General features: G+C 41.0%; 58 protein-coding genes (2 of these 58 cut by a window edge). 28 read left to right on the forward strand and 30 right to left on the reverse strand.

Going from position 1 to position 57671, the window contains the following annotated elements; all coding sequences use genetic code 11:
• The 5 genes from RMZ95_RS08985 to RMZ95_RS09005 form a co-directional block, all read right to left on the reverse strand.
• Positions 1–112 carry the beginning of a lipoxygenase family protein gene (locus tag RMZ95_RS08985; protein WP_322686532.1) on the reverse strand. Its footprint begins 1529 nt before the window's first position, so the window shows 112 of its 1641 coding nt (coding positions 1–112); its start codon is at positions 110–112; its stop codon lies off the left edge, out of view.
• Positions 113–184: 72 nt separating this feature from the next.
• Positions 185–1618: a c-type cytochrome gene (locus RMZ95_RS08990; protein WP_322686531.1), complete on the reverse strand. Its 1434-nt coding sequence runs from the start codon at positions 1616–1618 to the stop codon at positions 185–187.
• An 88-nt stretch (positions 1619–1706) separates the two neighbouring features.
• Positions 1707–2117 (reverse strand): hypothetical protein, encoded by a 411-nt coding sequence (locus tag RMZ95_RS08995; RefSeq protein ID WP_322686530.1) that lies wholly within the window; start codon positions 2115–2117, stop codon positions 1707–1709.
• Between the two features lie 11 nt (positions 2118–2128).
• Positions 2129–3595, reverse strand: coding sequence for a cytochrome c (locus tag RMZ95_RS09000; protein ID WP_322686529.1), 1467 nt, complete (start codon positions 3593–3595; stop codon positions 2129–2131).
• Between the two features lie 66 nt (positions 3596–3661).
• Positions 3662–5056 (reverse strand): NADH:flavin oxidoreductase, encoded by a 1395-nt coding sequence (locus RMZ95_RS09005; protein ID WP_322686528.1) that lies wholly within the window; start codon positions 5054–5056, stop codon positions 3662–3664.
• Between the two features lie 728 nt (positions 5057–5784).
• Between RMZ95_RS09005 and RMZ95_RS09010 the strand changes: the two genes are divergently transcribed.
• The 3 genes from RMZ95_RS09010 (at position 5785) to RMZ95_RS09020 (ending at position 10407) form a co-directional block, all read left to right on the forward strand.
• The gene (locus tag RMZ95_RS09010) at positions 5785–7740 is read left to right on the forward strand and encodes a hypothetical protein (protein ID WP_322686527.1); all 1956 of its coding nucleotides are present in this window, start codon (positions 5785–5787) and stop codon (positions 7738–7740) included.
• A gap of 158 nt (positions 7741–7898) precedes the next feature.
• Entirely contained in the window at positions 7899–9371 is a 1473-nt protein-coding gene (locus tag RMZ95_RS09015; RefSeq protein WP_322686526.1) for a lipase/acyltransferase domain-containing protein, read from the forward strand.
• A gap of 244 nt (positions 9372–9615) precedes the next feature.
• Entirely contained in the window at positions 9616–10407 is a 792-nt protein-coding gene (locus RMZ95_RS09020; protein ID WP_322673168.1) for an SDR family oxidoreductase, read from the forward strand.
• A 117-nt stretch (positions 10408–10524) separates the two neighbouring features.
• On the opposite strand, the gene radC is transcribed toward RMZ95_RS09020, so the two are convergent.
• Positions 10525–11256: a RadC family protein gene (radC, locus tag RMZ95_RS09025; protein WP_322686525.1), complete on the reverse strand. Its 732-nt coding sequence runs from the start codon at positions 11254–11256 to the stop codon at positions 10525–10527.
• Positions 11257–11439: 183 nt separating this feature from the next.
• Between radC and RMZ95_RS09030 the strand changes: the two genes are divergently transcribed.
• Complete coding sequence (locus tag RMZ95_RS09030) at positions 11440–12048, forward strand: hypothetical protein (protein ID WP_322686524.1); 609 nt, start codon at positions 11440–11442, stop codon at positions 12046–12048.
• Between the two features lie 117 nt (positions 12049–12165).
• Positions 12166–12765, forward strand: a complete 600-nt coding sequence (locus tag RMZ95_RS09035; protein WP_322686523.1) for a hypothetical protein — start codon at positions 12166–12168, stop codon at positions 12763–12765.
• A gap of 100 nt (positions 12766–12865) precedes the next feature.
• On the opposite strand, the gene RMZ95_RS09040 is transcribed toward RMZ95_RS09035, so the two are convergent.
• Positions 12866–13804 (reverse strand): phosphoribulokinase, encoded by a 939-nt coding sequence (locus tag RMZ95_RS09040; RefSeq protein ID WP_322686628.1) that lies wholly within the window; start codon positions 13802–13804, stop codon positions 12866–12868.
• Between the two features lie 368 nt (positions 13805–14172).
• Positions 14173–14607: a CoA-binding protein gene (locus RMZ95_RS09045; RefSeq protein WP_322686522.1), complete on the reverse strand. Its 435-nt coding sequence runs from the start codon at positions 14605–14607 to the stop codon at positions 14173–14175.
• 573 nt (positions 14608–15180) lie between these two features.
• On the opposite strand from RMZ95_RS09045, the gene RMZ95_RS09050 reads away from it, so the two are divergent.
• Positions 15181–15843: a class I SAM-dependent methyltransferase gene (locus RMZ95_RS09050; RefSeq protein WP_322686521.1), complete on the forward strand. Its 663-nt coding sequence runs from the start codon at positions 15181–15183 to the stop codon at positions 15841–15843.
• Positions 15844–15964: 121 nt separating this feature from the next.
• Here the strand turns inward: RMZ95_RS09050 and aroA are convergent, their stop codons facing one another.
• Positions 15965–17245, reverse strand: coding sequence for a 3-phosphoshikimate 1-carboxyvinyltransferase (aroA, locus tag RMZ95_RS09055; RefSeq protein WP_322686520.1), 1281 nt, complete (start codon positions 17243–17245; stop codon positions 15965–15967).
• Between the two features lie 197 nt (positions 17246–17442).
• On the opposite strand from aroA, the gene obgE reads away from it, so the two are divergent.
• Positions 17443–18471 (forward strand): GTPase ObgE, encoded by a 1029-nt coding sequence (gene obgE, locus RMZ95_RS09060; RefSeq protein ID WP_322686519.1) that lies wholly within the window; start codon positions 17443–17445, stop codon positions 18469–18471.
• A 369-nt stretch (positions 18472–18840) separates the two neighbouring features.
• Here the strand turns inward: obgE and RMZ95_RS09065 are convergent, their stop codons facing one another.
• The 6 genes from RMZ95_RS09065 to RMZ95_RS09090 all read right to left on the reverse strand — a co-directional run bounded on the left by RMZ95_RS09065 (position 18841) and on the right by RMZ95_RS09090 (position 24979).
• Positions 18841–20313, reverse strand: a complete 1473-nt coding sequence (locus RMZ95_RS09065; protein WP_322686518.1) for an NAD(P)-binding domain-containing protein — start codon at positions 20311–20313, stop codon at positions 18841–18843.
• Positions 20314–20619: 306 nt separating this feature from the next.
• Positions 20620–20871: a hypothetical protein gene (locus RMZ95_RS09070; protein ID WP_322686517.1), complete on the reverse strand. Its 252-nt coding sequence runs from the start codon at positions 20869–20871 to the stop codon at positions 20620–20622.
• Between the two features lie 50 nt (positions 20872–20921).
• Positions 20922–21950 (reverse strand): ABC transporter substrate-binding protein, encoded by a 1029-nt coding sequence (locus RMZ95_RS09075; RefSeq protein ID WP_322686516.1) that lies wholly within the window; start codon positions 21948–21950, stop codon positions 20922–20924.
• Between the two features lie 31 nt (positions 21951–21981).
• Entirely contained in the window at positions 21982–23055 is a 1074-nt protein-coding gene (locus tag RMZ95_RS09080) for an aliphatic sulfonate ABC transporter substrate-binding protein (RefSeq protein WP_322686515.1), read from the reverse strand.
• Between the two features lie 520 nt (positions 23056–23575).
• Entirely contained in the window at positions 23576–24814 is a 1239-nt protein-coding gene (locus tag RMZ95_RS09085; RefSeq protein WP_322686514.1) for an acyl-CoA dehydrogenase family protein, read from the reverse strand.
• A 6-nt stretch (positions 24815–24820) separates the two neighbouring features.
• Positions 24821–24979, reverse strand: coding sequence for a hypothetical protein (locus RMZ95_RS09090; RefSeq protein WP_322686513.1), 159 nt, complete (start codon positions 24977–24979; stop codon positions 24821–24823).
• A 218-nt stretch (positions 24980–25197) separates the two neighbouring features.
• On the opposite strand from RMZ95_RS09090, the gene RMZ95_RS09095 reads away from it, so the two are divergent.
• From RMZ95_RS09095 to RMZ95_RS09110, 4 genes are all read left to right on the forward strand, one after another.
• Positions 25198–25443, forward strand: coding sequence for a CHASE2 domain-containing protein (locus RMZ95_RS09095; RefSeq protein WP_409882311.1), 246 nt, complete (start codon positions 25198–25200; stop codon positions 25441–25443).
• Positions 25444–25532: 89 nt separating this feature from the next.
• Entirely contained in the window at positions 25533–26138 is a 606-nt protein-coding gene (locus RMZ95_RS09100) for a VWA domain-containing protein (RefSeq protein WP_322686512.1), read from the forward strand.
• Positions 26139–26194: 56 nt separating this feature from the next.
• On the forward strand, positions 26195–26800 hold the full coding sequence (locus RMZ95_RS09105; RefSeq protein ID WP_292869171.1) for a vWA domain-containing protein: 606 nt from the start codon (positions 26195–26197) through the stop codon (positions 26798–26800).
• A gap of 27 nt (positions 26801–26827) precedes the next feature.
• On the forward strand, positions 26828–27220 hold the full coding sequence (locus tag RMZ95_RS09110) for a salt stress protein, Slr1339 family (protein ID WP_322686511.1): 393 nt from the start codon (positions 26828–26830) through the stop codon (positions 27218–27220).
• Positions 27221–27552: 332 nt separating this feature from the next.
• Here RMZ95_RS09110 and RMZ95_RS09115 read toward each other — a convergent pair whose 3' ends face one another.
• Both RMZ95_RS09115 and RMZ95_RS09120 read right to left on the reverse strand, forming a co-directional pair.
• Positions 27553–27894 (reverse strand): helix-turn-helix domain-containing protein, encoded by a 342-nt coding sequence (locus RMZ95_RS09115; RefSeq protein ID WP_322673153.1) that lies wholly within the window; start codon positions 27892–27894, stop codon positions 27553–27555.
• A gap of 490 nt (positions 27895–28384) precedes the next feature.
• Positions 28385–29128: a ferritin-like domain-containing protein gene (locus tag RMZ95_RS09120; protein WP_322673152.1), complete on the reverse strand. Its 744-nt coding sequence runs from the start codon at positions 29126–29128 to the stop codon at positions 28385–28387.
• A gap of 192 nt (positions 29129–29320) precedes the next feature.
• Here RMZ95_RS09120 and RMZ95_RS09125 point away from each other — a divergent pair, with 192 nt between their 5' ends.
• Complete coding sequence (locus RMZ95_RS09125) at positions 29321–29887, forward strand: thermonuclease family protein (protein ID WP_322686510.1); 567 nt, start codon at positions 29321–29323, stop codon at positions 29885–29887.
• Between the two features lie 128 nt (positions 29888–30015).
• On the opposite strand, the gene RMZ95_RS09130 is transcribed toward RMZ95_RS09125, so the two are convergent.
• The 3 genes from RMZ95_RS09130 to RMZ95_RS09140 all read right to left on the reverse strand — a co-directional run bounded on the left by RMZ95_RS09130 (position 30016) and on the right by RMZ95_RS09140 (position 31601).
• A complete protein-coding gene (locus tag RMZ95_RS09130; protein ID WP_322686509.1) occupies positions 30016–30897 on the reverse strand; it encodes a sugar ABC transporter permease in 882 nt (293 codons plus the stop codon).
• Positions 30898–31051: 154 nt separating this feature from the next.
• Entirely contained in the window at positions 31052–31390 is a 339-nt protein-coding gene (locus RMZ95_RS09135; RefSeq protein WP_322686508.1) for a type II toxin-antitoxin system PemK/MazF family toxin, read from the reverse strand.
• Complete coding sequence (locus tag RMZ95_RS09140) at positions 31377–31601, reverse strand: ribbon-helix-helix domain-containing protein (protein ID WP_322686507.1); 225 nt, start codon at positions 31599–31601, stop codon at positions 31377–31379. Before RMZ95_RS09140 ends, RMZ95_RS09135 begins: the two co-directional genes overlap by 14 nt.
• A gap of 149 nt (positions 31602–31750) precedes the next feature.
• Here RMZ95_RS09140 and purN point away from each other — a divergent pair, with 149 nt between their 5' ends.
• Complete coding sequence (gene purN, locus RMZ95_RS09145; RefSeq protein WP_322686626.1) at positions 31751–32410, forward strand: phosphoribosylglycinamide formyltransferase; 660 nt, start codon at positions 31751–31753, stop codon at positions 32408–32410.
• A gap of 46 nt (positions 32411–32456) precedes the next feature.
• On the opposite strand, the gene RMZ95_RS09150 is transcribed toward purN, so the two are convergent.
• The 4 genes from RMZ95_RS09150 to RMZ95_RS09165 all read right to left on the reverse strand — a co-directional run bounded on the left by RMZ95_RS09150 (position 32457) and on the right by RMZ95_RS09165 (position 37640).
• Positions 32457–35039: a GAF domain-containing protein gene (locus RMZ95_RS09150; protein ID WP_322686506.1), complete on the reverse strand. Its 2583-nt coding sequence runs from the start codon at positions 35037–35039 to the stop codon at positions 32457–32459.
• 513 nt (positions 35040–35552) lie between these two features.
• On the reverse strand, positions 35553–36089 hold the full coding sequence (gene pyrR, locus RMZ95_RS09155) for a bifunctional pyr operon transcriptional regulator/uracil phosphoribosyltransferase PyrR (protein WP_094353001.1): 537 nt from the start codon (positions 36087–36089) through the stop codon (positions 35553–35555).
• Between the two features lie 88 nt (positions 36090–36177).
• A complete protein-coding gene (cbiB, locus tag RMZ95_RS09160) occupies positions 36178–37149 on the reverse strand; it encodes an adenosylcobinamide-phosphate synthase CbiB (RefSeq protein ID WP_322686505.1) in 972 nt (323 codons plus the stop codon).
• Between the two features lie 50 nt (positions 37150–37199).
• Entirely contained in the window at positions 37200–37640 is a 441-nt protein-coding gene (locus RMZ95_RS09165; protein ID WP_289798377.1) for an Rrf2 family transcriptional regulator, read from the reverse strand.
• A gap of 476 nt (positions 37641–38116) precedes the next feature.
• Here RMZ95_RS09165 and RMZ95_RS09170 point away from each other — a divergent pair, with 476 nt between their 5' ends.
• Complete coding sequence (locus RMZ95_RS09170) at positions 38117–38530, forward strand: AbrB family transcriptional regulator (protein ID WP_322673146.1); 414 nt, start codon at positions 38117–38119, stop codon at positions 38528–38530.
• A 176-nt stretch (positions 38531–38706) separates the two neighbouring features.
• Here RMZ95_RS09170 and RMZ95_RS09175 read toward each other — a convergent pair whose 3' ends face one another.
• Entirely contained in the window at positions 38707–40611 is a 1905-nt protein-coding gene (locus tag RMZ95_RS09175; RefSeq protein ID WP_322686504.1) for a chloride channel protein, read from the reverse strand.
• 179 nt (positions 40612–40790) lie between these two features.
• Entirely contained in the window at positions 40791–40919 is a 129-nt protein-coding gene (locus RMZ95_RS09180; RefSeq protein ID WP_322673144.1) for a hypothetical protein, read from the reverse strand.
• A 168-nt stretch (positions 40920–41087) separates the two neighbouring features.
• On the opposite strand from RMZ95_RS09180, the gene RMZ95_RS09185 reads away from it, so the two are divergent.
• The gene (locus RMZ95_RS09185; protein ID WP_322673143.1) at positions 41088–41474 is read left to right on the forward strand and encodes a hypothetical protein; all 387 of its coding nucleotides are present in this window, start codon (positions 41088–41090) and stop codon (positions 41472–41474) included.
• Between the two features lie 110 nt (positions 41475–41584).
• Positions 41585–41725 (forward strand): hypothetical protein, encoded by a 141-nt coding sequence (locus RMZ95_RS09190; RefSeq protein ID WP_322686503.1) that lies wholly within the window; start codon positions 41585–41587, stop codon positions 41723–41725.
• A 132-nt stretch (positions 41726–41857) separates the two neighbouring features.
• On the opposite strand, the gene RMZ95_RS09195 is transcribed toward RMZ95_RS09190, so the two are convergent.
• Together RMZ95_RS09195 and RMZ95_RS09200 are read right to left on the reverse strand one after the other, a co-directional pair.
• Entirely contained in the window at positions 41858–42862 is a 1005-nt protein-coding gene (locus tag RMZ95_RS09195; protein ID WP_322686502.1) for a hypothetical protein, read from the reverse strand.
• 340 nt (positions 42863–43202) lie between these two features.
• A complete protein-coding gene (locus RMZ95_RS09200; RefSeq protein ID WP_322686501.1) occupies positions 43203–44822 on the reverse strand; it encodes a glycosyltransferase family 39 protein in 1620 nt (539 codons plus the stop codon).
• 577 nt (positions 44823–45399) lie between these two features.
• Between RMZ95_RS09200 and RMZ95_RS09205 the strand changes: the two genes are divergently transcribed.
• Positions 45400–46569, forward strand: coding sequence for a hypothetical protein (locus RMZ95_RS09205; protein WP_322686500.1), 1170 nt, complete (start codon positions 45400–45402; stop codon positions 46567–46569).
• 13 nt (positions 46570–46582) lie between these two features.
• Here RMZ95_RS09205 and RMZ95_RS09210 read toward each other — a convergent pair whose 3' ends face one another.
• Together RMZ95_RS09210 and RMZ95_RS09215 are read right to left on the reverse strand one after the other, a co-directional pair.
• Positions 46583–47890 carry a recombinase family protein gene (locus tag RMZ95_RS09210; RefSeq protein WP_322686499.1) on the reverse strand — a complete coding sequence of 436 codons (1308 nt, stop codon included), beginning with the start codon at positions 47888–47890 and terminating at the stop codon, positions 46583–46585.
• 185 nt (positions 47891–48075) lie between these two features.
• Entirely contained in the window at positions 48076–48414 is a 339-nt protein-coding gene (locus RMZ95_RS09215) for a hypothetical protein (protein ID WP_409882264.1), read from the reverse strand.
• A 255-nt stretch (positions 48415–48669) separates the two neighbouring features.
• Here RMZ95_RS09215 and RMZ95_RS09220 point away from each other — a divergent pair, with 255 nt between their 5' ends.
• From RMZ95_RS09220 to RMZ95_RS09270, 11 genes are all read left to right on the forward strand, one after another.
• Complete coding sequence (locus RMZ95_RS09220; protein WP_322686497.1) at positions 48670–50529, forward strand: Mu transposase C-terminal domain-containing protein; 1860 nt, start codon at positions 48670–48672, stop codon at positions 50527–50529.
• Positions 50530–50532: 3 nt separating this feature from the next.
• A complete protein-coding gene (locus tag RMZ95_RS09225) occupies positions 50533–51387 on the forward strand; it encodes an ATP-binding protein (protein WP_322686496.1) in 855 nt (284 codons plus the stop codon).
• Positions 51341–51895, forward strand: a complete 555-nt coding sequence (locus tag RMZ95_RS09230; protein ID WP_322686495.1) for a TniQ family protein — start codon at positions 51341–51343, stop codon at positions 51893–51895. The genes RMZ95_RS09225 and RMZ95_RS09230 overlap by 47 nt, the downstream gene beginning before the upstream one ends.
• Positions 51896–52279: 384 nt before the next feature.
• Complete coding sequence (locus RMZ95_RS09235) at positions 52280–52915, forward strand: hypothetical protein (protein ID WP_322686494.1); 636 nt, start codon at positions 52280–52282, stop codon at positions 52913–52915.
• A gap of 249 nt (positions 52916–53164) precedes the next feature.
• A complete protein-coding gene (locus RMZ95_RS09240) occupies positions 53165–54031 on the forward strand; it encodes a CBASS oligonucleotide cyclase (RefSeq protein WP_322686493.1) in 867 nt (288 codons plus the stop codon).
• A gap of 12 nt (positions 54032–54043) precedes the next feature.
• Positions 54044–54964, forward strand: coding sequence for an S-4TM family putative pore-forming effector (locus RMZ95_RS09245; RefSeq protein WP_322686492.1), 921 nt, complete (start codon positions 54044–54046; stop codon positions 54962–54964).
• Between the two features lie 44 nt (positions 54965–55008).
• Complete coding sequence (locus RMZ95_RS09250) at positions 55009–55866, forward strand: DUF3387 domain-containing protein (RefSeq protein WP_322686491.1); 858 nt, start codon at positions 55009–55011, stop codon at positions 55864–55866.
• 144 nt (positions 55867–56010) lie between these two features.
• Positions 56011–56457 carry a hypothetical protein gene (locus tag RMZ95_RS09255; RefSeq protein ID WP_322686490.1) on the forward strand — a complete coding sequence of 149 codons (447 nt, stop codon included), beginning with the start codon at positions 56011–56013 and terminating at the stop codon, positions 56455–56457.
• A gap of 192 nt (positions 56458–56649) precedes the next feature.
• The gene (locus RMZ95_RS09260; protein ID WP_175586702.1) at positions 56650–56886 is read left to right on the forward strand and encodes a hypothetical protein; all 237 of its coding nucleotides are present in this window, start codon (positions 56650–56652) and stop codon (positions 56884–56886) included.
• Between the two features lie 197 nt (positions 56887–57083).
• Positions 57084–57398 carry a hypothetical protein gene (locus RMZ95_RS09265; RefSeq protein WP_163929737.1) on the forward strand — a complete coding sequence of 105 codons (315 nt, stop codon included), beginning with the start codon at positions 57084–57086 and terminating at the stop codon, positions 57396–57398.
• 100 nt (positions 57399–57498) lie between these two features.
• Positions 57499–57671, forward strand: the 5' end (the start) of a protein-coding gene (locus RMZ95_RS09270) for a DUF262 domain-containing protein (protein WP_322686489.1). 1786 nt of this gene lie beyond the right edge of the window; 173 of the gene's 1959 nt are visible here — the first part of the coding sequence; its start codon is at positions 57499–57501; its stop codon lies beyond the right edge, outside the window.

A 57671-nucleotide genomic window follows, 5' to 3' on the forward strand; every position in this document is an offset into this window, starting at 1 on the left:
CTGGTAGGGGAGCTAGATAATCGTAATTAAATTTGTACTCTTCTCGATTTTTATCTAGCCAATTGATTCGGACATTAACATCAGGATCTTTTTGTGGTAAATATGGTTTCACGATGATCTCCAATTCTATTTTTGAGCGGTTGCTAGTAAATGATTAACGTCAGGATTTAGCAAACAAACTTCATTACAGAGTTTTCAGATACTCAATCAAAGCTTTTTTATTCTCATCAGATAAATCAGTGCCATAAATATGTCCCTGATTTGAATTAGCAGTTACCTTGGTATCGTATTTAAAACCTATAGCTTTGGCTTCATCTCCCTCAGTAATAAAACCAACTTTTTTCTGATCGTAGACATCATATCCCCGATAGAAAACTTGAGGACGATTCTCTGGTTTCTCGAACAAATCTTGTAAAGATGGGACTGAACCATTATGTAAATATGGCGCTCTTAACCATAATCCATCTAGGGAAACAGATACATACCCATTGGTTTTACGTAAGTTTTTAAAGTCCCAAGGATAGCCATCACCAAAATGATTGTAAGTATCCGCTCCTTCTTGCGTCCACATATCTAACCGATGGCGGTCAGTTCCCACTTCTTCCACAGGGATAACAGTACCTGTTCTTTCCCCACCAAAAGCGTGACAAGATGCACAAGTATTAGCAAAAATTTGACTTCCTTTTGCAGCCACTTGCTCATCAATAGCAAATGGATATTTAGGAGGTGGTAGTTCTTGAATAAAATCTTCTACTCGTTGTAAATCGGCTACAGGAAGTGATTTTTTGGTAGCACCATCACCAATTGCTCCAGTTTGAACAGTTTCTGTTAGTGAAGTTTCTAAGCCATCCCAATGGAGTGCAAACCCTTTGTGCATCTTTTGATTCCAAAGAGGCATCATATCAGAGTTGCCAATAGTGTTATCTTTAGGCAACTTTAAAGTATTGAATTTTACAGGATTAAAAGGATCAATTCGACCAGGCCCCCAGTTAGGACGGGAATCTGTCCAACTATAGTCTTCTTTTTGTTGCAGCAGTGCTTTCTTAGTTTGAGGAATTAGCAGATAGCGATAAAGTAAATTTTCTAACCAGGAAAGGTTGTAATTATATTTGATTTCGTCAAGGATATAATCTGCTGTGAATCTAGGATCGCCAGCAGTTGCACTCAAAAATCGTAAATAGCCTTGTGAATCAAATTTATTAGCAGGAGCCGCAGCCACAATTGTGGGTTTATCTTTCTCTGTTTTTCTATAGGTGGCAGTATGGCAAACAGCGCAAGTTATACCAACGCGAGGGAAACCAATGGTTTTTTTCGTAAACCCAACTGGCATTTCTTTACCCTCTTCCCAAGTGATTCCCAAGGAAGTATAACCACCTGGCCCTGGTAATTTATCAGGGAAAATTCGTGGTAGTACCAGCCAAATCCAATAAGGAACGCCTTGCGCTTCTTCTGTGCCAATAGAACCATATTTAAAGTGTTCTTCAGGCGATTCATAATATGTGGGAACCTCTCGAAAAAGGTTGTACCATCCCACATACCCAACTACACCACCTAAAAGGATCGCAATTAAAACAATGCTTGTGATTACCTTACCTATGTTATTTTTGAGTATTGTCATGGCACTCTTTTGCTCCTTTGCAGAAGAATCTGTTTGTAGTGTAGAAATATATCTACACTAGACTAGGGATAAAATTAGGATAATTGCTTCACTGAAATTGCAGCGATTGCATTTTGCTACGCATTGCTAGGGTCAGAAGAATTAGTTCCGCTAATCCGAAAAACAGGTCTACAAAAGCAATGGATAAAAATCCTTTATCTTGCCCAAAGAAAAGTACTGCACAAATGAAAAATGTCGATCCAAAAGCTCTTGAAGGAAATATTGATATCCAGGCAGTTGCCTGATATCGGTACGGGTCAAGTGCCCCAGGAATATAAAATGCACTAATAATAAACAACAGCATTCCCGCAGCACGAACCCAGATAATTGGCTCTGGTATATGCATTTGAAGGAACGTCAGCATTAATTCTGGAAAGAAGCAAGAAGGAATGACAAAAAGCATATTAACAATAATGCCAACCCAAGTAACGCGACTAAACCATTTAGCGTAATTATTCATTTTTTCTCCTTTTAAAGCTTTTTCATGTACTCAACTAGGGCATTTTTATCTTCTGTAGGAAGATCGGTTCCATATAAATGACCACTGTTACTATTTCCAGGTTTTGTGGTATCGAACTTAAAGTATTGCTTACCGTTTTCTACACCAACATCAGATACAAAGCCAACTTTTGCTCTGTCAATCACATCGTAGCCACGATAGAATTCTTTAGGTCTATTTTCTGGTGTTTCTAGTAAATCCCGTAAGGTGGGAACTGAGCCATTGTGCAAATAAGGGCCGCGTAACCAAACACCATCAAGGGGCATATTTGCATAGCCATTCGTCTTACGGAAATTCTTAAAGCGCCACGGATACCCTGTATACAGAGTATTTTGGTTAGACATCGTTTTGTAGGTATATGAGTCAAGACGATGAGGGTCTGTACCAATTTCTTGAATTGGGACAACTTTGCCTGTATATGCACCACCAAAAGCGTGACAACTAGCACAATTGCTTTGAAAAAGCTGTTCTCCCTTCGCTGCTATAGTTTCGTTAACTTCGTAGGGATATTTTGGTGGTGGTAGTTCCCAAAGCCAATCAGCAACTCTCTGAATTCGAGGCAAATCAATCGTTGTGGGTGTGACTCCAGCGCCTAAAGCCGCACTCTTATTTCGTTCATCAACAGAAGTGTTATTACCATCCCAATGTAACTGCAATCCCTCACGGGGTTTTTGATTCCAAACGGAAGGGAAATCAGAAGTACCAATCAGTTCATCCTCACGCAACTTATCCATTGGGAAATGAAATTGAATTGCTTTATAAGGATTAAAAGTATCTACTCTTCCTGGGCCCCAATCTGGTTGTTTTTCAACGAACTTAAGTCGAGATGCCTGATTAATTAGTGCATCTCTAGTTTGAGGAATTGCAATGAAGCGATAAAGTAATTTTTCAATGGGATTAATACCACCACTGATTTTTTCAATTTCTGGCAACATCCGGTTAGCAGTAAAGCGCTCATCTACACCAACTGCTGACAAGAATTTGATATATCCCTGCAAATTAACTACATTAGCAGGCATTGCCGTGATGACTTGATGTTCGCTATTGGGAGTATTTCGCAGCGTTCCTGTATGACATACAGCACAATTCAAGCTAACTCTATCGATAAAGACTCGCCTTTGCGAAAAACCTATAGGTAAATCTTTGTCAGGTTCTTTGATAAATCCTAAAGAAGTATAACCTTTTCCAGGTAATTTATCTGGGAATAATTCTGGTAAAACTTTCCAAATCCAGTAAGGGATGCCATTGACCGGTTCGCTGCCGATTGAACCATATTTAAAATGGTTTTCAATATCAGCATAATCCACTGGGGAGTTAGATAAAACAGGCCAAAGGAAAAATACTGCTACTGCTACAATACCTACAATTACAACCCAAATCCGCTGGAAGATTCCTTTGATTGAGGTTGGAAGTAGGGTAGGGTTTGTTTGTTCAGTCATGAAACACTCCCCATTTTGTCGAGATTATTTGTAAGCGAAATTGTCGATGCGATCCGCATCGCTTTTTTATCTAGATAAATTTGCAAACTGAGTTTCATGAAAAACTGACATTACTTCTTCCATCATCTCTTCATAGCTATTGAAGCGATCCTGCTCGTAACAACCCAAAGGATTTTCAATTACATTCAGCAGACATTTATTGCAATAGGTACAGGGTTTATCTGCCAGGTCTTTACCTTCTTTAAAAGATTTAACTAAGTCATTATTAGCAATTAGGGTACGAGCCATTGTCACGCCATCACAATAATGCTCGCTAATTGCCTGACGAATATAAGAAGCTTGCTGTAAACCACCTGTACATAATACGGGAATATTAACGTGCTTTTTAATTTCTCTGGAATCTAGTAAGTTTCTGCCTTGATTCTCTATTAGTAGCTGTTTGATTTTAGGATCTTTTACATCATCACCACTAAATGCTTGAGGAGGCAATTGTTTTTTCACACGATTCCATAAAAAATTGAAAATTGGATGCAAAAATGCTTTGCGAAATAAAATGTAGTTGCGTGTAGTTTCTACGCCACTTGACAACATGGAATCATAAGTTTTAGTAATGATATCAAAATTAAAATCACCAATGGGATTGAGTGGGTGAGGAAATAAGCTACCAGTTGACACATGGACGGCATCAGCCCCAGCTTCTTCTGCCCATTGACAAACTTGGATAGAATCTTCTATGGTATTACCTGGTTTTTCCCAAAAGGTGACGGCATTGTTATAGTCAACGGCACTAATTTTGAATTGCAAATGAAAGTCGTTGCCTACTTCTTTGCGGATTGCTCTAATTACATCTAGCAAAAACCGCGCTCGATTCTCTAATGAACCACCATATTCATCTTGACGGTCGTTAATTCCAGAACTGAGAAATTGATTAAAAAGATATCCATTTGCACTGTGCAATTCCACTCCGTCCAAACCTGCTTCACGGGCACGTCTAGCACCATCGGCGAAGTATTGAATTGTTTCTTTAATCTCTGTTAGTGTCATCGCTTGACACAAAAAGCCGTGGAATGGCTCAGTTTGGCTAGTGGAACTTAAGGCTTTTTTTCCTAAGTTTTCTACACCACCAATATCTTGCTGTCGCCCCGAATGGCTTAATTGCAAAATAAATTTACAGTCATATTCGTGGACTCTTTCTCCTACTTTTCGCCAAAAGGGAATGCGCTCATCACAGTTAATGGTGGCGTAATTGGGCATAATTCGTCCCCGGATGGCGACTGGGACAAAGGAACTAATAATCGCTCCTACACCACCACGAGCAAACTTTTCTTCCCAGTTGATTCGGGCTTGAGTTCCTGAACCATCATAGTTATCCCATCTGCCAGAAATACTAGAGCGAAATATCCGATTTTTTACTGTGAGATTACGGAATCTCAATGGCTCAAATATAATATCGTTTTCCATGTGTTTCTCTGTCTTTATCTATTGTTTCGGCAATAAAATTAGGTGTCAAAATTATTCGTAGCACTAACAGTCTCGCCAGAGAACTATTTTTTTAGGTCTCTGGGAGAGCAGTTTTTATGTCTACAAATCTACAGTGGAGGTTTTCGGATGCGATCGCTAAGTATTAAGTTTTTGTTACTTAAATTTACTTAACCAGTTTCAGCATGGATATTTATCCTTATTGGTTTTTACAGTTATATAAAGACTTTTGCAATTTGTAAACCTATCGGTATTTACAGAGCAATTCTTAAAAAAAGTGAAAATTTCCGTCTTTTATTTTTCTTAAAAGGTTAAGGCAACCTTAAAAGTAGCTAAAAGGATCTGCTCACAATTTGTTACAAACCTAACCAAGTAGGTAGGAAATCGATATAACCATAGCAAATTGGTTATTGAAGACCATTGTAAATTTACAAATTTTTAAATTTTTGATGTAGAAATGTATAAAAGTTTATTGATGACGTTTTACAAAGTTGTGTAGTAACTTCATATATAACGAACCTTAGTAAGGTACATTAATCATCAAAATATCCCAAGACTAAATCTGGAAAATGGGAAATTGGTGATGAAGCATTAATGTACCTCTGCAAACGTGAGGTGCAGTGGGAAAGGTTTAGGTGTTATGACCAGAGAGTTTTATGAAAAAGACAAGTCTAATTTTTAAGGGCTGTCTGCTCCTCCTATTCGCGACTATGTTTATAGTCTGCGGTTTTTATGGAACGCCTACAGCTCTAGCCGATGAGTATAGTGAAATACCTACGTCCATAAGTACTGAGTATTCGGATACGGGTGTATCTGAATACCCTGATAACTGCGAGGGTATCGGTTATCTCCCAGAGTACACAAAGGAGAATTTGACAGATGCCGAAAAACGGGGTCGTTGCACTTGGTACTTATGGACTGGCGGTAATTCTAAGTACTATCGTGATTTAGCGAAGCGAACGCATGGTGGTGTTGACCTGCTAAAGCTGATTGACTCGCGCGTGCATGACGAGCGATTGCAACGTTATGGTGCAATTAACGATCCTGGATGTGAAAAGGCGACAGCACCAGATGAATATGGTTTGTGGCTAGATAAATGTAAAGATCCGCTCTCAACTGGCGTTATTGGATTGCGTAAGTTCCAAAACCCCAACTTCGACTCGACAAAATGGAACCCTGTTGAATATGCCAAAACTTCACAAATTGAGCCTCCATACGTAATCGGGCAGTCCTGCGCCATCTGTCACGTAGCGTTAGATCCCCTCAATCCACCCAAAGACAAGGAACATCCAAAATGGGAAAACCTTGTAGCAGCATTGGGTAATCAGTACATTAAGGAAAATAAATTATTTGCATCCAGCGTTGGAGAAAATAGTTTTGTTAAGCAAGTACTCGATTCTCAAAAACCTGGTACCTCTGATACTTCTCGGATTGCCACCGATCATATTAATAATCCGAATGCGATCAATGCCATTTTTAATTTAGGCGATCGCCCCAAATATCCAGAGGTGATGAACGATGGTTCAACCAAGGATGTTAATCATATTCTCAAGGATGGTGCAGACTCTACAGGAGTGGCAAATGCCTCACTACGCGTCTACGTCAACATTGGGATGTGCGGCGATTACTGGACAAGTCTTCATGAGCCTTTATTAGGCAGAACTCCCCAAAAACCTTTTGATATTGAAAAGGCGCGCAAAGAGTGCGAAGGCTGGAGACAGACAGAAGCACGCATGGCTGATGCCGAAGCATTCTTAAAAACCATCAAGCCGATGCACCTGAAAGATGCACCAGGTGGCGAACAGTTCTTGACTAAAGATGAGGAAGTTCTCAAACGTGGGAAGCTGGTTTTTGCCAGTACTTGTGCTGGTTGCCATTCCAGCAAAAAGCCATCGGCTGCGATCGCTGCTGACCCCGAACAGGCTCAAAAATGGTACGAAGAGTCTGTACTCAGTAGTAATTTCCTCGACCACAACTTCTTGTCTGATGACCAGCGCTACCCAGTTACCCTAATTGGTACTAATGCGGCGCGATCGCTAGGGACAAATGCCTCTAAAGGGCATATTTGGGATCAGTTCTCGTCGAAGACGTTCAAAGAACTGCCCTCACCAGGTACTTTGACGCTGTACAACCCCTTCGATCAGAAAAAACCCATCGAATTTAAGATACCTGATGGCGGTTTGGGATATTACCGTACACCCTCACTAGTGAGCATTTGGGCAACAGCACCACTTCTGCACAACAACACACTAGGACTTTACAACGAAGATCCTTCAGTGAAAGGACGTGTAGAAGCCTATACGGATGCGATGGAAAAGCTGCTGTGGCCTGAAAAGCGTGAGGGAATTATCAGCAGGACATCTAAAGATACCAAATTAGAGCTTCCTCCAGGAGATCCGAATCCGAGATTTAGGCTTCCTGTTCCTAAAGGTACGCCTGTGAATTTGCTAGCAAGCATCAATATGAGAGAGGCGATTACATCTCTGAATCTCGGCAGCCTTTTTCAAGACTTGAAACCGGAGGGTGGAATTAAGGGTAAGTTGGCACGTGTACTTTTAAGAGCCAACAAATCTCCTGATTTTGTAGAAGATGAGGGTCATTATTTTGGCTCAAATCTCCCAGATGAAGATAAGAAAGCCCTAATTGAGTTCGTGAAAACTTTCTAAGTACAGCTTTCGTGTAAAATCGTAGTGTTTTAAACGCAGAGAATTCGCTACGAATTAATAAAATGTTGTACTAAGACAACTTGTCTTGATATTCTGCACTCGTTTCCAGGTTAAATCTGGGAACGAGAAAAAATATTGATTAAATAGCAAGGATATATATGGCGTATTTACCAATCGTCTTCGTTCGTGGATATGCAGGTACAGAAAAAGACGTTGAGCAAACAGTCAACGATCCGTTTTATGGATTCAATAGTGGTTCAACCCATATTCGAGTAGATGAGAAGGAAAATCCCCAGAAGTTTTTTTTCGAGAGTCCATTGCTGCGGCTAATGACCGATCATGGTTATCAACCGATTGTTGACAATCAGAATGTAAGCAATCAGATTAAAAGATTGTCCGATCGACTTCATCAAACTATTTGGATCTATAGATTTTATGATATATCTACACCTAGCTTTGGCTCCTCAAGTGTCGTTCGGCAGGAGATGGAAGAGATAGCGAAGGGTTTAAGAGACTTGATCCAGAATGTCAAAAAAACGACGGGTACTGATAAAATTTATCTGGTTGCCCACTCGATGGGAGGTCTTGTTTGTCGCAGCTTGATTGAAAAGATTTATCCAGAACAAGGCGAGCAAGCTGCCGATCATATTGACAAATTCTTTACCTACGCTACACCTCATGGTGGTATTTATTTTGAGGTCGGGGGTGGCTTAATTGAAAATCTCAGGGACAGGTTTCAATTGAATAATTCTGATGACTTTGGCCCTCAACGGATGTACCAGTATTTAACACCTAATATTAAGCCAACGGCTGAGTTACCCGATAACTTTCAGCTACAACAATTACAAAGTATAGATAATGCATTTTCGCCAAGCCGCGTTTTTTCTCTAATCGGCACGAATGCACATGATTATGAAGAAGCTTTTGGTCTTTCACGCAATCTTGTTGGGGTGAAAAGTGATGGTCTAGTTCAGATTGATAAAGCTTATATCCTTGGATCTCATCGTGCTTATGTTCATCGCTCTCATGGTGGACGTTATGGCATATTGAACTCCGAAGAAGGTTATCAAAACCTGCAACGATTTTTGTTTGGTGATATTCAGGTGAAACTGTCTCTGAGCAATGTTGAGTTACAAGACCTGGACAAGAACTTTTATCAACTAGAAACTAGGGTGGCTTTGCGTGGTCTTCCTATTCCTATATATGAGCAAGCGATCGCTCATTATTGCCCAATTACACAAGAGTTAACCCGAACAGATAAACCTATTCCGCTATTTACAGCTTTCTTAATCCCAAAAAACTCAGTCAATGATGATAATACCTGTAGATATGCCCTGCGTTTAGCGCTGCATTCCTTTACAAAACAAGAGACGAATTGGTTACGTGACCATCATCTCGACCAAGTACCTTTGTGGTCTGACTATCTAATTACTGATGTTGCCGAATCAAATAGCACTTATGAGGCTAAATACAGTTGGAATTCTGAAGAAAAAGAGCCAGTAACAAAATTAAATCCGACTTCAGAATCTAGTCCAGATATATATGTTGCGTATGTTTCTTTACCTGAACGCGGTCAAAAAATCTTAGGAACAAATGCAGCAGTTCGCTTGGAAATTTCCCAATGGAAATAAATAAGTGCTTGTTGTTGTGTAGTCAGTAATTAGGTGTGTTTACTTAGCACTGTTTAATTATTTTGGAGAGAGAATAATCAAGCTTAAAGAACGTTAGGTTAATAATGGCTAATAACTAATGATTCATAAAAAACATGAGTGAAAAACAATGGAGAGATGAAGCCTACGTTTTTATAAGGTTTCTGGATTAACACATAGTTATTTCACCTGTCTATTTATTTCAAGTTTTTAAAAGAGGAAAATTATGCAGACCAATCGCAAACAAACGGCTCTTATTACTGGTGCATCTGGTGGCATCGGTTATGAATTCGTGAAATTATTTGCTCAGGATGGTTACAATCTTGTGTTGGTAGCTAGAAGCCTGGAAAAGCTGAATAAAATTGCCGATGAATTTAAAAATAAATTTGGCATTGATGTCAAAGTTATTTCCAAGGATTTATCTAACCCATCAGCCCCAGAAGAAATTTTCACGGAACTAGAACAAGCATCGATTAATATTGATGTGCTGGTGAACAATGCAGGATTTGCTACCTACGGATTATTTAACGAAATTGACCTGAATGCTGAAATGCAATTGCTACAAGTCAATATCTTATGTCTGACACATTTAACCAAGTTATTTCTCAAAGGCATGGTTAAACGGGGGTCTGGAAAAATATTAAACCTGGCTTCCACTGCTGCTTTTCAACCAGGGCCGTTAATGGCAGTATACTACGCTAGTAAAGCTTATGTCTTATCATTTTCAGAAGCGATCGCAAATGAATTAGAAGGTACAGGCGTTTCTGTAACGGCGCTTTGTCCAGGGCCTACCGAATCTGGTTTTCAGCAAAGAGCCGCAATGGAAGACTCCAAGTTGGTAAGCGGTCAAAAAATTATGACTGCGGAAACAGTAGCCGAAATCGGTTATCGTGGTCTATTTGAAAACAAAACTGTTGTTGTTCCTGGAATTAAAAATAAGCTGCTTGCTGAATCTGTAAGATTTACTCCCAGAAAGCTAGTGACAAAACTAGTCAGAAGTATGCAGGAAAGCAAGTAATAAGTAGGTCGGCGTAAATAATTAAGGCAGGGACAATGGGAAAACTTGTTGCAAGTTCTCACCTCTTGTCCCCCCTGCCCCTCTGCCCCTCTGCTCCCCTGCCCCCCTGCTTTTTCACTAATCCCCCTGCGGATGCTCATCCCACAAGGTTGTCAGTTCTCGTAAACTTTGATGATTGCCATTACCCAAAATCAGATGATCTAGTACTGGAATGCCCAAAAGCTGCGCCCCTGCTAACAACTGGCGCGTTAATTCTATATCTTCCTGGCTGGGTTCAAGGTTTCCAGAAGGATGGTTGTGGGCAACTATTACCCGCGTTGCGCCTTGACGAATAACTTCTCGAAAAATATCACGAGGAGAAGCTAAGGTTTCGGTTGCAGTGCCAATGGTAATTACTTGCGTACCCAACAAGCGATTCTTGACATCTAACAGCACCACTGCAAAACGTTCTTGTATTTGCCACATCAAATCTTGGCTAAGGGTAGCAGCAGCAGCAAGTGGGCTATCAATTAATGTGCCATCATTCGGTCGAGATTGAAAAGCACGTTTACCCAATTCAATTGCTGCTAAGATACTTGTCGCCTTCGCCGGGCCGACACCAGAAATTTGCATCAACTCAGCAGGGCTAACTTCTCGCAGAACTACCAAAGGATCGCGTTGATGTTTGCCTAGTTCGCTCAAGATATATTGTCCCAAACCCACAGCCGATAGTTTTCCTGGCCCTTGACCAGTGCCTAGAAGAATTGCGATTAACTCTGCTGTGGCTAAAATTTTTGCACCATGCGTCATTAATCGCTCACGCGGACGCTCATTTGTAGGTAGATCGGCAATTCTGAGGCAATAGGTCATATTAAACTAAGAAAATAGCACCACACATAGAACTATCCTTAGTTATCCCTCGTTTGCTCTCAAAATCATCTTTATTTGAGAAAATCTTTAACCTTGGTAAGTTTGTATAGGTAATTTCATTTGCAACTTTCAAAGGGAACACTAAAAAAAGATGATTTAGGGCCATGCCTACGGCGGTAAACTATGTTCGACGATTTATTCAACAATCTCAAAGGTTTTATTGACTCTAAAATTCAAGAAGTCGGTAACGATCTGCAAAAACGCTTCGGCGTTCCCGAACCCGCAGAGCCATTTATGCTGATTCGTCGATTCACACCTGCCGATTCTACGGTGACAAAGGGATGTATTGCAATTGTCGGAGAAAGCTGGCAAATTGAAGCTTATGACGATAATAATCAGAGCTTTTTTACGAATAGTACCGATCCTTTGCGAAATGTCATCTTGTTTGAAATTGCAGAACCCGATGTCCAAGAGTGTGTTTTTGCTTGTCAATTTAACGCGAAAGCGCTAGACACAGAAAAAGCAATTAAAGTTAGTTTAGGTTTTCGGAGAACGGGACAGTGGGGCGGAATGACAACAACTTCATGGTTTACAGAAGTTTCACCAACAGAAAATTTTAAACCTTACGAAGCGCGTGCCCATTTTAAAAAAGAAACAGATGCTGCCAAAGTTCAAATCAGTATGCAATTTGAGAGTAGTGGCATTCTTCAGATTAAAGATATTGAATTAACTGCAAGCGCCTGTAAAGTAACAATCGTGAGCTTGGGTAGGGGCTGGGATGGGGTGCAATGATTGTGGAAATCATAACTAATTATCCAGACATGATATGAGCGGATGAACAAGAACGCCCAAATATGACAAAAGGCTACTATTTCAAAGGGAATACTAAAAATAATATAATTTAGGGCGATGCCTACGGCAGTAAACTACGCTATGTTTGACGAGCTATTCAACAATCTGACAAATTTTATTCTCTCTAAAGCTAAGGAAACCCTTAAGGAGCTAGAAAAACCACTCGCTATTCCCGAACCCGCAGAGCCATTTGTGCTGATTCGTCGATTCACACTTGCCGATTCTATAGTCACAAAGGGAGGCATTGGAATTGTCGGAGAAAGTTGGCAAATTGAAGCTTATGACGATAATAGTCAGCGCTTTCTAACTAATAGTACAGATCCTTTGCGAAAAGTCATCTTGTTTGAAATTGCAGAACCCGATGTTCAAGAGTGTGTTCTTGCTTGTCACTTTAATGCGAAAGCGCTAAACACAGAAAAATCAATTGCAGTGAGTTTGGGTGTAGGTAGACCACGAGAATCGGGCGGACTGAGAACAACTTCATGGGGTAGAGGAGTTTCACTAACGGAAAATTTTCAGCCTTACAAAGTGCGTGCCTATTTTAAAAAAGAAGCGAATGCTGCCACAGTTCAAATCGGTGTGCAATTTGAGAGTAGTGGTATTCTTCAAATTAAAGATATTGAATTGCTGCAAGCCCCCGTCAAGTCGGAATCATGAGTAAGCAAAGTGCGTAGTTTACCGCCGTAGGCATCGCATAATTCAGCAGCCCAATACTACAGGCGATCGCAAACTATTTAAACCCCTTCATTTTTGCTAATTACTGATGAATTTGCGTTGCTTTCAACATATGGTAAGTAATGATCAACTGAGTCAAAGCCAGGGGGTAACTTTGCAGTGTTTCTCCAGTTGTACCAGCAATTTTTCCCAGTTCTGGATTACTTTCGCGATCGCAAATACTTCGTAAATGGGGCATATCAGAACAAATAACATGCTCTAACTTATTCACCTGGTCTAAGGTTGCATGACCATCAACTTCTAAGACATCCACAGGCTTACTCATATCCCTGTCTAATCCCAAGCGGATTGCTGAGTCAGAATTACCATAGCCAGGGTTGATAATCTGGGTAAAATCTGGGTGGGGAATTGTCGGACGTAGTACCAAACGCACATTTAAATGTCCATTGGTTTCATCATCTTCCCCGGTAGGTGGATAGAAACTAATGACTATATCAGACCATTGCCGCTGCGGACGAATAAATTGTGCTGAGTCTGGTTCGCGCTTTTCTAATTCTGCCAGCACCTGTTCATCTGTGTAGCCGCGCTTTTGGGTATCCCGCTTGACTTTCCATTTTGTGCGTAGTTCTTCAGGGGGTGCAAGATAAACTTTCACGTCGTAGGAGTCACGAGCAGCACGAGTAGAATAACCAAGTAATCCCTCAATGATTACGAATTTATTCGGCTTAATATACTGCGGTGGCTCGAATGTGCCGGTTTTATGGCTGTAAACTGGTTTGAGAATTGGTTGTCCTGTGCGTAGCAGCGACAAATGTTGCTGCATAATATCTAAATGGTTGCAGTCCGGGTGGAGAGCAGTGATGCCAATATCTGCACGTTGTTGGCGATCGTAACGGTGATAATCATCTGTACAAATGAGCGTGACATTTTCTGGGCCGAGTACCTGAGCGATTCCTCGCGTTAGTGTTGTTTTACCAGCCGCGCTGTCGCCGACAATACCAAGAATTATTGGACGGCTCATCATAACCTCCCACAATAAAAACAACTATAGTAATAAAATTACCTACAATAGTTTTTATTCTAGAAGGGTTTAAGCAAGTAACTCAAACAAACACTTGGTATGCAATATCTCTACACATATAGCAATCCTATTTGAGTTGTGAAAAATATAGATTAGAAAACGAACCGCCTTCTCTACAAGAGGCTGAGGCCAACGCGTAGCGTCTCGTTAGAGAAGGACGCCAAGGACGCAAAGGAAAGAAAGAAGAAAGAAAGAGAGATATAATTTTCAAAGGATGATTTAGGACTGCTATAGAAAGTTTATGCGATCGCTTTTTGCATAATAATTACAATCTAAATGATTGTTAGACTTATCTGTACGCATAAAAACTAGACATTTTCTGTTGAACCTACTCTCAGCCGCAGATATTCAATTTTGATACAAGCATCCATAACCACATTGAGTCCTGCATCTATAGCTTTTTGTGCTGATGGTTGATGCCAGATACCCAGTTGTGTCCACACAGTTTTAGCAGTGATGGAAATTGCTTCATCTACAATTTCTGGCAAGTACTCACAACGACGAAATACGTTAACAATATCCACAGGTTCGGGTAATTCCTGGAGTGCGGCATAACTGGGTTGACCGTCAATTTCTTTAATTCGCGGGTTGACGGCATAAACTGTATAGCCTTTCTGCCGCAAGAATTGGGCGATTTGATAACTGGTGCGATCGCGTTTATCAGAGTGACCTACAATAGCGATGATTTTGGCTTGGGTCAACACCTCGCGCAGAGCGCGATCATCTTCTTTAAGGTTTGGCATGATTTAAAATATCCTGAGCGTAGGCACAGCCCGTCGTAGACATCGCTTTGTTTATCATACTGAGTTGTATTTAAATATAATTTTGACTTTTAAAAAATCATTTACGAATATCAAAGACTCGTCCACGAGTAAAAAAGACTCATTCACGAGTATCAAAGACTCATCCACGAGTATCAAAGACTCATCCACGAGTAAAAAAGACTCGTCCACGAGTATCAAAGACTCATCCACGAGTGAAAAAGACTCGTCCACGAGTAAAAAAGACTCATCCACGAGTATCAAAGACTCGTCCACGAGTAAAAAAGACTCATCCACGAGTATCAAAGACTCGTCCACGAGTATCAAAGACTCATCCACGAGTATCAAAGACTCATATCATGTCCGCCAAATTACCCATAATAAAAGAACCCCACCCCCAACCCCTCCCGAAGAGCGGGGAGGGGAGACAAAGCACAGCTTTGGCGGGGTGGGGTTCTTCGGGTTTAATAAGCAATCAAGCGGACATGAAATCATCCCCAATTCTCCATGCCCAATGCCCCATGCCCAATGCCCCATGCCCAATTCCCAATACCCATGACAACTAAAACACTAGGACTCGAACAAAACCTCTATGACTATTTACTGTCAGTCTCTCTCCGAGAACCAGAAATTTTAACCCAACTGAGACAGGAAACAGCCCAGTATCCAATCGGGAGAATGCAGATTGCTCCCGAACAAGGGCAGTTTTTGGCATTACTGGTGCAATTGTTGGGAGCAAAGAAAACCTTGGATATTGGGGTATTTACAGGTTATAGTTCCCTGGTGGTGGCATTGGCGTTACCGACAGACGGTAAAGTGGTAGCCTGTGATATCAGTGAAGAATTTACAACGATCGCTAGACGTTATTGGCAACAAGCAGGAATGGCGGATAAAATTCAACTGCACATTGCCCCAGCTTTGCAGACTTTGGATCGGTTACTGGCAACAGGAGAAGCAGAAACTTTTGATTTTGCCTTCATCGATGCAGATAAGAGCAACTATGATGGCTATTATGAGCGATCGCTGCAATTAGTGCGTCCGGGGGGATTGATTGCGATCGATAATGTTCTCTGGTCAGGTAGGGTTGCCGATCCCCAGGTGCAAGATAATAGAACGAAAAGAATTCGTGCTTTTAATCAAAAACTGCATCAAGACCAGCGAGTTAGTCTTAGTGTACTAGCGATCGCAGATGGCTTAACTCTGGCATTGAAAAAGTAATACCAATTAAAAAAACAATGCAACAAATAGACCATTTGTAGAGACGCAATTCATCGCGTCTTCACCCAAGAATGTGTTGCAATCATTAATTGAATTGGTATACATTTAACGAAAATAGCTCTTATTGCTCTAACATTTGGAAAAATCGGGTAAAGTAATCTGGGAAAGTCTTCGCTGTACAACCAGGATCTTTAATTACAATCCCTGGAACCTTCAAGCCAGTGACAGCAAAAGCCATCGCCATTCGATGATCGTGATAAGTTTCAATCGCTGCTGGGGTAATGGGGCCAGGCTCAATTTTCAGTCTATCTGCAAATTCTTCAACTTCAACTCCTAGCCGCCGTAACTCTGTCACCACAGCTTTAATTCGGTCAGTTTCTTTATATCGAATATGTTCCACATTCCGAATGGTAATCGGTGAACTAGCAAAGGGTGCGATCGCTCCTAATGTTTGCACTAGATCCGATATATCATTCATATCAATATCGATGCCTTGCAATTGCTTCGGCCCCGTCACTTCGGTGTAATCATTCGCATCCCTAATTTGGCAACCCATCTGTTCTAAAACATTCAGCCAGAGAATATCACCTTGACAAGATTGTTTGGTCAAATGTTTTACCCGCACCCGTCCACCCGTGACGGCGGCGGCGGCAAAAAAGTAAGAAGCATTTGATGCATCGGGTTCTACAGTGTAATGTCGAGCTTGGTAACGTTGTCCCGCTTTAATCTGAAACTGATTATCGCCGATTTGCATCACCTCCACCCCAAAGTCTGCCATCAGACGACAGGTCATTTTGATGTAAGACTGAGAAACCAACGTACCCTCAACCTCAAAAATCGTATCCTGTTGAGCGTAAGGCGCAATCATCAGCAATGCCGAAAGTTGCTGACTTGTTTGGTTGGCTTTCAAGCGAAAATTTCCGCCAGCGAATCCCTGGCTATAGAGGGTGTAAGGCATAAACCCTGAGTTTCCCTCAAAGTTAACAGTTGCACCACCCGTTTGTAGCACCGTCAGCATGTCACCCATCGGTCGTTCTCGCATCCGAGGAACGCCATCTAGCCGATATTCGCCATTACCTAGCGCTACCAGCGCCGAGATAAACCGTGCTGTAGTACCTGATAAACCTACAAATAAATCTGCCTGTTTAGCTGGGATGTCGCCTCCCTTTCCTGCAATCTGAATCTGAGCCAGATTAGGATTCAGAGTTATAGGAATACTCAATTGCTCTAAACATTTAGCAAAATACTCGCTGTCTTCACTAAATAAGGCATTTTCTAAAATGGAGTCACCTTGCGCCAAAGCTGCGACAAGCAACGCTCGATTGGTAAGACTTTTAGAACCAGGAATTTCTACCGTGGCATCCACTGGCCGATTCAGAGCAGGAATTGCAATGGTATCCACTTTAAACCTCTACGTAGGCGGTTAGGTACAACTTTCTTTATATATTCCCACATCTTGAGCAAAAGGGGCAGGGGGAGTAGGGAGTGTGAGTTACAAGTAAATAGTGAGGAATAAGATTTTAAAACTTATAATTTATAACTCGCCTATAACTCAGCACTGGCTCAACGCCAGCTATCCGCTAACAGGACTCTAGAAAGATGCAATTTATCGATCAAGCAAAAATTGAAGTTGAAGCTGGTAAGGGCGGCGATGGTATTGTCGCTTTCCGGCGAGAGAAATACGTGCCGACTGGCGGCCCCTCTGGTGGTAATGGGGGACGAGGTGGTTCGGTATTTTTCGTTGCCGAAGAAAACCTGCAAACCTTGCTGGACTTCAGATATAACCATCGCTTTCAGGCAGAAAAGGGTACTCGTGGCGGGCCAAATAACTGCACTGGGGCAGCAGGAAAGGATTTAATTATCGAAGTTCCCTGCGGTACAACCATTTATGATGCTGAAACTGGCGAACTGCTGGGGGATTTAATTGAACCTAAGCAGACTTTGCTGATTGCCCAAGGTGGTAAAGGCGGACTGGGAAATCAGCATTTTTTGAGCAACCGTAACCGCGCCCCAGAATATGCCCTCCCAGGATTGCCAGGAGAAATAAAGCAGCTGCGCCTAGAGTTGAAACTTTTGGCAGAAGTGGGGATTATTGGCTTACCAAATGCTGGTAAATCCACTTTAATTTCATCTTTATCAGCAGCACGTCCAAAAATCGCAGACTACCCCTTCACTACCCTGATTCCAAATTTGGGTGTAGTGCAAAAACCTACAGGCGATGGTACTGTTTTCGCCGACATTCCCGGACTAATTGAGGGCGCGTCTCACGGTGCAGGACTGGGACACGATTTCTTGCGCCATATTGAGCGCACGCGAGTGTTACTTCACTTAATTGATGCTACTAGTGATGATGTGATTAGAGACTACAACACAATTAAGGAAGAATTACAAGCTTATGGACGGGGTTTAGCAGAACGCCCGCAAATTTTGGCGCTGAATAAAATTGATGCAGTCGATCGCGAAACTGTCAATTTGGAGGCGTTGGCCACCCAACTTAATCATCTTTCCTATGCGCCGGTTTTTGTGATTTCTGCGGTTACTCGCACCGGGTTAGAGCCGATGTTACAAGAAATCTGGGGAATTCTCGATCAAATGAAGGTTCCTGAAGAAGTGGAAGCATTTAGATAATTTGTAATTCGTAATTCGTAATTCGTAATTACTACTTTTAGAGGAAAAGTAGCTGTTGGCAGCAGACAATTTTCTCAATGTCTTGTGGGGTGGGCAACATCAGCGCCCAAATTTATGCTTGAGAATTTGTACTCGCAGTATCACATTAGTAATTATGTTTTCGGCTTATTCGTCTCAAAAAAATTATTTCATCGACGAGTAAGCTTTTTCTATTTCCAAAAACTTTTTAGGCAACTGTATATCATCCTCGATAAGCAAGAGTATTAAAGCTGTAGTCCATATTCTGCAAAGCTTATAGCTTTTCTTAATGCCATTCGGTGCAGATCGTTTTAATTCATATTAGGCGTGAATTATAAACGCTACGCAGATTTAGCTGACTGCCACCTTGGCTTGCTGTTGCCATACCGCGTCTGCATACAATAATGTGTCGAAGTCCGGCGAAATGTTGCCGTTAGCGATCCGGGCTTCGTGTAATGACCAGTCAGCAAAGAACAAGTCATGGCTGATGCGGGCCACTATTGCTGGCACATCGCGTCGGATGCTGGGTACGTCGCCGATGGGCAGACCGAAGCTGACGAAGCCAGCAGGATTGAACACATGGATATCTTTCAGATAGGGGGCATTGCCAGGTACTTTCTCTTGGTATTCATGAGCGCTGCCAAGGTAAGGGTGGGTGCTGAGTCGCTCGTCACGTTGGTCGGCTGGGGCTTCATAGCGATCGCGCCAAAGTGCAATATGATGTGCAAATTCGGCGAGTTCCGGGCGCTTTGTCGGGTCAACAAAGTAGCCAGTACCAGCGATCGCAAAATCAAACTCGAAAACATCATCATTTACCTGAGCGACGATGCGATCGCCCTGGTTGCGAGCAGATTTCCACGGTGCGGATAGATGCAGGTGGAAGTTAGAGAACGCTATTACCCGCTCGATTGCATCTGGTGGTGGTGTAGAGCCAACCTGATTAAACCGCCAAGCTTGGAACCAGCGAGCTGCATCAGGTAGTTGCGGATAGTTATAGTAAGCGCCAGGATAACCTCGCACGCGATTCACTGGTACAGATGCGATCGCTGGCCGTCGTGCAAACAAATGTACTGCTTTAGCGCCTGATTCAAGTGCCACTCCTGCTGCATCAAAGGCCGAGGCCGCAGCACCCAGCACTGCTACTGTTTTACCACGCAGATTATTGAAGTCGATTGCATCGGCGGTATGTGCATATAAGGTGCGTGGCAGAGATGCCAATACAGGCGGTATGTTTGGGCCACCAGTGCCAGCTACACCGTTGGCGAAAATAATTTTACGTGTGGTTTCCACCTGGGCGACACCGTTCACTTCTAAGTGTAGACGAAAGAAATCTGCGTCCGGCTCAATCCGCACCAACTTCGTCTGATACCGAACTGGAATGCCCAAAAAATGCCGATACCAGCTGAGGTACTCAGCCCACGCCACTCGTGGAATGCGGTCAATCGCTGCGTATGCCTCAACACCGTGCCGTGCCTCGTACCAAGCTTGAAATGATAGCGCCGGAATGCCCAGTTCTGGCCCTGGCAGGTTTTTCGGTGTGCGTAGCTTTTTCATCCGCGCCCGCGTCAGCCACACGCCCGCATGGGTTTCGTCCTCAGCTTCGTCGATGACTGTCACGCGGCCAATGCCGGCACGCCGCAGGGCAAATGCGAAGGTGCTGCCACTGCCACTACCGCCTACTATCGTCACATTGTGGTCAATGCCTGGGCGATCGCTTACCCAGTTTTCGGGATCGGGGCCGAGTAGGCGCAACGCCTCACGTGCAGCAAAATCGAGGTCAGTCGTTGTTGTCATGTCGGTATTTGAGGATGAAATGAGAGTCATCAAATGTTTTCCTGATTCTTTAACTATTCTGAATTCTGATTCCTGAATTCTTACAAAGAAGCTACCCCGGTAAGAGCCTATTTATAAAGTAAATATTAAGTAGGATGTGTTACGGCTATGTAAGGATTTGGGAGTTTCAGAAAATCAGGATTAGCCGTAACGCATCATATCTGTCGGTGCGTTAAGCGTTGCTATAACGCACCCTACAATTTAAGCTTTACTTTATAAATCATCTCTAAAGGTGTACTGCACATTGCAAATTAGTTGAAATTTTCTATTAATTTGAGTAGCTGATAACGCTTATCTTTATTTATTGGCGATCGCCTTTAAAGAAAAACTTTTTAGTTTGCTAAAAATCCCAAACTGTTTTATCTCCTGCTTAACAACAGGCTGGCGATGAGGAGATTCTTGTGGTGGTAATTCCCAAATATCACGGATCTCATGTTCTTGCCGATCTGTTAATTGCAGATGATGTGGTAATTGAGACTGTTGCTCAAATAACCAAGGTACTCCATTTAATAATTCTCTTTCTATTCCATGAAACATCATTTTTACCATGATTAAAAATCAGGTGATTTTGACATTTAGCTTTTTACTTATTGCTGCAATTATTGGCATTTGGCGATATCTTGGTTCAAACTGCTGTCCCAAAGTTGTTTAACATCAACTTTTGTGGAAATTACACCCGCTTGAAAAAAGGTATTAGCAACCTTTTGCTGAGAAGCAATAGCTTCGTCAGAAACAGGAAGTAATTCTTGACGACGCTGTTGTAGTCCTTGTTTAGCATCTTGATAAACGATACCTTCATCAACATCAATGGTCTTTGCATAATTCTTCGACCATTGCTTGAGATTAGATTCCCGCCAATTTTGGGATTTCTGCAAACGACAGAGAAAATCAGCGATCGCAACTTTCTTTTGGGGATCGGCGATCGCATTCGGTGAAGCAATAATTACGAAGTTACCGCTCAAAATATCTTTTGCAGATTCCAGCACCCGCGCCCCTTCTTTTTTGGCTTGGGGAATGGAGTAACCGTAGGTAGCCCAAGCATCAAGCTGTCCTTTACGAAAAGCGGCTAGTCCATCAGGTATCGATAAAGGAGTTGCATTGATATCCTTCATCGTTAGCCCGACTTTTTCCAACATCTTAATCAGGAAGTAGTGGGCAGTTGTAGCTTTAACGTAACCCACTTTCTTACCTTTAAGGTCAGCGATCGTTTTGGCAGTCGAGTTTTTGGGTACGAGTACAACTTGAGCAACTGTAGGCCCTTTGAGAGTGGCAATAATTTTTACAGCTGCTTTCGATTCAATCGCAAAAATCGGCGGAATTTCACTAGCTGAACCCAAGTCAATCGCACCAGCATTGATTGACTGCACCATCAAATTACCCCCAGTAAACTCAGTAAATTGAGTTTGATAAGGGAAATTATCTAATTTAGCTAACTTTAAATTTAAGTCCCAGCCACCTTTAAATTTAGCAACATGCAGTTGAGTTGTATTCGATAGTGCGACTTGGGACGCACTAGGATTAGTAGCGATCGTTGCCGGACTGGTAGACTTAACCTCTGAGCAAGCTGTTGTTGCTACTAACAAGCAACCCAAAGAGAAGGAAAAATTTTGCTGCAAATTGATAGACACGTTATTTTTGGGTATATTATTGTCATCTTTTCTACCTAACAGCGGTAGTTTCTAACGGACATACTGCTGTAGCAATATCTACTCGTTGCGGAATAATTTTTTGCTCTAGTAACCAGTCAACTGTTTTCTGAAGCTTGGCGATATCTTCAGTATTAGGAAATACGTAAGACTCTGGGCCTCGATTTTTAGTCACTTGCTTGGCTACCGCATCAGAGACTTTTAGCTCTTTAACTAGAAAATCTGATGCAGCATTAGTATGTTGATTTAACCACTCACCATCCTGACTCAAAGCAGTAAGAGCAGCTTTCACAGCTACAGGATTTTCTTTAGCTGCATCAGTACGAACAATCATAATGCCGTAGGTAGGAGCAGGGTGTTTAGTGGTAATTCTTCGCGCCTTATGCTCTAATTGGGCAATGGAAATATAAGGTTCCCAAACTGCCCACGCATCAACAGAATTTTGATATAGAGCAGGTGCAGCGTCATTTGGTGATAGATAAACTCGCTGAACTTTATATGAAGGAATATTTTCTTTTTCCAAAACTTTTAATAACAGATATTCGCCCGCGCCACCTTGATTAACTGCAACTTTTTTACCGACTAAATCAGTCGGTTTTTGAATGGGAGAATCACCACGAACTAAGATGGCACTACTTAAAGAATCTGGACTAGGACGCTGTACAGAGCCAATACAAAGAGGTTGTCTGGCAGCAATTCCAGAGATAGAAGGAATATCACCACATCCACCAATATCTGCCCGATTACCATTGAGAGAACTTAAAAGCGTAGCGCAACGGTCAAATGGCCCACTCCATTCAACTTTAATATTTTGGGTTACTAACTGACGCTCTAACTCACCCCGTTGTCGTGCAATGGGAATAATCCCTCCTTTTTGGTAGCCCAAGCGAATCACATTGTTTTTCTCTGTAGTTTTAGTAGTGAGAGTTTTTGAAGAAGAATCTGAGTTAGCTACGACATTGATAGCTTTTTGTTGACTGCAACCAGAAGCTATCAAACCAAGAAAAAACGTTGCGATCGCAAAGATTCTACTGGCAGAACATTTTTGTTTGTACTCTAAGCAATGTTCTTTTAAAGAATTCACCACAATTGACTCCTTGATATCAATTTTTAGGAGTTTAAGCAGCCATATCTATGACGATAACGAGTAAAATACGTTAAATCGATTGACTTACCGTAGTATTAAGAGAGAAGATACCACCTTTTGATGAACTGTTCAAATCTAATCAATATTTCTTTATCTTTGACTATGAGAATTTAGTGCAGGTATTTTTAGGTGAATCTACACTCAAGTAGTGAGAAAACAAACTCGTTTTCTTTTAATTTAATTAAACCATTAGTTGCTAAGTGTTAATTGTACTCATAGTTCCTCTCAACGGTTTCGGTTGGCTGCAAGATCCTCGATTTCTGATACATACTCATAAGACTTCTTGGCATTTGTGGGGAAGGTGGAGTCCCAAGAAGGGGATAAGGGGCGGGGGTAAAGGGAAAAGCGATGGAATTTCCCCTTTACCTTTAACCTTTTCCCAACTTCTTGCAAAAGTTGCTTTTGCAAGATGTCTATAAAGTCGTTTCCCGGATGTTAGAAGTCAGGGGTCTGAACAAAATTAGAAAAATCCTCGTTGCGGCAATGGTGTACCGTTAATCTCGTAGTCGCCGATCGCACGAGCCTTAAAATGATTTGGGTTGTGTGAGGATAAGGTACGGGCGTTGCGCCAATGACGATCGAAGTTGGAGCTTTTTTTAGTTGTGGAAGCCCCACCCACTTCAAACAGCAAGGTGGCCGAACGTAGAGCCAAATCATCAACAATCAATTTGGCTTTGGCTGCACTCAAAGAAGTTGCCAGTGCCACAGCCGTTTCTGCCTCTTCACCCTGAGCTTGGGCAGCAGGGAGGCGATCGAGACCATCAGCTGCCGCTAAAACGATCGCTTCGGCAGCAAAAGCATTAGCGGCAATCTGTCCAACAGTTTGCTGTATAATTGGATCTTCTGTTGCCTGCTCGCTTACGGCATGGTAGAAAGTCCGGGGTCTGGTACGGACGAGGGCTGTAGCATCGCGCAGAACGCTGCGAATAATGCCGGCGTTGATTGCTGTCAGGAATAGTTGCGGAACGATGTTATATGGCAGGTTGTCTTTGTCTGTGTCTGTCTCAAAAATTACTTCATCTGCCTCTACACGTACATTAGTGAATGTAGTTGTTCCTGTACCTGTAAGTCTTTGTCCGAAGCCATCCCAGTCATCCACAAGGTCAATCCCCTCGCGGTTGGTGGGAATGAGGATAAACGCTTTAGTGCCATCGGGTACTAGCACACGCACGAAAATCAAGTCTGCATAAAGGCTGCCAGTGCTGTAATACTTGGTTCCATTCAGCCGATAGCCGTCGCCATCCGGTGTTAATTTTGTATTCGCGACTTGACCACCACCAGATCGCTTGACTTCTAATTCGGTCGTAGCAAGTCCAATAATCGCGCCATCGACCACAGCTTTCAGCCATCGCTGATTCCTTTGAGTGCGCTCAGAACGCAAAATTCGCTCTGTCACAGAGAAATGATTCCGCACAATGTGAGCGACGTTTGGATCGGCATCTCCCAGCCGAATCACGACCTCGAATAGTTCGCGTGCGCTGCTACCACTACCACCTTCAGCTACGGGGATTCGCAATGCACCCAACCGAGAACGCCGGATTAATTCAACCACATTATAAGGAAGGATGCGATCGCGATCGCGCTCACTTGCTCCTATAGCAATAAAATCAAAAAGCTGCTGGAGTTCCGGCGAGTTTGCTCTCACAGGAGCCGAAAACTGAATTGTCGTATCTGCAAGTTTCTCTGGACTCTTAATCATTAGTTTCTATCTCCGAATATCCTGTGAAAAATCTATGTTGGTGAGTGGTGAGGCAATTGCTATTTCTGGGTGAGGCGACTTTAGCACTGCAAACTTGAAGAATGTTCCCAGCCTTGAGGCGATTACATCTGGTAACATATTCAAGCCACCGACTGCACTCGACAAAAACCATTGCTCTGTAACGGTTTTAGATGTATTTAAATTTTATAAAATACTAAAACTATACCGAATTACCGTAGTTTGATACTCCCAAATTTTCCCCAAGTTGTCAATATGTTTTATGCCAAATTTATGAACTTCTTCAAGGACAATTTTTATCCTACTCGAAGAAGTTTAAAATCCCATACACAACCGATGTTTGTGTTGGGGTAACAGTTTTACGTCTGCGTCCACCCGAACCTGTTAATGAACATGTAGTAATTATTGGCATTGATGAAGATTATATTGCTCAAGCCGGAGGATATCCTATACCCGATGGTGAAATTGCAGATTTACTAAACAAGTTGGAAACTTACAAACCTCGTGCGATCGGACTCGACCTTTTCAAAAATGTCCCTGTTGAACCAGGTCACAATCAACTTCAGGACTTACGCAACTGGCATAAGCAATGGCGTGGCTTTTGTGAGTAGCACAATTGATACAAAACCTTAAAATGCTTGCGGTATCGTCAAATTCGTAGATTAGACTAGAACCACAGGGTAACAATCAAAGGAAGATTATGATGAGCGATCGCGACTATACCTTAATCATTGATAAAAGCGGTAGTATGTCTACACCCGACCAAGTGGGTGGTAGAAGTAGATGGGAAATCGCTCAAGAGTCTACTCTTGCTTTGGCCAGAAAAGCCGAACAGTTTGACCCCGATGGCATCACCGTTTACGTGTTTTCTGGTAGATTTAAACGCTACGATGATGTCACCTCAGCCAAAGTCGCCCAGATATTTCTCGAAAATGACCCTGCTGGCACAACAAATTTAGCTGGTGTACTCCAGGATGCCCTCAATAACTACTTTCAACGCAAAGCAGCTGGTAAAACCAAGCCAAACGGAGAAACAATTTTAGTGATCACCGATGGCGAACCAGACGATCGCAAAGCTGTGTTTGAAGTCATCATTCATGCTACTCGCCAAATGGAACGTGATGAAGAATTAGGAATTTCGATTATTCAAGTAGGTTCAGATGCCCAAGCAACTAAATTCCTCAAAGCCTTGGATGACCAATTACAAAGTGTTGGCGCTAAATTTGATATTTGCGATACCGTCACTTTAGACGACTTAGAAGAAATGAGTCTTGTAGATGTATTGACGAACGCCATAACTGACTAATATGTTTGGCCGCCCATAGTTCAGTAACTATTAATTCTTAATTGGAGAATCGAATCATGCTAGAAAATCGTGATTATACCTTGATTATTGACAAAAGCGGTAGTATGGCAACCCAAGATCAAAAGGGTGGTAGAACTAGATGGGTTGCAGCCCAAGAATCAACTTTAGCTTTAGCTAGTAAATGCGAGCAATTTGACCCAGATGGCATTACTATCTATGTGTTTTCTGGCAAATTTAAGCGATACGAAAATGTCACATCCAGCAAGGTGTCACAAATTTTTCGAGAGAACGATCCCTCTGGTACAACTGACTTGGCAAGTGTGTTAAAACATGCAACTGATGATTACCTTCAACGCAAAGCAGCCGGTCAAACCAAACCAAATGGTGAAACCATTTTAGTGGTTACTGATGGTGAACCGGACGATCGCAAAGCAGTTATGAGGGTGATTATCGAAGCTTCTCGCCGCATCGATCGAGATGAAGAATTAGCTATTTCTTTTATTCAAGTTGGCACAGATCAACAAGCTACCCGCTTTCTCAAAGTCTTAGATGATGAACTCCAAAGTGCTGGTGCTAAGTTTGATATCTGTGACACCATTACTATGGAAGACATGGAAGATTTGAGTCTATCGGAAGTGCTACTCAATGCTATTAATGACTAGCTATACTATTTTTTAGGAATTGCAAAAATGGATTCCCTTGATAAGCTGTTAGCCCAACTCGAAACTGAATACAAAGAAGTACAACCACAACCGCAATCAAAATCAGCCACAGCCAAATCGTTTATTCCACCATTGCCGAAGTCGGCATCTTTCATGGATAAACTTTTGGCAGAAGTTCAGGCTGATTTTGCCCAAGAGGATGCTGCTATTGAATTAAAAAGACAGCAAGAACTAGAACAAGAAAAGGTTCGACAAGAACAACTCAAAGCCAAACAACTAGAAGCTTTGAAAGTACAGGCAAAAGAATGGTTAGCCAAAGTAGATCCACTTTCATCCGAAGGACTTTGGTTTGAAAGGTTTGCTGAAAGTTATCCTTCAAAATTAGAGGCAGCGATTGAATATTTAAAAAGCAGTGAATAAACTTAAAATTCAAAATTTAAGACACCATAGATAAATCTGCTCACTCGAATTGAAAATTAGCAATTATTATTTAAGTTAAGTAAGCGCAAATAATTCTACCAATTTAAAAAACGAATGCGACAAATAGACCATTTGTAGAGACGCGATTCATCGCGTCTTTACCCAAGGATATGTTGCAATCATTAATTGAATTGGTATTAGTAGATGTGTCGAGTGTGTTGGCGCATTAGCGTAACGCACCGAAAACCTCAAATGGTGAGTTACGAAAGCCATAACCCACCCTACATATTCAAGTTAAATTAGCAATTATTATTTATTGACTATAATCAACATTAATGGTGATTTGTTCGAGCTAAATGTTGCACAGCCCATTCATGCATAGCATAGAGAATTGGTTGCAAAGTTTCTCCTAAAGGTGTCAGTGAATATTCTACCTTGGGTGGAATTTGGGGATAAACTTCTCGATGAATAATTCCATCTTCCTCCATTTCTCTGAGTTGCTGGGTTAGCATCTTTTGCGTAACTCCAGGTAAAGCTCGTTGCAACTCACCAAAGCGTTTGACACCAGTCATTAATTCTCTAATAATTAAAACTTTCCAGCGTCCGCCAATCACTTTTAGGGTAGTTTCTACTTCACAAGTCAGCCTGAAATGGTTTTCTGCTTCAGCTTTCATAGTTTTGTTGTAGGAATCACCTGACTCAGATTTGCTGGATATACCGCTAGTTATCTGATTATTACTTGTTTTAGGTCTTTCATAACTAGTGTAGCAGCTGCGGGAATATGACAATACAGTAGATACTTGCTATCTTTCACAGTCAACTGGAGGCAGATGTTTGATGATTACTGTTACAGTAATCATCAAAGTGCGTAGTTTACCGCCGTAGGCATCGCTTATTTTGTAATTAGATAACTATAGCAATCCGATTTGATTTCTGAATTAATCGTAGGGACTAGGGACTGGGGATGGTGGGGCCCCCTCTGGGAATAAGGGGTAATGGGGACTGGGAACTGGGAAGAAGGAATAAAGGTGTACTGAGTTTTTGTCAAAAATCAAATATGAGTCCTATAGCTATCCAATCAAGTAGAGTCTTCCAGACAAGGTAATCTCTCCACGCTTTTTGAGTTAAGGGTAGTTCATGATTAGATACTCAAAATATCTATAATTACGTAGCTACTAACTCAGAATCGATTTCCGACGGCGCACTATCTTGGACTAGCGATCGCGTTTCGCCATTACGCTGAAGGATACCGCCAACCATTGCCAACAAGGCGTTTACCTTGCGAGTTCGCCACATATCTACGAGGTTTTGCACTTCAGTTGCAGACATCCGGCGCATCATCGCTTCGTAAAGATAAGCAGCATGTCCAGTTTCGTCTTGGGCAATACTTAGCATTCCTAACTTCAAATTACGAGCGGTTGGCTCGTTATCAGGTAATACTTTCGCCATTCGCGCAAAGTCTTTGCTAGCATCTAACTCCAGAATGTATGTGCTAGCCATAAACACATCCCAGTCAATTACAGCTGGTTTTAGCTGTTCTTGGGTGTAGCCTTCATAGAATGCTGCAAAAAAGGGACTACGCTGTTGTGATTTTTTTGTAGATGTAGTTTGGGGTTGACGTTTGAAATCTATAACTTGTTTATTCAGCTGTTGTAAAGCGTGGGCGAAAATTTGACCATGCTTAGTTTCATCTGATGCATGTTTTGCTAGTTTTTCGGCTAGCCATGTATCGCCTTCAGCTGCGGCGCGATCGCTAAGTGCAGATAAAAATGGCACAGAGCCAGATTCGGCCAACTGAAACCCGGCAAGGATGTTGGGACGGGTTTTAGAATCACGAATTTGAGCAGCAGAGTAATAGGCAAAGACACCTGTACCAGCTAGATGCAGAACGTGAGTCAAGAAGTTCATCAGAAATTCCCGCTGACAATTGGAAGGTTACAATTCTTATACTAATCCGCATTTTCTATTCCGTTGCCGCCAGAGGGTCTTATCATTTTGAATTTTGAATTTTGAATTGCCTGTGGGAGTATCTCAACAGTTAACAAATATATCTTTTCATTTTGCTAGTATCATCCCACAGAGATAATTTGGTAACTTTGGATGGAGAAATTAACTAAAGCAGTGCGATTTTGGCTTTGCGCAACTATCATAATTTTGGGTTTGTTCGGCTGCGATCGCTTTATCGGTACTTCTGGAGAACCAGTTGAACGAGTCAGTGATGGTGATACTTTAGTAGTGAAAGATGCCGATGGCAAAAATCTTACCGTGCGCTTTGCTTGTGTAGATGCGCCAGAAATAGCTCATACTAATAAAGAAAAGCAGAGTAAACGTACTAGCGATCGCAATCAATTTACTTGGGGTGTAAAAGCCCAAGAACGGGTGCAACAACTGGTGCAACAAGGAGGCGATCGCGTAACTTTGAATATCACCGATAGCGATCGCTATGGACGCAAAATTGCCGAAGTCCGTTTAAAAAATGGTACTTTTGTGCAACAGGTATTGTTGCAAGAAGGTTTAGCAAAAGTCTATCGCCCTTATTTAAACAAGTGTCCTAGTAAAGATTTAGTTCAACAAGCCGAAGCTAAGGCTAAGGAGCAACGGCTCGGCATTTGGAGCGATACTAAATTTATAAATCCTTGGGAATATCGCAGCTTATATAAAAAGTAAAAACTCTAGCTGTTTCTAATTCAATACACTAAATTTTTTGGCATTGCACATTTGCGGTATTATCTTAGCAACTTCCAAAATCCTCCCTGCTCCTCCTCCTGCCTTCTGCCCCCTGCCCCCTGCCTCCTCTACTCCTCTCCCCAAGTTTGCAGTTGCAAATAAACTAGTACCAGCGTCACTGCTAATAATACAGTCGCTCCTGCTGCTGCATAACCAAAATCAAATTGACCAAAAGCCTCTTGGTAAATGTAGTAAACCAGCAGATTAGTTGAATTTAGTGGCCCACCGCCAGTCATCACAAAAACTTGCTCAAAACTCCGCAATGTAAAAATTGCGGTAGTAATGACTGCAAATATCACAGTCGGGCGCAATCCGGGCAGAGTAATATACCAAAATTGTTGCCAAGCATTTGCTCCATCTAAGTCTGCTGCTTCATAACGACTGGGAGGAATTGCTTGCAACCCTGCTAAAAAAACTACCATATTGAAACCCAGTTGTTTCCAAATACTCATTAAAATAATTACTGGCATTGCCCAAAATGTGTCTCCTAGCCAGGATATTTCTGAAATGCCAAAAAAATTTAAAAGTCCGTTAACTGGGCCTGATGTTTGAAACAGCCAGCGAAACCCCAAACCTGCTGCCACAAGTGAGATAATTGAAGGTAGAAAATAGGCACTCCGCAGGATGCCCCGCAAGGGAATGGAACGGTTTAATAGTACTGCTAACCCCAAGGAGATAACTAAACTGGGAATGATGGTGGCGATCGTAAAATAAAAAGTGTTACCCACCACTTGCAAGAAGTCGGGGTCGAGCAGCAAGCGCCAATAGTTTTTTAAGCCTATCCAATAAATACCTTTTAAAGTGAAACTACCAGCAGTGAAACTGAGGTAGAACAAATAGGCAATCGGCCAAATGATAAAAACACCCAGCAAAATTAATGCTGGTGCGAGAAAAATCCACGCGGCTACTGTATCATTATCCAACCACGACTTAGTATATATTTTTGGCATCTATAATTAACCTTTCTAGCTGTTATGACTTTCCGCCCTGATTCTACCCTGAGCTTAATTTCTCCCAACATTAGCGATCGCTTGGGGTTTGCTCTTGGTTCATAATGATCTCTACTTGGAGTCTTTACTTAAACATCGCTATTTTTCTGCAAACTCAAACCAATCCCAAATGCAATTTTAACGCCGCATCAATTAGTACCATCATCTCTTCGTTTAAACTACCTAATACTTCACCAGTAATTCGTTGCTTAGAAATTGTTCGCACTTGCTGCGCCTGTACTTTAGAAGACTTTGTTAAACCACTAACCTCTGGATTAAGCAGAACTTCAAAGGGATAAACACGGCTCACATTAGAAGTAAGCGGTAAAATTGTTACAGTGGTAGCAGCACTATTACTTATATTATTACTGACAATTAGCACTGGACGACGTTTACCCATTTCTGAACCCATCACCGGACTAAGATTTGCGTAATAAATATCACCACGTTTCATCTGTTAAACCATCTGCCACTGTCACATCCCAATCGTTATCAACTTCAGCAGATGCTTCTCGGTAAGCTGCCTCTAATTCTCGGTTTCGCAGCAATTCTAATGCTTCTTCAATTACTTGAGAACGAGATTTACAGCCTTTATTGAGCTTGTAATTTTCGACAAACTCTACTAAAGACGGTGGTAAGGAAATAGAGAGTTTTTCTACATTCATCTTCCTACCAGTTAGTAGCAAAAATAATTCCTACTAATATACTAGCTTAATCTCAAGTCAGTAAATCGATGCTGCTACTTACTGCATCATTATCCAACCACGACTTAGTATATATTTTTGGCATATATAAATTAACCCTCCTAGCTGTTATGACTCTTTGCCTTGATTCTACCCTGAGCTTAATTTCTCCCAACATTAGCGATGATTGCCAACAATTCGCCCCATTAAAGCTGGGAATTATGGCTTCTGGGAATGGCAGCAATTTTGACGTAGTTGCCCAAGCTATCGAAGATGGGCGGCTAAATGCCCAAATTCAAGTTTTAATTTACAATAACCCCTCGGCGAAAGCAGCTGTCAGAGCAGCTAATAGAGGTGTAGAAACTGTTTTATTAAATCATCGCAACTATCAAAACCGAGAAGAGTTTGACGAAAAAATTGTGCAGACATTGCGGGACTACGATGTAGAATGGGTGATTTTGGCAGGGTGGATGCGACTATTAACGTCAGTTTTCATTGATGCCTTTCCTGAGAGGATTATCAATATCCATCCTAGTTTGTTACCTAGTTTCAAAGGAATTCATGCTGTAGAACAAGCCTTGGCATCTGGAGTAAAAATTACTGGTTGTACAGTGCATATAGCTTGCTTAGAAATGGATAGCGGCCCAATATTAATGCAAGCCGCAGTACCAGTACTGCCGGATGATACAGCAGAAACACTCCACGCCAGGATTCAAATTCAGGAACATCGAATTTTACCATTAGCGATCGCCCTCGCAGCTTCGTCAAAAGTTACACTAAGCGTAACGTAAAAATACATATATCAATTAAGGGCGCACAGCTAGCTGCGCGCCCCTACTATTCCTCACAGTTAGCTTCAGCAGTTTGATACGCTTGTAGGAGCCTAGCATGATCGAGAGTAAATCCTACTTGCATCGCTATCTGGGCAAATAAATCAATCTCAGATTGTTGCCAATCGCGGGGTTCAGAACACTGATGTGCAATTAACAAGCCAAATAGCTGCTCATCTTTAATAATTGGTGCTACTAAATTTGCTTTCACACCAAAAGATTCGAGCAGTTTAATGTGACAATCAGCCAAACTAGACTCATAAATGTTGTTGATTGCGACAACGCGACCAGATTGGTACTTTTCTACATAACCTTCAGTAAAACAAGGGTCGTGAATTTTAGACCGCAAAACTTTGGGATAACCTGGAACCACTGATTCAGCAATAATAATTCCGAACCAATTAGCGTAAAAGCTATAAACCAACACTCGGTCAGTACTAAGTGCTTTGCGAACCTCTTCCACAGTAGTTTTGATGATATCCTCTTCCTTGAGCGATTGGCGAATGCTGCGGATAATATCCACTAGTAACTGACTTCGCATCCTTTCTGCTTCAATTCTTTGCAAAAGTCTTGCATGATCGAGAGCAAACCCTACCTGGATTGCTATCTGACCAAATAAATCAATCTCAGTTTGTTGCCAATCGCGGGGTTTGGAGCATTGATGTGCAATTAACAAGCCAAATAGCTCTTTATCTTTGAGAATGGGGGCGACCAGATTTGCTTTGACAGCAAAGGATTCGAGTAAGTTAATATGGCAGTCAGCCAAACCGGCTTCATAAATGTTGTTGATTGCCAGAACGCGACCAGAGCGATACTCTTCTACATAGCCTTGACCGAAACATGGGTCTTGGATTTCAGCTCGTAAAACTTTTGGGTAGGTGAGAACAACTGATTCAGCAATCACTGTTCCAGACCAATTAGTATCAAAGCTATAAACCATGACTCGGTCAGTACTCAGAGTTTTGCGAACCTCTTCCACAGTGGTTTTGAGGACATCCTCTTCGTTGAGTGATTGGCGAATACTGCCGATAGTATCTGCTAACAACTGACTTTGCACACCCTCAGCCTCGATTCGTTGCAGGAGTCTTGCATGGTCGAGAGCAAACCCGACTTGCATCGCTATCTGAGCAAATAAATCAATCTCAGATTGTTGCCAATCACGGGGTCTGGAGCATTGATGTGCAATTAATAAGCCAAATAGCTGTTCATCTTTGAGAATAGGAGCGACCAAATTTGCTTTGACAGCAAAGGATTCGAGTAAGTTAATATGGCAATCAGCCAAATCGGCTTGGTAAATGTTGTTTGTGGCTACAACGCGACCAGATTGATACTTTTCTACATAACCCTGACTGAAACAGATGTCTTGGATTTCAGACCGCAAAACTTTGGGATAACCTGGAACCACTGATTCGGCAATTATAATTCCAGACCAATTAGCATCAAAGCTATAAACCAGTACTCGGTCAGTACTCAGAGCTTTGCGAACCTCTTCGACCGTCGTTTTGAGGACATCCTCTTCGTTGAGCGATTGGCGAATGTTACGGGTAATTTCGATAAATACCTGAGCTTTATCTGCTTTGGTATCTACTTGTTGTAGAAGCTTGGCGTAGTCAAGGGCAAATCCTACTTGCATGGCTATCTGAGAGAACAAATCAATCTCAGATTGTTGCCAAAAGCGAATTCTAGAACATTGATGTGCAATCAATAAACCGAATAGCTGTTTGCCTTTGAGAATAGGTGCGACTAAATTAGATTTGACAGCAAATTGCTCCAGCAACTCAATATCAGCATCACTGAGATCGGCTTGATGGATATTATCAATAGCATGGATGCTACCATTGTGGTATTTTTTTATATACCCTGCCTCAAATCCCGGATCGGAGACTGTAACCCCTAATATTTTCGGTAAACCAGGTGCTACTGATTCGGCGATAAAGGTTCCATTATAGTTCGAGTCGAAGCAAAAGATGGTGACGCGATCGATGCTTAAAGCTTTACGAATTTCTTCTGAGGTAGTTTTTAGAACATCTTCTTCATTGAATGATTCTCGAACCCAACGGGTAATTTTGATTAATATTTGGGAATAATCGGCTTCGGCTTCTTTCTCCTCTACCAAAACCGAAAGCAGGTCTGTGAATGAGGTGATGTTTTTCTCTAACATCACTAATTCATCTTGGCTAGCGATAAAGACTTGAGTAAACTCACTGTCTGGACGTAGCCTCTTTTTAATCTTATTAGAGATTGCAGCAACGTTGCTGACTCGACTCATAACTCGATTCGCCACAAAAACAGCGATCGCACCTGCTAAAATTGCTGTCACTCCCATACCAGTTAACAAGAGTAACAATTGTCTTTGTAGAGCAAGTTCAGTTTCTATTGAACTTTCTCTACTCTCAAGTCTTACTTGCGGAGTTTGTGTGTTAATTAAATTAATGCCATAGTTGTAAGTAGCTGTCCCAATTGCAACTACAGGAAGGACGCTGATACTTAGTGCCCAAACTATTGCTTTAGTCTTTAAACTCCATTTTTGTTGCCAGAGTCTCTGTTGGTGATTTCGTCTTGCTTGGTTTTGAGAAAAAGACTGACTCATAAATGAAACCTGGATTGCTGCAAGTGAGAATCAAGTAAATAACCTCACCACCAAATTCTACATAAAACTTATAAAACAAGGACTGGCTTTCAGGAGTATTTTAAGGCACTAATGTTCTAGGTCATGTTCGATAATGCTTTTGTTTGCTTTAAATTCAAAAAATTGGGTCTGATTAACAGGTTTGTCAACAATTTTATGGCGATCGCTTGGTTGGAATATCTTATTTTCTCATTAGGAGTTGTAGTTTGCTGACAACACAGCCAAACAATCTTTATTTTTTAACGAGGTTCTACAGACTTCTTTTCACAGTTACCCTTACCCTTACCCGTAATCTCATGTCCGTTTGATTACTGAGATTATTTTTCAAGTACATGAGGGACAAAATGCAGGATTCATGCATCAGACACAAAAAGTTGTACTTCCTGCCCTCTGCCCCTCTGCCCCTCTGCTCCCCTGCTCCCCTGCTCCCCTGCTCCCCTGCTCCTCTGCCCCCTGCCCCTTGCCCTCCATAGGCTAATCTGCAATCAACTCTACTGCATCTCGTCCATCACAATTTTGTAAGTAAACTTTGACAATTTCTTCTTTAGCTGTAGGCAACTTCTTGCCAATAAAATCTGGGTGAATTGGTAATTCTCGATGGCCTCTGTCTACTAACACCGCTAAACGAATCACCTCTGGCCTGCCGTAATCGTTGACTGCGTTCAAAGCCGCGCGAATCGTCCGTCCTTTGAAAATCACATCATCCACGAGTACAACCGTTTTCCCCGTAAGGTCAAAAGGAATTTCGCTTTTCGTTGGAGTCCGCAATCCAATTTTGTCAAGGTCATCTCGATAAAATGTAATATCCAAAGCACCGACTGACACTGCTACACCTTCGAGCGTCTCAATTTGACGCGCCAATAATTCGGCTAATAACGCACCCCTGGTATAAATACCAAGAAGCACCAGTTGAGACAAATCACGCGTCCTTTCGACAATTTGAGAGGCAAGGCGAGTTAAGGTACGACGGATTTCTTCGGATGAGAGAATTTCAACTACTTTGGCAGACATAGCGAGTCATCAGTTAGGAGTGATAAGTTAAGAGCTAGGAATTTTTATTCTTAACTCCTAACTCCTAACTCCTAACTTATATTTATCATTACCTATTTGGGAGCATTAAGAATATTGCGATCGCTACCCCTAACCATAGCAAATAACAATATCGAGTCAGCTGTAAAGCATTCTGAATAGAAGTTGCAGTAATGGCATAAAGAGCATCTCCTAGCAGTGGTTTGTACTTAGCTACCCCCCGATACCAATTTGTACCCCCCATCTGTACACCTAAAAATGCCGCATAGGCGCATTCACTCCAGCCAGAATTGGGACTAGGATCGTTAATTGCATCGCGACGGCAAATTTGCCAAATATGCATCGGTTTACCCGATAGCAGTGCCAGAGTCACGACTGTTAACCGACAAGGTAGCCAAGTCAAATAATCTTCTAAGCGCGCACAGAACCATCCTAAATAAGTATAGGGTGCTTCCCGATAGCCCACCATTGAATCAAGGGTACTGCTGGCTTTATATGCTAAAGCTAAGGGAGTTGACCCCACAATTGGTATAAAGACACCAATAATTGCATAAAAAAGCGGAGCCATCACCCCATCGGTGGCATTTTCTGCAACAGTTTCTAAAACAGCTCGGTAAATTTCTGCTTGTGAGAGGTTTTGAGTATCTCGACCAACGTAATTACTTAAAATCTTCCGAGCCTTCTCTAAATCTCCGACTGTTAAAGGTTGTAAAACAGCCTCCGCTGCTACTCGCAAACTTTTGCCAGCAAAACAACTAGCCAAAAGAATTGTATTTATTGCAATTCCTAAGAATGGATGAACCCATCTGGCAATTTGAATCATCAAAAAGCCAACAAGACCGCTACCAATTATTAAAATAATAGCTAGTGCAATTCCAGCTAGGCGTTGTGTTAGAGAATTTTGACATAAGTGGAGAAAAAACTTGGTCAGGCGAGAAATTACCCACCCCATAACTTGCACTGGATGAGCCCAATCCCAAGGATCGCCAATTAAATAATCTAAAAATGCCGCAATTATTAAGATATAGATATTATTAGTCATAAGTCACAAGTCTTGGGTTAAAAGTCAAGGGTCAATATTTTGACTATTGACTAAACCACAAAACTAGCTTCTTCTCCAAGGGAAGCTTGCCGACTGCGAGCATCGTAATAAAGGTCTGCCAGAGTAATACTGTATAAAGCTTCTTTGAGTTTTTGGTTGAGTCTCTGCCAAAGGCTAAACGTTACCCAATCTTCAGCTTGTGTTGGTGCTGGGGTGTGATGAGGTAAATGGCTAGTCTCGCCAACAGCTTCTAAAATTTCTCCTATAGATATTTGTGCAGGCTCTCTTGCCAATTGATATCCGCCGATGCTACCACGAATTGATTTAACTATTGATGCACGACGCATTTCTATTAGTAGTTTTTCGAGGTAAGGAGCTGGGATATCTTGGCGTTTTGCGATCGCTCTTACAGATGCAGGCCCATATCTTGGCTGTAAACTCAAATCCAGCAACGCCTTTACACTATAGTGTCCTCTGGTAGTTAATTTCATTTTGGCAAGTTTTGTTGTTTGTCCTTTGTCTTTGTTGGCACTGCATCTCCCTGAAAAGAAATTCTGATGGTCGGCTTCCGACTCTGAGACTTCTTTAGTTTGTCGTTTCTAAATAACCAATGACTAATTACCATTGACCAATCACTAAGGATCAGTTTTGCTTATCATTCTGTGACTCAGTTCTCATCCTTAAGAAATAGAAAACCTCTTGAGGTTAGTTTAGAAAACTTAAAACTTATATAGTCTAGCAGGAATTCACAAACTATATATATAGATATATAGTTATCAGCATTGCCAGGATTTTCTAAAATAGATTGTCTTGCCAATATTGGTAATGGCATAACAATTGTGCATCTGAGTGTAATATACTTGGCTAGGTTGAGATAAAAACTAAAGGATTATGTTCCTGTTAGCTCAACCTCAGCTAAAATAAAATCGATTCAAACACTTCAAACATTCATTTTCGACCTAAGTTGATGCCTAAACAGAAAAAAATTGAACCCTTACTCGGCGAAGAACTGCTCAAAAAAGTCAAAGAGCTAGAGAACGAGAGCAAAGAAGACAAAGCTAAGAAGTGCGGCTACTATACCGTTACCAAAAATGGTATAGAGCGCGTCAATATGATGAAGTTCTTAAATGCCCTAATTGATGCTGAAGGCATTCAGTTAGACAGTACACCCAGTGCTAATGGGCGTGGTGGACGTAGTGCTAGCTATAGAATTAGTGTGCAATCGAATGGTAACTTACTGATAGGTTCAGCTTATACAAAACAGATGAATCTTAAACCAGGAGATGAGTTTGCGATCACTTTAGGCAAAAAGCACATTCGTCTGAGACAAGTAGATCCAGAAGATCGTGAAGATGATGAAGCCATAGAAGCCACGGCTTAATAAATGGTCATTAGTCAATTCTCCTTTGTCATTTGTCCTTTGTCCTTTGTCTTTTGTGAAAAACAATGACTATAAACAGTCATTAGTCAAGTGTCATTTGTCCTTTGTGAAAAATAATGACTAATGATTAATGACCAATGACCAATGACCAATGACCAATGACCAATGACCAATGACTAATGACTAATGACTATATCTGTAGTAGGTAAGACTGGTAAATAGTGGCGAAGTGCCTTGCGCGTGACTGCTAAATTACAGGTTAAGGCAATTTGCTCTTTTTCTAATAAACCCAAAATGCGATCGGGTTTGTCTCGTGCTACCACTGGTAATTGATGTAAACCTCGAAGACTCATCCGGTCTAAAGCCTCAGATAAAAGTTCATCTTGCCATGCATAGAGAATTTCAGTAGTACAAATGTCTATGAGGGTCTGACTGGATAAATTATCGGGAATTTCGGTTAAAGAATTTGGGTATGTTTGCCAAATAGCAAGGGCACGGTTAATATCTTCCAAAGAAAGTATACCAACTAATTGCTCTGCTTGATCGAATACTAAAGCACTACGAACGCGATCGCGGGTCATTTCCACAGCAGCATCTAATACTCCCAAAGTAGCAGGTAACTTTTTGGGGCAGGGATACATGGCATCTTCTACCAAAATTTGCTGCACAATTTCCGATTGTTCATCTTTCAATTCCGAAAGACCAATTTGTTGTAGATTAGAGTTAGAGTTAAAAGTTGGTTTAATCCTTTCTACTAGCCAAACACTTAAACCCACAGCTGCCATCAACGGTAAAACAATCCGATAGTCGCGGGTTAATTCAAACAGCATTAAAATAGACGTTAACGGCGCTCTCACACTAGCAGCTAATACTGCTGCCATTCCCACCATTGCGTAAGCTGGGGGAGCCGCCATTTGATCGCAAATTGTCGGGAATGCTACGGCTAATATTTTGGCGTAAGCCGATCCAAAAGAAGCACCTAAAAACATTGCTGGTGCAAATAAACCACCAATGAAACCACTACCTGCACTAATTGCAGTCATCAATAATTTCACCACCAACAACACCACCAATAAGTAGAGTGGAAACTCCACATCTTGAAGCATTGCTTCTACAGTTTCATAACCAACACCCAGAATTTGCGGGAACTGCAAAGCAACAGCGCCAATAATTGCACCGCCAATAATTGGATGAATCGGCTGAGGAATTCGTCCCAAAAAATCAAAACCTGGAACTTTGCCAGCAAAGCAAGCTTTTGCTCCCCGAATTGATTGAGTATAAGCCAGAGAAACGAGGCTGGCCCCTAAACCTAAGCCAAGGTAAAGAGGTAATTCCAAAGGACTGCGAACTTGGTAAACAGGTAAATCAAAAGCAGGTTGGGCCCCCAAACCAATTTGGGCAATTAATGCTGCTACCACCGCAGCTAGTAGTACCACACTGACAGCAGAAGTAGCGAAAGATGTCGCTCCCATCACCACCTCTAGAGCAAAAAATACTCCAGCTATAGGAGCATTAAATCCCGCCGCCAGTCCCGCCGCCGCGCCAGCACCCAACAGCAAACGTTGTCGTTCCTGAGATACATTGAGGATCACAGAGAACAACATCCCAAAATTTGCGCCAATTTCGACACTCGGCCCTTCTGGCCCCAAAGAAGCACCGCTCCCTAAAGTAACAGATGCGGCCAGCATTTTGCTAACTGGTCTTAGTGGTCGCTTAATCTCTGTTCCCTGAGAGGCGGCAATGAGAGATGAAAGTCCAGGGCCAAAGTCTTGAGTGCGCCAGCGCATCAAGCCAACAATTAATCCGCCAAGGGTGGGAACGCAGGCTAAAGTCCATGCACCCCAGCCGCCAATTTGACCCATTAAATTTTCCAGCATCAGCTGGTGAACCAACTGGATTAAATAGTGAAAGGTGACTACACCCATACCAGTACCACCGCCAATGAGCATGGCTAAAAACAGCACAACTGTTTCTGGGGATGGTTGAAAACGATTAATTAGGTGAGCTAAACGAGCGGAAGGTGTAGGAAAGGCAGGTTGTTCCGTTACCTTCCTCAGTTGAGTGGGAGGCAAGAGAGTCATTGAGAGGCGGGGTAAATGTAAGAAAAAATTTAAATTTTTATCTGTTACTTATCATTGTGAGCCATTATTTAGCAACCGGACAAGTAGACTTTATTTGCTTAACTTACAAAGCTTTAGCTAAAAATGTCATTGTGCAAAATTTGTGTGGGGAGAATGGTTAAATGAGAGACAATTATTACTTAGGGGTCAGCAATGCCTAAATTGGGCGTAGCTGTGGCTAATGGGGTGCGAGCGAGCGCCAACACTATTTTTTCTAGAGACAACAAAGTTTTTTCGACTGGGTGGACACATCCGTAAACATGAACCATGAGTCATCCTTGTTTAAATCTAGCTATACTCGTGTTGCGACTATTGAGGCATCCTTGGTAGTAATAGAATGTATGTATGATTAATGCCTGATGTCAGATCGGACATTGACCCCAATTCAATATAGCTATTGTTATAGAGCGAGTAAATGGACTAGGCGGATGAGGTAAATGAATATACACACTTTTGATAATCATTATGTTACTTGCCCAATTTGCCAAAGAAATGCCACGCCAAAACCAGTTAAAACACGCATGGGTTTGTTTTGCTGTCCCTATTGCCAGGAAAGGCTAGTAGTTTGCCAAAGTGGTCATTATGTCCGCGATCCGTTTACTTGGAGACAATTGATGATGTCTTCATCGCTACGTCGCCAAAGCCGACCTTTAGCGAGGATTCTCAGAGATTTTATCCTACTCAAGCGTCCGATGGTAGCCTTGGCTGTAGGTAGTGCGATTTTCTTTGGTGCGATCGCTCTGACCCAAGAAAAGACAAGTTACGATCGCCAAATTCTTCCCACAACAGAGAAAGTTAATGAACCAGGAAACAAATCCCAGTAAATCGATTACTTTGGTATAAATCAAATTCTACTTTGATTTTTGTAATATTATAACTAAATATTTCGATTGAACCGTGTCTTCTTGCCCCAAATAGGACGCGGTTTTTTATTATGTCCGCTTCAAGAGCGATCGCCCACCAGACATCTAATGAAATTTTGGCTATAGAAAAGAAAATTTATAGCCAAAATTGCGATCGGGAATCAATTTTTATAATTATTAAAATACTTGTAAAGTTTTATGGCAGGAATTAGAGAATTTGAGTTTTTAACTGTTCTTTATGAAATCATAGTACAGGAATTTTAATATTCGATCGATTTCATTAATCGTATCAATCGTATCTATAAATTATCAAAATTTCTTAGAAAATCGGGACACTACAGCATTTAAGATTTACTGTCCGGCAAAACTTGGGGTGAAAACATTGCTTGCAACGACTCATAGTAAGCGAAAAAATAAGCAGCCTGTTCTGGTTCCAAACGAGAGCGGATTTCAGTACCGAGCAAGTAAATTAATTGCCGTACCAATTCCCAGCGCACCTTTAATCGAGGATATAACATCACACACAGGGGAAATAGCTCTTGTTGTATGGCACTAATGTTGTTCTCCAAAATACAGACCCATAGATATACCTGGAACATCTCTATATCACGGACACTGGAAATGTTAATGTTAGTATCACTTAAACAACCTGTGTGGCATTGATAGTTGGGATACATCTGCATCACCCGTTCTGCAATCCTGGTCGCAATCTCGCTGCACAAGGGCAAAAGTTGCTGGACAGCTTGTAATGGTGGCGCGTCGTAAGCATATTCTGCTGCTGCCTGGTAAGCACGCTGGAGCGGCATATAGAGATGATCGTCAATCACTTTGAAGTAATCCCTCAGCGATGCTTGCTGCACTGGTGGTGTCAAGTTCAGTAGTATTTGTCCGCTGTAGTGAAACTGCATACTAATGAACCCAATTACTCTAGGATCGTCTGCTGTGTACTTCTGTCGAATTTTTCCCAAATCCCTAGCAATCCATGTAGAAAACTTTGCTGGGGAAATCTGTTCAGCATAGGCTGAGAGGGCAGTTTGATAAATCTGGTGGGTATCCTTTGCAACTTCCCACGGATCGATTAATTCAGGGTCAATTTGATGCCGAATCACCTCTTGAGACAAAAGCGCTTCTGTTTTTCCCCACGCTTGCAGACTTGTGGTTCGCAGTGCCTGCGTTAACGTTTTTGCAACTTCATTTGCAATTTCACTGACCTTGAGAACTTCGATGCGATTGTCCTGTTCAGCTAAATTTCGCAAATACTTCTTTGCCCACGCTTCTGAAAATGGTTGACTTGCTTCTGTCTCAATCCTTCTGACTGGTTCTGGTAACGATGAAAGATTTTGCGGCACTAGAAACACCTAATTGCTAAATTTAATGAATGAAATATTTCGTAATAAATATTTCAAGCATAGAGAAATCAATCTCGCCACCAAAACCGCAAAATTACGCAGTTTATCATTTCTTCAAAGTAAATCGCAGGTTTTTTACACTTTTTGGAAGAACGCGATCGCTATAAAATTATCATTACCTTTTGGGCAACGATCTGATTTTTTCCTGAGCAGGGGACAGGGGGCAAGGGGTAAGGGGCAAGGGGGCAGGGGAGCAGGGGGGCAGAGGAGCAGAGGAGCAGAGGAACAGAAGAGAATAATTAATACCAATGCCCAATGCCCCATGCCCAATGCCCCATACTTACAATCTATTGATATCTTTTGTGACTAACTTCCAACCTTCAGCTTGGTCAATTAGCTTCATCGACTCTAGTTCAAGATTGTTGAAATCAGATACATTAAGCAGGAAGTAGGGTTGGCCGTTGTAGTGCCAATAATATTCCAGTTCACCAACAGAAGCGGGAATGATGGTGCGATCGCTATAATAATCCAACGAAGGACGATGGTAAGGAAAAGACGTGTAAATCTTCCTCGTCGCTGGATTTGCCCGCACAATCATGGCGGCGACTGGTTTAACTGGATAGGCTTGTGATAATTCCCAAACCCAGTAGTTAGATTTCATTAACAGCAGCAGCGAAATATAACTTCCCCAAAACAAAATCTTCAGAAATTGTCCGTCACCTCGTTCTGCCAAAATAGCTGCTAAGGACATAGTTAAAGCTACGGCGGCAAAAATCAGTTGTAAGTCTGTTTTTGGGGTTGTACCCGAACTGAAATAAATACTACCAGCAGAAGCAGCTACAGCAAGTATTGCCAAACCAGCAACCCAAGCACGGGGATAAGATGAGAGTAAAGGCGAATTTTCCGTATCTGATAATTGGATACCAAAAGCTAAAGCTAAACTAGGGTAAATTGGGAATAAATACCAGGGAACTTTGGTAATCATGAAGGAAATTACCAGTAGATAAACCCCACTCCACGCCATTACTAATTTTGCCCAGCTAAGGTTGCGATTTTCCCAGGTTAAGCGGACAGTTTGTGGTAGAAATAATAACCACGGCCATGTGTATTTGAGAAGTTCAATCACATAATACCAAGGTGGTTCAGAATTACCTTCTACAATTGAGCCAATTCGGTCTAGTGATGGGTTAGCAATACCAATTTGGGCGAAAGTATAACCATAGTGAATTAGTTGCGCACCATACCAACCAGCTACAGGTAGAATGCCAATTAAGATTGCGATCCAGAGATAATAACAAGTGAGCAGTCGTGGCGTATCCCAAAATAGAAATACAATTGCGATCGCACCGAGTAATACACCTAGCAGTCCTTGAGTTAAACAAATAAACCCAAAGCTAATGCCAACACCAAGACAATAACGTAAATCTCGGCGCGATCGCAACACGCACAACATCATCACCATCAAAAAACTTACCATCGCCCCATCCAACATTGCCAGCCGCCCATGACGCACCACAGGTAGCATTGTTAGGTAAATCAAGGCGCTATAAATAGCAGCCCAACGTTGGCGAAATATCTCTCGAGCAATGCAATACAGTAAAGGTACAGATGTTGCTGTTAAAATTGCTCCAGGTAGGCGGGTTGTCAACTCATTTTCGCCTCCTAGAGAATAAGCCCAAGCAATCAGCAAATGCATCAAAGGCGGCTTGTCATGATATGGTTCGCCTCCTAACGTTGGGTAAAGCCAAGGCATTGAGCCTGATGGAGCGTGCCAAATTTCACGAGCAACCTGTGCCACAGTACCTTCATCCCAATCTCGCAGCGGCAACCCTCCCAGATTGATGCTAAACAGTAATACTGCTGCCAACAGCAATACTATTAGCCATACCCAATCAATCCATTTGCCAACCGTGCGATGCTGTCTTTCCAGATGACTCCAAATAAAGCTTCCTTCTTGCATATTCTCTGGTAATCATTTTACTTGCTGGTTTGATTACATAGAGACATCTAGCGAATCTCCCATGTTGCCACCCAGTAACAACGTATGTTCTTAACAATTGCTAGTTTCCAAGATTAACTCAGTTTTTTATAATTAGCGCTATTTTTCAAAAAAATATATTGGTTATTTAAGTAACATTTTAAACTAATAAATGATAAAAATAATACAAGCAATAAATTATTTATTACCTGTTTGATAGTCCGTAAATAAGCTTGTATGTTATTTTGAATGTGACGCTTAGTTTAAATTTTATCTGGTTAATTTCATAAAGTTTGTAACTGATTGCTATAAAAATAAAATGGTCTACTGAATACTTAAAAAATTTTTATATATAATTTTTGAATATTAGTTCCAGGAAAAATATAATTATTTCTTCAATAATCAATTAATAAGAATATTTTTTATAAAACTCTATAAACAAACTAATTTTAGTTTTTTAATTTTGATTAAGCAAGTATTGAATCTTGAAATCTATGATATACAATTTTTTAAGAGATTTTGATAACAGTTAATAGCTAAAAGTTATTGGAGAGTGTCAATGAATTTACCTGTAGTTGTAGATATTACTCTTGGCTTAGTTTTTATTTACTTAATTTTGAGCTTGCTAGCCTCGGAAATCCAAGAACTAATTGCCACATTATTACAATGGAGAGTTAAACATTTAAGAACTTCAATTGAATTACTTTTATCAGGTGGTAGTGAAAGTGAAAAATCAGATATTATTAATGCAATCCATCTAGTGCAGAAACTTTATAACGATCCTTTGATTAATACTTTGAATCAACAAGCTAAGGGTAAATTAGAAAAGCATTTCCAGGAAATTACTAAAAAGCCTGATAAAATAGTGCTAGAAAAACAAAGCGGCCCTTCCTATCTACCTTCTGAAACATTTGCAATTACTTTATTAGATGCCTTAAAAATTCCTCAGCTAATTAATTACGTTAAACATCCTAATGAAGAAACAAAAACCAACTTACAGATGATATTAACTTCTTATAAAGAACTTAAAAAAGGTATTAATAATCCAAATAGTGCAAGTTACACAAAAATTCAAGAAATTTATGGAGAGATTGACCAGAAATTTATAGATTTTGTTAATAATGAATTACCTGATGAAGTTCCTAATAATTTAATTAAGAGCCTTAGTGTAATTGCTCAACGTAGCAGGATAAAGATTGGCGATCTCACAGAGGAAGTAAATCAATTTAAAAATGAAGTAGAAACATGGTTCGATCGCTCGATGGATCGAGCAAGCGGTGTTTATAAGCGAAATGCCAAAGGAGTTGCTATTTTAATTGGAATATTAGTCGCCTTTTTAACTAATACTGATACATTTCACTTGGTTAAAAGACTATCGGAGGATTCGATTATCCGCTCTACTATTACTCAAAGTGCAAGTCAAAGAATCGATTATATCAATAATGAAGTAGACAGAAGGAATATTGAGAAACTATTAGGAAATTCTTCTATACCGATTGGATGGCAAAATATTAATCAACAGTTTGAGTTATTAGATACGACGAAATCGAATAGAATTTACATCAGAATTTCACAGGTTTTTAAATTAATTTGTGGTTGGATAGTGAGTGGTTTTGCTATTGCTATGGGTGCGCCTTTTTGGTTTGATATCCTGAATAAAGTTATCAATGTGCGGAATGCAGGGCCAAAACCTGTTGCGTATACTAAGGATCAACCGTCTCAAAAATAGTGTTTCATTTAAATCAAAAAATAAAAATAACTTGGAGTTTTAATTCTTTATTCTGACAAATAATCTCAATTTGTCTAATAAATTCTCGAAAGTAAAATCTTCGTTCTGTTTCCGATAAATCTAACCAAAATTGTGGTATAGAAACAGCTTGAGCAACAGAACGCAAGTTAACTGGAGGGAGAATTGCCAACTTTGCTTCGAGTGCAGAAATTTCTGTGCGAAGTTTGTAAGCCCTTAACTTTGCTGTTTCGGCATCTAAAATTCCAGTTTCAATTAAAGCGGGTAACTGAGCAAGTATTTCTTGCTGACGAGCGATCGCTTGTCCTAAACTATTCTTGAATGCATCCAACTGGGGAAAATTCATTCCTGCTACCGCCAGAGGTAAATCACGGCAAACGGTTTCAATGGTATGTTCCAACACCTCTTGGTAGGGAATAGCCTTACACTTGGGGCTTTGGGGGCAGCTAGTAGAACGTAAATAAAGATACTCTTTATCTTGGTTGCGTTGGGTAACACGGGTAACTGTCAGATGCGACTGACACTCAGCGCAGACAACCAACCCAGCCAGAGAACGCGGTGCGCTAGCAGTTCGGGATGGTAAACGGCTGTTACGGCGCAAAAGTCGGTCAACTTGGGCTGCTTCTTCCTTAGAAATTATCGGAATATGGGTATTGGAGATAATTTCACCATTTTGGTAAGCTGTATTGCCGCGATAAACTGGATTAGTCAGCCAGCGTCTTCCTGTGGTTACAGAGATTTTCTTGCCGTATTTTTTCGCCAAGTAACGCACTGAACCCCGCAGGGAACCATAAAGTAAAAAGTGTTCAAAAAAATCTTTGACAACTGGTGAAGTACTGCGGTCAATGGTATATTTTCCCTTACCTCTGCGATAGCCGTAGGGAACTTTGCCGGGTGGCGGTGCAACCTCAAGACGATTACGGGCGTGTCCTTGGCGGATGCGGCGGCTACGTTGCTGACGTTGGATTGCGTGTAGCAAATTCAGCAAGTCAGCGCCCAGAGGGTAATTTTCGGAAGTGTAGGGTTGTTCAGTGGCGATTACTGCGATTCCCATGACTTCGAGTTGATTGAGGCGATCGCTAATTTCCTCTACAGTATCTCCTAATTCTTCCAACCGACGAATCAGGAGATAATCTGCTGGTTCAGTTTGGCAATCTTTGAATAATAGTTGTAATTGCGATCGCAAAGAAGAGTCTGGCTTGCCCAAATCTTCATAAACCCGATCCACCTCCCATCCCCAATCGGCTCGATCGGGAGAAGATTCTAATAGTGGATCGGTGTAAGAGTAGGCAATTATTTTCAAAGGTTTAGCGCAGCCACAAAGAAATTATATATTCTGGATTCTGCGTTAGCGTAGCTCGCCGCAGGCATCGTAATATCTGAATTATCTGTACAAGAATCGCTATGGATTACCAAAATGACTTGCATTGAGCAATCATAGCAACTCGCCAACCTTGCTGTTTAGCGATCGCAAAGCACCAATAAAGATTAAACAACCACAAAATTGTTTTCGGTTGGTGACAATCCAGATGATAGTTGGGCAAATTTTACCTGAGTAAACCCAGACGCACTACCATCTTTGTCAAAGAACAGTCCACCTGTAGCACTATTGTAGATAAATCGTTGAGCGATCGTTGTTGCAGATGTTCCGATGATAAACTGACTTTTCTCAAGTGAACCCGATGATAACCCACCGCCAAAACTAGATGATACCTGAATTAATTCATTAATTGCGTTAAAGTCATAAATAGTGTTAACGCTAAAATTGTCGTAACTATTAAAAGCAAAGGTATCAGTACCTCTATTTCCATAGGTGTACATTCGCAAATTATATGTCGCTATTCGCAGATAGTGTCGCAACAGTATCCAAATAGCTGAAACCTTTATTCTGTAAGGATTATAAACTATTTAATGATACAGAAAATAAATTTGGTTAATTCGCATTTTCTATGTCGTAAATCCCCAATTATCACATTAAATGTCGTTTGTTAATATTTAGGCGTTTTTCAAATTACATGTCGCATTCTTAGTCAATTAATGGTACATTAGTACCTTAATTATTCATGAGTGTTTTTCACTTCAATGACAGACAAACAATTTGAATTCACGGAAGAATCAACGCAAGCTCCAGATGCTATTTTTCTTGACAAGAGTAATTTTGTTGTAGATCCATCCCAAATTATTCTGGAAACATCAGATAGGCATAAACTGACATTTAATCTGATCCAGTGGCTTGCTGAATCACCGAATCGCACAATTAAGTCTAAGAGGAAGCAGGCTATTGCAAATACGCTTGGTGTTTCTACTCGCCAGGTAGAACGTCTCCTCAAGCAATACCATGATGACAAGTTATCAGAATCAGCAGGAGTACAACGCTCAGATAAGGGAAAACATCGAGTCAGCGAAGACTGGCAAGAATTTATCAAAGCAATTTATAAAGAAAGTATTAAAAACAAACATCCAATTTCACCAGCATCTATAGTTCGCGAAGTGAAACGATACGCGAGCGTTGAGCTTAAGCTCAAACCAGGAGATTATCCTCATGAAGCTACTGTTTATAGAATTCTAGATCCTTTAATTGCACAACATAAACAGAAGACAAAAGTCAGAAATCCGGGTTCGGAATCTTGGATGAAAGTTGTAACAAAAGATGGACAGCTACTGAAAGCTGACTTTAGTAACCAAATTATTCAATGCGACCATACCAAACTGGATATTCGCATAGTTGATAGTAATGGTAATTTATTGTCTGACCGTCCTTGGCTAACTACTATTGTAGATACTTTTTCAAGCTGTGTTGTTGGTTTCCACTTATGGATCAAACAACCAGGTTCTACAGAGGTGGCTTTAGCCTTAAGACATGCTATTTTGCCTAAGAAGTATCCTGAAGATTATCAGCTCAATAAAGTTTGGGAAATATGCGGTCTTCCTTTTCAATATTTTTTTACTGATGGTGGAAAAGATTTTCGCTCAAAACATCTTAAAGCCATTGGTAAGAAACTAGGATTTCAATGTGAACTACGCGATCGCCCTCCCGAAGGCGGTATTGTAGAACGGCTTTTTGGAACTATTAATACTCAAGTTCTCGAAGATTTACCTGGTTATACAGGGTCAAATGTTCAGGAACGCCCCAAAAATGCAGAGCAAGAAGCGTGTTTGACAATACAAGATATAGACAAGATCCTAGCTAGTTTCTTTTGTGATATTTATAACCACGAACCATATCCCAAAGATCCCCGCGAAACAAGATTTGAGCGCTGGTTTATAGGAATGGGAAGAAAACTACCTGAACCTTTGGATGAGCGAGAATTGGATATCTGTTTGATGAAAGAAGCGCAACGAGTTGTTCAAGCGCATGGATCTATACAGTTTGAGAACCTGATTTATCGAGGAGAATCACTCAAGGCATATAGAGGTGAATTTGTAACGCTTAGATACGATCCAGACCATATCCTGACTTTATATATCTACAGTTGCGAAACTAATGATAATGGAGAAGAATTTTTGGGTTACGCTCATGCTGTAAACATGGATACTCATGATTTGAGTCTAGAAGAATTGAAAGCCTTGAATAAAGAGCGAAGTCAAGCTCGTAAGGAGCATTTTAACTATGATGCCTTATTAGCATTAGGTAAACGAAAGGAACTTGTAGAGGAACGTAAAGAAGACAAAAAGGAAAAAAGACGCTCAGAACAAAAGCGTCTACGTTCAGCTTCCAAGAAAGCCTCAAATGTTGTTGAACTGAGGAAAAGTAGAGCTAACGTTTCTTCAAACAAAGATGACAAACTGGAACTCTTGCCAGAGAGAGTTTCAAGGGAAGAAATACAGCTTCCGAAAACAGAACTGCAACCAGAACTATCTGGTCAAGCTGACACTCAAGAGCAGGAGAGACACAAACTGCTTGTCCCTAACCGTAAACAACATTTGAAGAAGATTTGGTAATTTATGGCGCGATCGCAACTTGCTGTTCAGTCCTCCGTAGAAGCCTTAGCTCCGGAGCTAGATTTAAATGCTCAACTTGCTAAAGTCGTTGAAGTTGAAGAGATATTCAATAATTGCTTCATACCAACTGATCGTGCTTCAGAATATTTCAGATGGTTAGATGAGTTGCGGATACTGAAACAATGCGGTCGAGTAATTGGCCCCAGAGATGTGGGGAAAAGCCGAGCGTCTCTTCACTATCGCCAAGAGGATAGGAAAAAACTTTCGTATGTCAGAGCTTGGTCAGCATCGAGTTCCAAGCGTCTATTTTCGCAAATCCTGAAGGATATTAACCATGCAGCACCAACAGGTAAGCGGGTAGATTTACGTCCAAGATTGGCTGGTAGTCTTGAATTATTTGGGATAGAACAGGTCATTATTGACAATGCTGAAAATCTCCAAAGAGAAGCACTGCTAGACCTTAAACAACTTTTTGACGAATGTCATGTTCCTGTCGTCTTAGTTGGCGGACAGGAGCTAGATAAAATCTTGGTCGATTTTGATTTGTTGACTAGCTTTCCAACACTGTATGAGTTTGACCGCCTAGAATACGATGATTTTAAGAAAACACTAAGTACAATTGAATTCGATATTCTGGCTCTGCCTGAAGCTTCTAATTTATCTTGCAGTCCTATATTTGAGGTTCTAGCTGAAAGTACAGGTGCGCGGATAGGACTGCTAGTCAAAATACTCACTAAGGCAGTTTTACATTCACTCAAGAATGGCTTTGGCAAAGTTGATCAAGGTATTTTAGAAAAAATCGCTAGTCGGTATGGCAGAAAATACATTCCCCCAGAAAACAGAAATAGCAATAAATGAAGATTATGACATTTTGCCAAGGTTGGGCTATGTTGAGCCATACCCAAATGAAAGCATCAGTCATTATCTGGGACGCTTGCGCCGATTTAAGGCTAACAGTCTTCCTTCAGGATATTCTTTAGGAAAAATTGCTGGTCTTGGTGCTATCACAACGCGATGGGAGAAGTTTTATTTCAATCCCTTTCCGAGTCTTGAGGAATTAAAAGCTTTAAGTAAGCTGATTGGTGTGGAGGTCAAGAGGTTATATGAGATGTTGCCACCAAAGGGTGTAACTATAAAACCCAGACCAATTCGGTTATGTGGTGCTTGCTATGCAGAAGTTCCTTGTCACCGCATTGAGTGGCAGTTTAAAGAGAAAATGAAGTGCGATCGCCATCAGTTGGGTTTATTAACAAAATGTACTAACTGTGAGACACCATTTCCAATCCCTGCTGATTGGGAGCTAGGGGAATGCACCCATTGTTCTCTACCTTTTGCAAAAATGGCAAGGTGTCAAAAGCGCTATTGACAAAAAACTATTGAATTATACGAGTAACCTCATTGATAGGGTTTTACAAAAGGCGATCGCACTTTCTTCGGGGAGGACGATCGCCTTTGTTTTTTATCAATAATCTACGTGTCATCGATCAGGCACAAGTACGATCGCACGTATTCAAATTTAATTGGTGGCTGAAAATTAAAACCTATAGCGCTTAAAGTTTTTAACAAAAGCAGTAAATATACTACTTAGTATTAAAAACTTTAGAGCTTATACTTGTGAAGCTAGAATTCTAACTAATTTTTTGTTAGCTTCAAATCCTGCTGTCAAGGATTTCTGCCATTAAAGGCAGTTTATGTAACGTAAGTTTTACAAAAGCCTTCAGAGTAAATTTTGACTTGAGGTGGCTAGGGTATGGATGAAGTCGTTAAAAAAGTAGCTGCTTTGGGTTTACCTGGTGTGATTTTGGTAATCACAATGGCAGCTACAGGGTTTACAGGTGCTGCTGCCATTACAACTGCTTTAGCTTTTTTGGGCGGGCCTGCGGGGATGCTGGGTGGAATTGCAGTTTTGGGGCTAACAGGATTAATTACAGATGCTTTGGCAAAAGTCAGCCTAGAAGATTTTCTCACAGCAGTTTATTGTCAACGCCGACAGGATGAGCCACATGGCAAGCTTCTAGAAGAGATTAACTCGTTATCACTGTTTGACGGCGACATCAGAGATAGGCTCAAGACGACTGTAACTGACGGATGCGGTTGTGTAACAGTGGTTAACTCTAGTACAACAGATGATGCAAGAGAAGTGATCGCTATTTTAGAGAATGTCCCTGGCATGACTCCTGCACACCACAGAGATTTTAAAAGTTCTAATCCGATCATCAGGCTCAGGGACGGGACAGTAGTGAGAACTTGGAAAAACCCCGTTGGTGTTGACCATGTTTTTTTAGGCGATCGCAGTGACAAAATGATTTACGGCGGGTTTGTCGGTTGGATTCACAGTGAAGGTTTAAGCCAGGCAATCGTTCGCATTAGAAGAGACTTTACTTAAGGGAGTAGTACTTAGTGGCTCGTGGTTACAAAAAAACTGAACAGAATAACAGCAATGGGGCGACTTTAGGCTTTGAACAAGCTCTAGGTTAGGTGCGGATAAGCAGGTTGTTTATAGCTCATTTATTTACACAAATTAATAACAATTTCGTACTCTTGGTGATATTCGTGATTTGCTAATATTGAAGCTTCTCTCAGGTAAGATTCGGATGAAAGATATGGAAAAATTTATATAAAGGAGAATATGTTGATGCCAAAAACAATCATCGAAGGCTTCAAGAAGCTTAGACAAAATCTTGAAATTACAGACATCCAAGAATTGAGCGTATCAAAGCGCCAGCAGAATATCAGAGAAATCCTCGAAACAGAGTTGACTATTATAAATTCATTTTTAACTGGTTCATATAGGAGAAGTACCATGATTTCTCCTTTGTCTGAGGCAGATGTAGATATCTTTATTATTTTAGATCCAACTTACTATAAACTAAATGGACAAACATATCTTTTAGACAAAGTTAGACATATTCTTTTAAAGAAATATCCTACAACACCAAAAATTAGCAGAAATGGTCAAGCCGTGACGATTAGATTTACTGATTTTAAAGTTGATGTTGTGCCAGCTTTTCATAGGAATGGGGGAGGGTATATTATTCCTAATTGTGTAATTTCTCAATGGATATCTACAGATCCAAGAAAGCATATAGAAATTTGGAGCAATGCTAATAAAGCTCATAACTATGATCTCATTCCCCTTATTAAAATGATTAAGGGGTGGAATAAAAAGCATAGTAAATTGCTGAATTCATTTCATCTTGAAAGTTTAGTCCTAAAAATACTAAATAATATAAGAATTGATAGCTTTTCTTCTGGGGTTCGGTATGTGTTTGATAAAGCAAGAAAAGAAGTAATCAATCCAGTTTTAGACCCTGCTGGTTATGGGGGAGATATCGGTGCTTATTTAAATACACTAAACTATATAAGTGAAGTAGTCAATAGATTAGAAGCAGCATATAACAGAGCAATTATAGCAGAGCGGTTGGAACAACAAGGTAAAATAGCAGAAGCCTATTATCAATGGCAAATTATCTTTGGTGATTATTTTCCTCTTTATGGTTGAAATTTAAATTTCATGCTCAATTCAATAGCACAAGAACAAAATAAAGTACGCTATCTTGATCGGATTGCGGCATCTAGCTATTTGTATTCAAAGGCAAAATTTATACTATTAATTCAAGTATTACTGTCAGTAGCAATTACAGTAATTTTTTCTATTGTAGTTGCTGTTTTTCCTAGATTTGAAATTTGGGCAGCTTTCTACGGAATTAGTGTGTCTATTATTGATGCAGCCATTTTAGATGATTTTCAAACATCCTTAAAAAGACAAGCAGCAAAAGTTCAAGAGTTATTTGATTGTGAGTTACTTCACCTCGATTGGAACAAGATTAAAATTGGTAATCGACCAGATGCTGAGTCTATAAATAGATTAGCCAAAAAATTTAAACAAAAAAGCACTAATCTTGCAACAATTGAAAATTGGTATCCTTCAGTAGTTCAGAATGTTCCGCTACCTATTGCAAGGCTTATATGCCAAAGAGCTAATTGTTGGTGGGATTCTAATTTACGACAACGTTACATAGTGTGGGTAGTAAGCACTTTTTGTTTAGTTACTATTTTAGTTTTCGCTATTGGTCTTTCAAATACCATTACTATCCAAAGGTTTTTTATTGTTATTTTGGCGCCACTTTCTCCTACCATATTATGGAGTATTCGTGAATACAGAAAACAACGTGAAGCGATAGAAACTCTAGAACGCTTAAAGGATTATGTAGAAAACTTTTGGGTAGATATCATTAACAAAAAACTTAATCCAGATCAAATTGAAAGAGAATCTAGAGAATTACAAGACGGAATTTATGATTACCGTTGCAATAATCCACTAATATTTAACTGGATATACAACCTTTTACGTAACAGTCAAGAAGAAGCCATGAACAAGGGTGCTGAGGAGCTAGTTGAGGAAGCACTGCGGTCATTGAACTCTGGACATTAAGTAATAATTTTGATTTAAAATAATGGCTATGACTGAATTCATTGTTGAAGAAGCAACACTCTAATGGTTTAAACAACTTAATTAGACTACGCTGCTTATGGCTTTGCGAAACATTTAAGAGTTGCTTTACCTTAATTCGTCATTTATTGGCTTTAGATGATGCGATCGCAATTCGGGATGAAGTCGGTTTATTCCAAGCTATACGTGCTGCTTTTGTTAAACACACCACCACTGGGGGTAAAAGTCCTGAAGATTTAGATACTGCAATTCGCCAAATTGTCTCTAACGCTGTTGTGAGTGATGAGGTGGTAGATATTTTCGCTGCTGCTGGGGTGAAAAATCCTGATATTTCCATCCTCTCCGATGAATTTTTAGCAGATGTGCGCCAACTACCCCAACGCCACCTAGCTTTAGAACTGCTGCGGAAATTAATCAACGATGAAATCAAAACGCGATCGCATCGTAACTTGGTACAGTTCCGTTCCTTTGCCGAAATGCTAGAACAGACAATCAAAAGATACCAGAACCGCGCCATCGAAACTGCCCAGGTGATGAGCGAATTAATCGAACTAGCAAAAGAAATCCGGGAAGCGACAAAGCGAGGCGAAAGCCTGGGATTATCTGAAGATGAACTAGCATTTTACGATGCCCTGGATTTAACTGATACTTCAGTCCAAGCATTAGGCGATGATACCCTCAAAGCGATCGCTCGTGACCTTGTAGATACAGTTCGCCGCAACGTTACCATTGACTGGACACAAAAAGAAAGCGTCAAAGCCAACCTGCGCCGCTTAGTCAAGCGCCTACTGCGGAAATACGGCTATCCACCCGAAAAGCAAGAGAAAGCGATGGTGACAGTCTTGCAACAGGCAGAGTTACTGTGTAAAGATTGGGCTGCATGAGGGTGAGAAAGTGCGATCGCACTCAGTGTAGAGAGTGGTTTACCTACAAGCAGTTTGTACAAGACAATGCTTTCTAATCTTTGGTAGTTTGGAGATTAGAAATTTAACACTTCCTTTAACCCTCCAAAATTACGGTAAATAAAAATGAATACATTACTTTTTCAAGTTCAACTTGAAATGCTCCATTTATGTCTGTTATGCAGCGAAAGTGAAGTCAAAGAAAGTGAAATCAAAGAAAGTGAAGTCAAAGAAATTGAACTCATCGTGCCATCAATAGCAAGTATGGCAGCACTACGCGGAGTTGCATTACATAAAAAATTCGGTGGGGGGAAAAATTTGACCTTAGCTGAAGCGATCGCACAAGAAAAACCTCTGACCCTTGAAGATATTGATAAAATGGTGGATTTTTTTGAGAAATTCAAACTAGATATGGACGATCCAGGGTGGTACAACCCTGAAAACCCTTCTGTAGGTTGGATTCGCTGGTCTCTCATGGGAGGCCAGTCCGGTAAAAACTGGTCAATAGCCACCAAAAAGATGGTTGAAGAAGGTTTGAAAGATAAATCTATAAAAATAAAGACGCTGGAATAAATATACAGCAGGAAAAATACTAAAGCTTCCAGTTTTTCTAGGGAGTTTTATTTATTTGGCGATCACAAGCAGGAACACTAGTATTAGTATAGTCGTGAACTCCGACTCTTCCCACAACCACAGCGACAAAAGGTGATAGACAGCGATACGCTTTCAACCCAATATATAATCGACGTACTCAGTAGACTACCTTTGGAGCCTCTAGAATACTGTCGGCGATGGGTTGAAGTACCTTCAGATGAACGTGGTTATCGCAAAGCTTGTGTTACGGCTCTAGCCGAGGCTACAGGCTTAAGTCCACGTACAGTTAATGACTGGGGCCCAAACTTTGAAAGGCGACCAGATCACGTTTTACACGTTCTCAGAATGGCGGATATGCTTAACCAGATCAGGAAAATAGTCTTACCACCTGATTATCCGCAAAAATAATTTAATCGGATTTTCCGACTAAAGTACTGGTATTGTGGGCAGAGATTTCTTAATCTGTAGACTGTTGTATTAGACTGCCGCTTGAGAACAACAGCATTTGCCTACACTTTTGAATCAACAAATTGAAAGTAGGCAATTGCCAATATAAAATCACTCAAGCCTTCATCTGGTACTTGCCCATCCATTACCAGCCAAGATTGCTTGTGAGACTTTCCCCTAGTCCAGAAGAGCAGAGGATTGATGCTATCCGTCAGCTGCCTTTGGAGCCGATGGAATATTGTCGTAGGTGGGTAGATATTGACCCAGCCAGAGGTTATCGTAAAGCTTGTATCAATGCTCTGGCACAAGCCACAGGGTTAAGTCCTCACACCATCAAAGACTGGGGAACCAACTTCGACAGACGACCCCATTACATTCCTTTCCTGCTGCGACAGGCTGATTTACTCAATCAATTTAAACAACTGGTTATCAGCCAACAAATAATTTTGCCTACCAACTTTCTTACTAACTAACTGTTCGTGATTTACGAGTAACTCATGATAAAACCTCTTGCTCATACAGCTAGGGACGTTTTATTCTGTCCTACATCTGTATTCATTCGCGTGAAAATAAGTGACATTTTATCATCCTAAAATTGCTCGTATTTCACAAAATAAAACTAATTTACCTGCGCTTGCAGCAGTATCTGAACAAAGGGCAATAAATTCAGAACAGCAAATGCATTCTATCAGCACATTTGATATCACAAAATATCCTTTACTTGATATTTTAAAAGATATAAAAAC

Origin of the sequence: Nostoc sp. DedQUE07 (genome assembly GCF_034530975.2) — a bacterium.
Classification (GTDB): domain Bacteria; phylum Cyanobacteriota; class Cyanobacteriia; order Cyanobacteriales; family Nostocaceae; genus Nostoc.

What these genes read in the sequence shown, in the direction of transcription:
- RMZ95_RS09165 (WP_289798377.1), bottom strand. Translation starts at nt 37,640, where the DNA reads ATGAAATTAACTACCAGAGGACACTATAGTGTAAAGGCGTTGCTGGAT.
- RMZ95_RS09010 (WP_322686527.1), top strand. Translation starts at nt 5,785, where the DNA reads ATGTTTATAGTCTGCGGTTTTTATGGAACGCCTACAGCTCTAGCCGAT.
- RMZ95_RS09100 (WP_322686512.1), top strand. Translation starts at nt 25,533, where the DNA reads ATGATGAGCGATCGCGACTATACCTTAATCATTGATAAAAGCGGTAGT.
- RMZ95_RS09140 (WP_322686507.1), bottom strand. Translation starts at nt 31,601, where the DNA reads ATGAATGTAGAAAAACTCTCTATTTCCTTACCACCGTCTTTAGTAGAG.
- RMZ95_RS09120 (WP_322673152.1), bottom strand. Translation starts at nt 29,128, where the DNA reads ATGAACTTCTTGACTCACGTTCTGCATCTAGCTGGTACAGGTGTCTTT.
- RMZ95_RS09255 (WP_322686490.1), top strand. Translation starts at nt 56,011, where the DNA reads ATGAATACATTACTTTTTCAAGTTCAACTTGAAATGCTCCATTTATGT.
- RMZ95_RS09150 (WP_322686506.1), bottom strand. Translation starts at nt 35,039, where the DNA reads ATGAGTCAGTCTTTTTCTCAAAACCAAGCAAGACGAAATCACCAACAG.
- RMZ95_RS09040 (WP_322686628.1), bottom strand. Translation starts at nt 13,804, where the DNA reads ATGAGCCGTCCAATAATTCTTGGTATTGTCGGCGACAGCGCGGCTGGT.
- pyrR (WP_094353001.1), bottom strand. Translation starts at nt 36,089, where the DNA reads ATGTCTGCCAAAGTAGTTGAAATTCTCTCATCCGAAGAAATCCGTCGT.
- RMZ95_RS09045 (WP_322686522.1), bottom strand. Translation starts at nt 14,607, where the DNA reads ATGCCAAACCTTAAAGAAGATGATCGCGCTCTGCGCGAGGTGTTGACC.
- RMZ95_RS09065 (WP_322686518.1), bottom strand. Translation starts at nt 20,313, where the DNA reads ATGACTCTCATTTCATCCTCAAATACCGACATGACAACAACGACTGAC.
- RMZ95_RS09035 (WP_322686523.1), top strand. Translation starts at nt 12,166, where the DNA reads ATGCCTACGGCAGTAAACTACGCTATGTTTGACGAGCTATTCAACAAT.
- RMZ95_RS09135 (WP_322686508.1), bottom strand. Translation starts at nt 31,390, where the DNA reads ATGAAACGTGGTGATATTTATTACGCAAATCTTAGTCCGGTGATGGGT.
- RMZ95_RS09180 (WP_322673144.1), bottom strand. Translation starts at nt 40,919, where the DNA reads ATGGTTCATGTTTACGGATGTGTCCACCCAGTCGAAAAAACTTTGTTG.
- RMZ95_RS09235 (WP_322686494.1), top strand. Translation starts at nt 52,280, where the DNA reads ATGGATGAAGTCGTTAAAAAAGTAGCTGCTTTGGGTTTACCTGGTGTG.
- RMZ95_RS09085 (WP_322686514.1), bottom strand. Translation starts at nt 24,814, where the DNA reads ATGATTAAGAGTCCAGAGAAACTTGCAGATACGACAATTCAGTTTTCG.
- RMZ95_RS09200 (WP_322686501.1), bottom strand. Translation starts at nt 44,822, where the DNA reads ATGCAAGAAGGAAGCTTTATTTGGAGTCATCTGGAAAGACAGCATCGC.
- RMZ95_RS09125 (WP_322686510.1), top strand. Translation starts at nt 29,321, where the DNA reads ATGGAGAAATTAACTAAAGCAGTGCGATTTTGGCTTTGCGCAACTATC.
- RMZ95_RS09185 (WP_322673143.1), top strand. Translation starts at nt 41,088, where the DNA reads ATGAATATACACACTTTTGATAATCATTATGTTACTTGCCCAATTTGC.
- RMZ95_RS09005 (WP_322686528.1), bottom strand. Translation starts at nt 5,056, where the DNA reads ATGGAAAACGATATTATATTTGAGCCATTGAGATTCCGTAATCTCACA.
- cbiB (WP_322686505.1), bottom strand. Translation starts at nt 37,149, where the DNA reads ATGACTAATAATATCTATATCTTAATAATTGCGGCATTTTTAGATTAT.
- radC (WP_322686525.1), bottom strand. Translation starts at nt 11,256, where the DNA reads ATGACCTATTGCCTCAGAATTGCCGATCTACCTACAAATGAGCGTCCG.
- RMZ95_RS09105 (WP_292869171.1), top strand. Translation starts at nt 26,195, where the DNA reads ATGCTAGAAAATCGTGATTATACCTTGATTATTGACAAAAGCGGTAGT.
- RMZ95_RS09015 (WP_322686526.1), top strand. Translation starts at nt 7,899, where the DNA reads ATGGCGTATTTACCAATCGTCTTCGTTCGTGGATATGCAGGTACAGAA.
- RMZ95_RS09190 (WP_322686503.1), top strand. Translation starts at nt 41,585, where the DNA reads ATGTCCGCTTCAAGAGCGATCGCCCACCAGACATCTAATGAAATTTTG.
- RMZ95_RS09050 (WP_322686521.1), top strand. Translation starts at nt 15,181, where the DNA reads ATGACAACTAAAACACTAGGACTCGAACAAAACCTCTATGACTATTTA.
- RMZ95_RS08990 (WP_322686531.1), bottom strand. Translation starts at nt 1,618, where the DNA reads ATGACAATACTCAAAAATAACATAGGTAAGGTAATCACAAGCATTGTT.
- RMZ95_RS09020 (WP_322673168.1), top strand. Translation starts at nt 9,616, where the DNA reads ATGCAGACCAATCGCAAACAAACGGCTCTTATTACTGGTGCATCTGGT.
- RMZ95_RS09245 (WP_322686492.1), top strand. Translation starts at nt 54,044, where the DNA reads ATGCTCAATTCAATAGCACAAGAACAAAATAAAGTACGCTATCTTGAT.
- RMZ95_RS09225 (WP_322686496.1), top strand. Translation starts at nt 50,533, where the DNA reads ATGGCGCGATCGCAACTTGCTGTTCAGTCCTCCGTAGAAGCCTTAGCT.
- RMZ95_RS09070 (WP_322686517.1), bottom strand. Translation starts at nt 20,871, where the DNA reads ATGGTAAAAATGATGTTTCATGGAATAGAAAGAGAATTATTAAATGGA.
- RMZ95_RS09000 (WP_322686529.1), bottom strand. Translation starts at nt 3,595, where the DNA reads ATGACTGAACAAACAAACCCTACCCTACTTCCAACCTCAATCAAAGGA.
- RMZ95_RS09205 (WP_322686500.1), top strand. Translation starts at nt 45,400, where the DNA reads ATGAATTTACCTGTAGTTGTAGATATTACTCTTGGCTTAGTTTTTATT.
- RMZ95_RS09220 (WP_322686497.1), top strand. Translation starts at nt 48,670, where the DNA reads ATGACAGACAAACAATTTGAATTCACGGAAGAATCAACGCAAGCTCCA.
- RMZ95_RS09130 (WP_322686509.1), bottom strand. Translation starts at nt 30,897, where the DNA reads ATGCCAAAAATATATACTAAGTCGTGGTTGGATAATGATACAGTAGCC.
- RMZ95_RS09175 (WP_322686504.1), bottom strand. Translation starts at nt 40,611, where the DNA reads ATGACTCTCTTGCCTCCCACTCAACTGAGGAAGGTAACGGAACAACCT.
- RMZ95_RS09230 (WP_322686495.1), top strand. Translation starts at nt 51,341, where the DNA reads ATGGCAGAAAATACATTCCCCCAGAAAACAGAAATAGCAATAAATGAA.
- purN (WP_322686626.1), top strand. Translation starts at nt 31,751, where the DNA reads ATGACTCTTTGCCTTGATTCTACCCTGAGCTTAATTTCTCCCAACATT.
- RMZ95_RS09030 (WP_322686524.1), top strand. Translation starts at nt 11,440, where the DNA reads ATGTTCGACGATTTATTCAACAATCTCAAAGGTTTTATTGACTCTAAA.
- obgE (WP_322686519.1), top strand. Translation starts at nt 17,443, where the DNA reads ATGCAATTTATCGATCAAGCAAAAATTGAAGTTGAAGCTGGTAAGGGC.
- RMZ95_RS09170 (WP_322673146.1), top strand. Translation starts at nt 38,117, where the DNA reads ATGCCTAAACAGAAAAAAATTGAACCCTTACTCGGCGAAGAACTGCTC.
- RMZ95_RS08995 (WP_322686530.1), bottom strand. Translation starts at nt 2,117, where the DNA reads ATGAATAATTACGCTAAATGGTTTAGTCGCGTTACTTGGGTTGGCATT.
- RMZ95_RS09110 (WP_322686511.1), top strand. Translation starts at nt 26,828, where the DNA reads ATGGATTCCCTTGATAAGCTGTTAGCCCAACTCGAAACTGAATACAAA.
- RMZ95_RS09115 (WP_322673153.1), bottom strand. Translation starts at nt 27,894, where the DNA reads ATGAAAGCTGAAGCAGAAAACCATTTCAGGCTGACTTGTGAAGTAGAA.
- RMZ95_RS09240 (WP_322686493.1), top strand. Translation starts at nt 53,165, where the DNA reads ATGCCAAAAACAATCATCGAAGGCTTCAAGAAGCTTAGACAAAATCTT.